The sequence below is a fragment of the Ancylobacter polymorphus genome (assembly GCF_030813495.1).
In the GTDB taxonomy this organism is placed as follows: domain Bacteria; phylum Pseudomonadota; class Alphaproteobacteria; order Rhizobiales; family Xanthobacteraceae; genus Ancylobacter; species Ancylobacter polymorphus.
This window is the reverse complement of sequence record NZ_JAUSUI010000002.1, coordinates 1-54737: the sequence shown is the minus strand read 5'-3', so window position 1 is coordinate 54737 and position 54737 is coordinate 1. Positions and strand designations below refer to the sequence as shown.

General features: G+C 68.4%; 57 protein-coding genes and 2 tRNA genes (1 of these 59 running past the window's edge). 24 read left to right on the top strand and 35 right to left on the bottom strand.

The window, feature by feature from the left end; genetic code table 11:
* The 9 genes from J2S75_RS04565 to hisB all read right to left on the bottom strand — a co-directional run.
* Positions 1 to 164: the 5' end (the start) of a hypothetical protein gene (locus tag J2S75_RS04565; protein WP_307018616.1), read on the bottom strand. The gene continues 790 nt to the left of window position 1, outside the view; only the first 164 of its 954 coding nucleotides appear in the window; the start codon lies at positions 162 to 164; the stop codon falls past the left edge of the window.
* Between the two features lie 54 nt (positions 165 to 218).
* On the bottom strand, positions 219 to 860 hold the full coding sequence (locus J2S75_RS04560) for an alpha-ketoglutarate-dependent dioxygenase AlkB family protein (protein ID WP_307018614.1): 642 nt from the start codon (positions 858 to 860) through the stop codon (positions 219 to 221).
* A 1-nt stretch (position 861) separates the two neighbouring features.
* Positions 862 to 1821: a type I pantothenate kinase gene (coaA, locus tag J2S75_RS04555; RefSeq protein ID WP_244380339.1), complete on the bottom strand. Its 960-nt coding sequence runs from the start codon at positions 1819 to 1821 to the stop codon at positions 862 to 864.
* Between the two features lie 129 nt (positions 1822 to 1950).
* A complete protein-coding gene (locus J2S75_RS04550) occupies positions 1951 to 2286 on the bottom strand; it encodes a phosphoribosyl-ATP diphosphatase (RefSeq protein ID WP_307018612.1) in 336 nt (111 codons plus the stop codon).
* Positions 2286 to 3083, bottom strand: a complete 798-nt coding sequence (gene hisF, locus J2S75_RS04545; protein WP_307019144.1) for an imidazole glycerol phosphate synthase subunit HisF — start codon at positions 3081 to 3083, stop codon at positions 2286 to 2288. The genes J2S75_RS04550 and hisF overlap by 1 nt, the downstream gene beginning before the upstream one ends.
* 26 nt (positions 3084 to 3109) lie before the next feature.
* Positions 3110 to 3844: a 1-(5-phosphoribosyl)-5-[(5-phosphoribosylamino)methylideneamino]imidazole-4-carboxamide isomerase gene (gene hisA, locus J2S75_RS04540; RefSeq protein ID WP_307018611.1), complete on the bottom strand. Its 735-nt coding sequence runs from the start codon at positions 3842 to 3844 to the stop codon at positions 3110 to 3112.
* The gene (hisH, locus tag J2S75_RS04535) at positions 3841 to 4503 is read right to left on the bottom strand and encodes an imidazole glycerol phosphate synthase subunit HisH (RefSeq protein WP_307018609.1); all 663 of its coding nucleotides are present in this window, start codon (positions 4501 to 4503) and stop codon (positions 3841 to 3843) included. Before hisH ends, hisA begins: the two co-directional genes overlap by 4 nt.
* On the bottom strand, positions 4500 to 4997 hold the full coding sequence (locus J2S75_RS04530; protein ID WP_307018606.1) for a DUF2628 domain-containing protein: 498 nt from the start codon (positions 4995 to 4997) through the stop codon (positions 4500 to 4502). Before J2S75_RS04530 ends, hisH begins: the two co-directional genes overlap by 4 nt.
* A gap of 21 nt (positions 4998 to 5018) precedes the next feature.
* Positions 5019 to 5612, bottom strand: coding sequence for an imidazoleglycerol-phosphate dehydratase HisB (gene hisB / locus J2S75_RS04525; RefSeq protein WP_307018604.1), 594 nt, complete (start codon positions 5610 to 5612; stop codon positions 5019 to 5021).
* Positions 5613 to 5757: 145 nt separating this feature from the next.
* Here hisB and hslV point away from each other — a divergent pair, with 145 nt between their 5' ends.
* The 3 genes from hslV to hslU are packed head-to-tail and all read left to right on the top strand — an operon-like array spanning position 5758 to position 8698.
* Entirely contained in the window at positions 5758 to 6303 is a 546-nt protein-coding gene (hslV, locus tag J2S75_RS04520) for an ATP-dependent protease subunit HslV (protein WP_307018602.1), read from the top strand.
* Entirely contained in the window at positions 6300 to 7394 is a 1095-nt protein-coding gene (locus J2S75_RS04515) for a hypothetical protein (protein ID WP_307018600.1), read from the top strand. Before hslV ends, J2S75_RS04515 begins: the two co-directional genes overlap by 4 nt.
* Positions 7391 to 8698 carry an ATP-dependent protease ATPase subunit HslU gene (gene hslU, locus J2S75_RS04510; RefSeq protein ID WP_307018597.1) on the top strand — a complete coding sequence of 436 codons (1308 nt, stop codon included), beginning with the start codon at positions 7391 to 7393 and terminating at the stop codon, positions 8696 to 8698. The genes J2S75_RS04515 and hslU overlap by 4 nt, the downstream gene beginning before the upstream one ends.
* 166 nt (positions 8699 to 8864) lie before the next feature.
* On the opposite strand, the gene J2S75_RS04505 is transcribed toward hslU, so the two are convergent.
* The 4 genes from J2S75_RS04505 to J2S75_RS04490 are packed head-to-tail and all read right to left on the bottom strand — an operon-like array spanning position 8865 to position 11832.
* Complete coding sequence (locus J2S75_RS04505) at positions 8865 to 9230, bottom strand: helix-turn-helix domain-containing protein (protein WP_244380373.1); 366 nt, start codon at positions 9228 to 9230, stop codon at positions 8865 to 8867.
* Positions 9227 to 9832, bottom strand: a complete 606-nt coding sequence (locus J2S75_RS04500; RefSeq protein WP_307018594.1) for a Smr/MutS family protein — start codon at positions 9830 to 9832, stop codon at positions 9227 to 9229. Before J2S75_RS04500 ends, J2S75_RS04505 begins: the two co-directional genes overlap by 4 nt.
* On the bottom strand, positions 9832 to 11091 hold the full coding sequence (gene mltA / locus J2S75_RS04495; protein WP_307018592.1) for a murein transglycosylase A: 1260 nt from the start codon (positions 11089 to 11091) through the stop codon (positions 9832 to 9834). Before mltA ends, J2S75_RS04500 begins: the two co-directional genes overlap by 1 nt.
* A gap of 12 nt (positions 11092 to 11103) precedes the next feature.
* Entirely contained in the window at positions 11104 to 11832 is a 729-nt protein-coding gene (locus J2S75_RS04490; RefSeq protein ID WP_307018590.1) for a Tim44/TimA family putative adaptor protein, read from the bottom strand.
* A 426-nt stretch (positions 11833 to 12258) separates the two neighbouring features.
* Between J2S75_RS04490 and secB the strand changes: the two genes are divergently transcribed.
* Positions 12259 to 12723 (top strand): protein-export chaperone SecB, encoded by a 465-nt coding sequence (gene secB / locus J2S75_RS04485; protein WP_307018588.1) that lies wholly within the window; start codon positions 12259 to 12261, stop codon positions 12721 to 12723.
* A gap of 42 nt (positions 12724 to 12765) precedes the next feature.
* Here the strand turns inward: secB and dnaQ are convergent, their stop codons facing one another.
* The 5 genes from dnaQ to J2S75_RS04460 are packed head-to-tail and all read right to left on the bottom strand — an operon-like array spanning position 12766 to position 16453.
* On the bottom strand, positions 12766 to 13467 hold the full coding sequence (gene dnaQ, locus J2S75_RS04480) for a DNA polymerase III subunit epsilon (protein WP_307018586.1): 702 nt from the start codon (positions 13465 to 13467) through the stop codon (positions 12766 to 12768).
* Positions 13460 to 14089: a dephospho-CoA kinase gene (coaE, locus tag J2S75_RS04475; protein ID WP_307018584.1), complete on the bottom strand. Its 630-nt coding sequence runs from the start codon at positions 14087 to 14089 to the stop codon at positions 13460 to 13462. The genes dnaQ and coaE overlap by 8 nt, the downstream gene beginning before the upstream one ends.
* Before the next feature lie 30 nt (positions 14090 to 14119).
* Entirely contained in the window at positions 14120 to 14965 is an 846-nt protein-coding gene (locus J2S75_RS04470) for a shikimate dehydrogenase (protein ID WP_307018582.1), read from the bottom strand.
* Positions 14962 to 15594, bottom strand: a complete 633-nt coding sequence (locus tag J2S75_RS04465; RefSeq protein ID WP_307018580.1) for a Maf family protein — start codon at positions 15592 to 15594, stop codon at positions 14962 to 14964. Before J2S75_RS04465 ends, J2S75_RS04470 begins: the two co-directional genes overlap by 4 nt.
* Positions 15587 to 16453, bottom strand: a complete 867-nt coding sequence (locus J2S75_RS04460; RefSeq protein WP_307018578.1) for a pyruvate, water dikinase regulatory protein — start codon at positions 16451 to 16453, stop codon at positions 15587 to 15589. Before J2S75_RS04460 ends, J2S75_RS04465 begins: the two co-directional genes overlap by 8 nt.
* 341 nt (positions 16454 to 16794) lie before the next feature.
* Here J2S75_RS04460 and hemE point away from each other — a divergent pair, with 341 nt between their 5' ends.
* The 4 genes from hemE (at position 16795) to J2S75_RS04440 (ending at position 20360) form a co-directional block, all read left to right on the top strand.
* Positions 16795 to 17856, top strand: coding sequence for a uroporphyrinogen decarboxylase (gene hemE, locus J2S75_RS04455; RefSeq protein WP_307018577.1), 1062 nt, complete (start codon positions 16795 to 16797; stop codon positions 17854 to 17856).
* A gap of 130 nt (positions 17857 to 17986) precedes the next feature.
* Entirely contained in the window at positions 17987 to 18412 is a 426-nt protein-coding gene (hemJ, locus tag J2S75_RS04450; protein WP_244449941.1) for a protoporphyrinogen oxidase HemJ, read from the top strand.
* Between the two features lie 242 nt (positions 18413 to 18654).
* The gene (gene rho / locus J2S75_RS04445; protein WP_213373436.1) at positions 18655 to 19920 is read left to right on the top strand and encodes a transcription termination factor Rho; all 1266 of its coding nucleotides are present in this window, start codon (positions 18655 to 18657) and stop codon (positions 19918 to 19920) included.
* Positions 19921 to 19955: 35 nt separating this feature from the next.
* Positions 19956 to 20360, top strand: coding sequence for a hypothetical protein (locus J2S75_RS04440; RefSeq protein WP_307018572.1), 405 nt, complete (start codon positions 19956 to 19958; stop codon positions 20358 to 20360).
* A 335-nt stretch (positions 20361 to 20695) separates the two neighbouring features.
* On the opposite strand, the gene J2S75_RS04435 is transcribed toward J2S75_RS04440, so the two are convergent.
* Complete coding sequence (locus J2S75_RS04435; RefSeq protein ID WP_307018570.1) at positions 20696 to 22726, bottom strand: thioredoxin domain-containing protein; 2031 nt, start codon at positions 22724 to 22726, stop codon at positions 20696 to 20698.
* 75 nt (positions 22727 to 22801) lie between these two features.
* Here J2S75_RS04435 and mnmE point away from each other — a divergent pair, with 75 nt between their 5' ends.
* From mnmE to J2S75_RS04410, 5 genes are all read left to right on the top strand, one after another.
* Positions 22802 to 24235 (top strand): tRNA uridine-5-carboxymethylaminomethyl(34) synthesis GTPase MnmE, encoded by a 1434-nt coding sequence (gene mnmE, locus J2S75_RS04430; protein ID WP_370874084.1) that lies wholly within the window; start codon positions 22802 to 22804, stop codon positions 24233 to 24235.
* 235 nt (positions 24236 to 24470) lie between these two features.
* On the top strand, positions 24471 to 26339 hold the full coding sequence (gene mnmG / locus J2S75_RS04425) for a tRNA uridine-5-carboxymethylaminomethyl(34) synthesis enzyme MnmG (protein ID WP_307018567.1): 1869 nt from the start codon (positions 24471 to 24473) through the stop codon (positions 26337 to 26339).
* A gap of 59 nt (positions 26340 to 26398) precedes the next feature.
* On the top strand, positions 26399 to 27091 hold the full coding sequence (rsmG, locus tag J2S75_RS04420) for a 16S rRNA (guanine(527)-N(7))-methyltransferase RsmG (RefSeq protein WP_307018565.1): 693 nt from the start codon (positions 26399 to 26401) through the stop codon (positions 27089 to 27091).
* Positions 27084 to 27941: a ParA family protein gene (locus J2S75_RS04415; protein WP_307018564.1), complete on the top strand. Its 858-nt coding sequence runs from the start codon at positions 27084 to 27086 to the stop codon at positions 27939 to 27941. The genes rsmG and J2S75_RS04415 overlap by 8 nt, the downstream gene beginning before the upstream one ends.
* Positions 27942 to 27952: 11 nt before the next feature.
* Positions 27953 to 28861 carry a ParB/RepB/Spo0J family partition protein gene (locus J2S75_RS04410; protein WP_307018562.1) on the top strand — a complete coding sequence of 303 codons (909 nt, stop codon included), beginning with the start codon at positions 27953 to 27955 and terminating at the stop codon, positions 28859 to 28861.
* 18 nt (positions 28862 to 28879) lie between these two features.
* Here the strand turns inward: J2S75_RS04410 and holA are convergent, their stop codons facing one another.
* From holA to leuS, 3 genes are read right to left on the bottom strand one after another with little or no spacing between them, the layout of a single operon-like run.
* Positions 28880 to 29905 carry a DNA polymerase III subunit delta gene (gene holA, locus J2S75_RS04405; RefSeq protein ID WP_307018560.1) on the bottom strand — a complete coding sequence of 342 codons (1026 nt, stop codon included), beginning with the start codon at positions 29903 to 29905 and terminating at the stop codon, positions 28880 to 28882.
* Between the two features lie 4 nt (positions 29906 to 29909).
* Positions 29910 to 30530, bottom strand: coding sequence for a hypothetical protein (locus J2S75_RS04400; RefSeq protein ID WP_307018557.1), 621 nt, complete (start codon positions 30528 to 30530; stop codon positions 29910 to 29912).
* Positions 30531 to 30543: 13 nt separating this feature from the next.
* Positions 30544 to 33165, bottom strand: a complete 2622-nt coding sequence (gene leuS, locus J2S75_RS04395; RefSeq protein ID WP_307018555.1) for a leucine--tRNA ligase — start codon at positions 33163 to 33165, stop codon at positions 30544 to 30546.
* 187 nt (positions 33166 to 33352) lie between these two features.
* On the opposite strand from leuS, the gene J2S75_RS04390 reads away from it, so the two are divergent.
* Positions 33353 to 34051: a YggS family pyridoxal phosphate-dependent enzyme gene (locus J2S75_RS04390; RefSeq protein ID WP_307018553.1), complete on the top strand. Its 699-nt coding sequence runs from the start codon at positions 33353 to 33355 to the stop codon at positions 34049 to 34051.
* Here the strand turns inward: J2S75_RS04390 and J2S75_RS04385 are convergent.
* From J2S75_RS04385 to htpX, 4 genes are all read right to left on the bottom strand, one after another.
* Positions 34048 to 34941: a LysR family transcriptional regulator gene (locus J2S75_RS04385; protein WP_307018551.1), complete on the bottom strand. Its 894-nt coding sequence runs from the start codon at positions 34939 to 34941 to the stop codon at positions 34048 to 34050. The genes J2S75_RS04390 and J2S75_RS04385 overlap by 4 nt on opposite strands.
* A gap of 18 nt (positions 34942 to 34959) precedes the next feature.
* Positions 34960 to 35934: a YeiH family protein gene (locus J2S75_RS04380; RefSeq protein ID WP_503128812.1), complete on the bottom strand. Its 975-nt coding sequence runs from the start codon at positions 35932 to 35934 to the stop codon at positions 34960 to 34962.
* Between the two features lie 459 nt (positions 35935 to 36393).
* Positions 36394 to 36469: transfer RNA gene (locus J2S75_RS04375), tRNA-Thr, on the bottom strand.
* Between the two features lie 153 nt (positions 36470 to 36622).
* Positions 36623 to 37618, bottom strand: a complete 996-nt coding sequence (htpX, locus tag J2S75_RS04370) for a zinc metalloprotease HtpX (protein ID WP_307018547.1) — start codon at positions 37616 to 37618, stop codon at positions 36623 to 36625.
* Positions 37619 to 37808: 190 nt separating this feature from the next.
* Between htpX and J2S75_RS04365 the strand changes: the two genes are divergently transcribed.
* Entirely contained in the window at positions 37809 to 38039 is a 231-nt protein-coding gene (locus tag J2S75_RS04365) for a DUF1674 domain-containing protein (RefSeq protein ID WP_307019142.1), read from the top strand.
* A gap of 14 nt (positions 38040 to 38053) precedes the next feature.
* On the opposite strand, the gene arfB is transcribed toward J2S75_RS04365, so the two are convergent.
* From arfB to J2S75_RS04350, 3 genes are read right to left on the bottom strand one after another with little or no spacing between them, the layout of a single operon-like run.
* Complete coding sequence (arfB, locus tag J2S75_RS04360; RefSeq protein ID WP_307018545.1) at positions 38054 to 38485, bottom strand: alternative ribosome rescue aminoacyl-tRNA hydrolase ArfB; 432 nt, start codon at positions 38483 to 38485, stop codon at positions 38054 to 38056.
* The gene (locus J2S75_RS04355) at positions 38482 to 38967 is read right to left on the bottom strand and encodes a Crp/Fnr family transcriptional regulator (protein ID WP_244449957.1); all 486 of its coding nucleotides are present in this window, start codon (positions 38965 to 38967) and stop codon (positions 38482 to 38484) included. The genes arfB and J2S75_RS04355 overlap by 4 nt, the downstream gene beginning before the upstream one ends.
* A 42-nt stretch (positions 38968 to 39009) precedes the next feature.
* Positions 39010 to 39696, bottom strand: a complete 687-nt coding sequence (locus J2S75_RS04350) for a response regulator transcription factor (RefSeq protein ID WP_018388480.1) — start codon at positions 39694 to 39696, stop codon at positions 39010 to 39012.
* A gap of 273 nt (positions 39697 to 39969) precedes the next feature.
* Between J2S75_RS04350 and J2S75_RS04345 the strand changes: the two genes are divergently transcribed.
* The gene (locus tag J2S75_RS04345) at positions 39970 to 40476 is read left to right on the top strand and encodes a L,D-transpeptidase family protein (protein ID WP_307018543.1); all 507 of its coding nucleotides are present in this window, start codon (positions 39970 to 39972) and stop codon (positions 40474 to 40476) included.
* A 59-nt stretch (positions 40477 to 40535) separates the two neighbouring features.
* On the opposite strand, the gene J2S75_RS04340 is transcribed toward J2S75_RS04345, so the two are convergent.
* Entirely contained in the window at positions 40536 to 40850 is a 315-nt protein-coding gene (locus tag J2S75_RS04340; protein ID WP_307018541.1) for a hypothetical protein, read from the bottom strand.
* A 182-nt stretch (positions 40851 to 41032) separates the two neighbouring features.
* On the opposite strand from J2S75_RS04340, the gene J2S75_RS04335 reads away from it, so the two are divergent.
* The 3 genes from J2S75_RS04335 to J2S75_RS04325 all read left to right on the top strand — a co-directional run bounded on the left by J2S75_RS04335 (position 41033) and on the right by J2S75_RS04325 (position 42073).
* Positions 41033 to 41365 carry a hypothetical protein gene (locus J2S75_RS04335; protein ID WP_307018540.1) on the top strand — a complete coding sequence of 111 codons (333 nt, stop codon included), beginning with the start codon at positions 41033 to 41035 and terminating at the stop codon, positions 41363 to 41365.
* Between the two features lie 44 nt (positions 41366 to 41409).
* On the top strand, positions 41410 to 41889 hold the full coding sequence (locus tag J2S75_RS04330; protein ID WP_307018538.1) for a hypothetical protein: 480 nt from the start codon (positions 41410 to 41412) through the stop codon (positions 41887 to 41889).
* A 97-nt stretch (positions 41890 to 41986) separates the two neighbouring features.
* Positions 41987 to 42073 (top strand) — tRNA-Leu (locus J2S75_RS04325).
* Positions 42074 to 42145: 72 nt separating this feature from the next.
* On the opposite strand, the gene cysN is transcribed toward J2S75_RS04325, so the two are convergent.
* The 5 genes from cysN to crcB form a co-directional block, all read right to left on the bottom strand.
* Positions 42146 to 44041 (bottom strand): sulfate adenylyltransferase subunit CysN, encoded by a 1896-nt coding sequence (gene cysN / locus J2S75_RS04320; protein WP_307018536.1) that lies wholly within the window; start codon positions 44039 to 44041, stop codon positions 42146 to 42148.
* On the bottom strand, positions 44041 to 44949 hold the full coding sequence (cysD, locus tag J2S75_RS04315) for a sulfate adenylyltransferase subunit CysD (RefSeq protein ID WP_307018534.1): 909 nt from the start codon (positions 44947 to 44949) through the stop codon (positions 44041 to 44043). The genes cysN and cysD overlap by 1 nt, the downstream gene beginning before the upstream one ends.
* A 372-nt stretch (positions 44950 to 45321) precedes the next feature.
* Positions 45322 to 46866: a methyltransferase regulatory domain-containing protein gene (locus tag J2S75_RS04310; RefSeq protein ID WP_307018532.1), complete on the bottom strand. Its 1545-nt coding sequence runs from the start codon at positions 46864 to 46866 to the stop codon at positions 45322 to 45324.
* Positions 46867 to 47244: 378 nt separating this feature from the next.
* On the bottom strand, positions 47245 to 48060 hold the full coding sequence (locus tag J2S75_RS04305) for a universal stress protein (protein WP_307018529.1): 816 nt from the start codon (positions 48058 to 48060) through the stop codon (positions 47245 to 47247).
* Positions 48057 to 48464 (bottom strand): fluoride efflux transporter CrcB, encoded by a 408-nt coding sequence (gene crcB, locus J2S75_RS04300; protein WP_307018527.1) that lies wholly within the window; start codon positions 48462 to 48464, stop codon positions 48057 to 48059. Before crcB ends, J2S75_RS04305 begins: the two co-directional genes overlap by 4 nt.
* 378 nt (positions 48465 to 48842) lie before the next feature.
* Here crcB and J2S75_RS04295 point away from each other — a divergent pair, with 378 nt between their 5' ends.
* From J2S75_RS04295 to J2S75_RS04275, 5 genes are all read left to right on the top strand, one after another.
* Positions 48843 to 49277: an EamA family transporter gene (locus J2S75_RS04295; RefSeq protein WP_307018525.1), complete on the top strand. Its 435-nt coding sequence runs from the start codon at positions 48843 to 48845 to the stop codon at positions 49275 to 49277.
* Between the two features lie 491 nt (positions 49278 to 49768).
* The gene (locus J2S75_RS04290; protein ID WP_307018523.1) at positions 49769 to 50365 is read left to right on the top strand and encodes a hypothetical protein; all 597 of its coding nucleotides are present in this window, start codon (positions 49769 to 49771) and stop codon (positions 50363 to 50365) included.
* Positions 50259 to 51206, top strand: a complete 948-nt coding sequence (locus J2S75_RS04285) for a helix-turn-helix transcriptional regulator (RefSeq protein ID WP_307018521.1) — start codon at positions 50259 to 50261, stop codon at positions 51204 to 51206. The genes J2S75_RS04290 and J2S75_RS04285 overlap by 107 nt, the downstream gene beginning before the upstream one ends.
* Before the next feature lie 404 nt (positions 51207 to 51610).
* Positions 51611 to 52606 carry a hypothetical protein gene (locus J2S75_RS04280; RefSeq protein ID WP_307018519.1) on the top strand — a complete coding sequence of 332 codons (996 nt, stop codon included), beginning with the start codon at positions 51611 to 51613 and terminating at the stop codon, positions 52604 to 52606.
* Positions 52554 to 54737: beta strand repeat-containing protein (locus J2S75_RS04275; RefSeq protein ID WP_307018516.1), on the top strand; the 2184-nt coding region annotated here is incomplete at its 3' end. The genes J2S75_RS04280 and J2S75_RS04275, both read left to right, overlap by 53 nt.

Here is a 54737-nt window from a genome sequence, read left to right as displayed (position 1 = left end):
GCGGCACGGTCCTGGAAGCCGGGCACGCCGGGCACGGGGATCATGCCCTCCGGCGGCACCAGGCCGATCGTGCCCTCATTGACGAACACCGTCTGGGCGGCAGCGGGAAGGGCGAGCGCCGCCAGCACAAAGGCAGCGGCGGCAAGGCGGGCAACACGGCGCATTCGCAATCCTTCAAAACTCAAGGCGGCTGTAACTTCGCCCTTTCTGCGCATTCATCAAGGCCGAATTTCGCTCGTGCCCGCCCTGTGTACCCGCCGTAACGTCAGATTGATGCGCCCCGGCTGCTTCAAAAGCGTCGAGGTGCCGGGATAGATGCGGTCAATGCCGTGAAAGGCCAGCCGCGCCGGCCCTGCCAGCAGCAGCGCGTCGCCCGAGGCGAGGCGGAGCGAACGGGTGGCATCGCTGCGCGCCGTGCCGCCGATGCGGAACAGCGCGGTGTCGCCGAGCGACAGCGAGAGAACCGGAGCGGAAAACTCCTCCTCGTCGCGGTCCTGATGCAGCCCCATTCGCGCCTCAGGCCCATACCAGTTGATGAGGCAGGCCTCGGGTGCCAGATCGACGCCCGCCAGCGCGTCCCAGGCGCGGATCAGCACAGGCGGGAAGGGCGGCCAGGGCTGGCCGGTCTCGGGATGGGTCGGCTGGTAGCGATAGCCCGACACGTCCGACACCCAGCCGAGCGGCCCGCAATTGGACATGCGGACGGAGAAAGCCTTGCCCGTGCGCGGCATGAGCGGGGTGAACAGCGGCGCCGCAGCGAGGACGGCGCGCAGCTCCTCCGCCAGCGCTTCCTGCCCCTGCCGGTCGAGCCAGCCCGGCCAGTAGCGGCAGCCGGGCACGATGTCGACCGCCGCCGTCACGTCAGAGCTTCCTCAGCGCCACCGCCTCGACCTCGTGGTCGCCGCCCTTGCGCAGGATGAGGTCGGCGCGCTGGCGGGTGGGCAGGATGTTCTCGCGCAGGTTCACGAGGTTGATCGAGCGCCAGATGGCGCGGGCGGTGGCGTCCGCCTCCGCGCCTGTGAGGCTGGAATAGCGGTGGAAATAGGCTTTGGGATCGCGGAAGGCGGTTTCGCGCAGCCGCATGAAGCGCTCGACATACCAGCGCTCCAGAATGGTCTCGTCGGCGTCGATATAGACCTTGAAGTCGAAGAAGTCGGAGACGAAGGGAATGCCCTTGCCATCCTTGGGCGGGCGGCTGGTCTGCAGCACATTCAGCCCCTCGACGATGAGAATATCGGGCTGATCGACCTCGATCGCCGCATTGGGCGTCACGTCATAGTCGAAATGGCTGTAGAGCGGCGCCCGCACCGGCCGGCGGCCGGCCTTGATGTCGGTGAGGAAGTGCAGCAGCGCCGGCAGGTCGTAGCTTTCCGGGAAGCCCTTGCGCCCCATCAGCCCTTCCTGTTCCAGAATGGCATTGGGCAGCAGGAAGCCGTCCGTGGTCACCAGCGCCACCTTCGGCGTGTTCGGCCAGCGCGCCAGCAGCGCCTGCAGCACGCGGGCGGTGGTGGACTTGCCGACCGCCACCGAGCCGGCGACGCCGATGATATAGGGCATCTTGCCGTTCTGCTCGGGGCCGAGGAATTTCTGCATCTGCCGGAACAGTTTCTGCGTCGCCCCGACATAGATCGAGAGCAGGCGCGACAGTGGCAGGTAGATTTCCTCGATCTCGGGAAGCGACAGCCGGTCATTGAGACCCTGCAGCCGCTGGATCTCGTCCGGCTTCAAGGGTTGGGGCGTGTCGGCGCGCAAAGCCGCCCATTCGGCGCGGCTGAATTGACGGAAAGGCGACAGCACCGCCCCGTCGAGCTTCAGGTCCATGGTAGCGTTTCCCGGCTCGCCCGGACATTCAAAGCGCCGGGCGTTGGTCGACCGTATACCACCTTAGTTGAAGGCAGGATACTGGCCGCCGGCCGGAGAACGGCCGTCGGGAACAAGGGGATGGCGCCCTCAGCCCTTGGGGCGGGACGCCTTTTCCTCCAGGCCGGACTGGTTCGTCCGGCGGCCGAGCTCCGCATACACGTCATCCAGCGACACGCCGCGCGCCTGAAGCAGCACGGCAAGATGGTAGAGAAGATCGGCGCTTTCGGAAATGACCGCTTTCGTATCGGTGCCGACGGCGGCGAGCGCCGTCTCCACCGCTTCCTCGCCCAGCTTCTGCGCGCATTTGGCGACGCCCTTGGCGAGCAGGGTGCGGGTGTAGGACGGCTCGCCCTCGGCCGCAGCACGCCGGGCGACGATGGCGGCCAGTTCTTCGAGGGTGACGCGGGTGGGTGTGTCGGTCATCAGGCCGTCTCCGCGCTGTCGCCACCGCCGCGCCGGACGGGGAGGCCGGCTTGCGCCAGGGCTTCCTTGGCGGCGCCGATGGTGAAGGTGCCGAAATGGAAGATCGAGGCCGCCAGCACCGCCGAGGCCCCGCCCTCGCGAATGCCGTCGACGAGGTGATCGAGCGTGCCGACGCCGCCGGACGCGATCACCGGCACCGTCACCGCATCGGAAATCGCGCGGGTCAGCTTCAGGTCGAAGCCTTCGCCGGTGCCGTCGCGGTCCATGGAGGTGAGCAGGATTTCGCCGGCCCCGAGCGCGACGACTTCCCTGGCATACTCCACGGCGTCGATGCCGGTGCGGTTGCGCCCGCCATGGGTGAAGATTTCCCAGCGATCAGGCTCGCCCTCGGCAGAGACCTTCTTGGCGTCGATGGCGACGACGATGCACTGCTCGCCGAACTTTTCCGCCGCCTCGCGCACGAAGTCCCGCCGGTTCACCGCCGCCGTGTTGATCGACACCTTGTCGGCGCCGGCGTTGAGCAGCGCGCGGATGTCCTCCACCGTGCGCACGCCGCCACCGACGGTGAGCGGCATGAAGCACTGTTCGGCGGTGCGGCTCACCACATCGATCAGCGTGCTGCGCGCCTCGACGCTGGCGGTGATGTCGAGAAAGCAGAGTTCGTCGGCGCCGGCGGCGTCATAGGCCTTGGCCGCCTCCACGGGATCGCCGGCGTCGCGCAGATCGACGAATTTCACGCCCTTGACGACCCGGCCGTCCTTGACGTCGAGGCAGGGGATGACGCGGACCTTCAGCATGGAATCCCCCCGGGCGGCTGCGTCGCTCATGCCGTCCGCCCCGCCACCAGCGCCAGCGCGGCGCGCGGATCGAGCCGGCCATCATAGAGCGCCCTTCCGGTGATGGCGCCTTCCAGCTTCGCGGCGCGCGGCTCCATCAGCGCCTTCACGTCGTCGAGCGAGGCGAGCCCGCCCGAGGCGATGACCGGAATGGAGATCGCCTCCGCCAGCGCGATGGTGGCCTCCATATTGAGGCCCTTCAGCAGCCCGTCGCGGGCAATGTCGGTGTAGATGATGGCGGCCACGCCGGCATCCTCGAAGCGCTGCGCCAGTTCCAGCGCGGTGAGGTCCGAGGTCTCGGCCCAGCCTTCCACCGCCACGCGCCCGTCCTTGGCGTCGAGCCCCACCGCCACGCGGCCGGGAAAACGGCGCGCCGCTTGCCTGACGAAGGCGGGGTCGCGCACCGCCGCCGTGCCGAGGATGACGCGGGTGATGCCCTTTTCCAGCCAGTCCTCGACCCGGCCAATGTCGCGAATGCCGCCGCCGAGCTGCACCGGCATGGTGACGGCTTCGAGAATGCGCTCCACCGGCGCCGCGTTCACCGGCGCGCCGGCAAAGGCACCGTCGAGATCGACAATGTGCAGATAGCGGAAACCCTGGGCCTCGAACTGCGCCGCCTGCTGGGCGGGGTCGTGGTTGAAGATGGTGGCGCGTGCCATGTCGCCCTGCTGCAGGCGCACGCACTTGCCTTCCTTGAGATCGATGGCGGGAAAGAGGATCACGGCGCCCACTTCAGGAAATTGGCGAGAAGGGCGAGGCCGAGGCGCTGGCTCTTCTCGGGATGGAACTGCGTTCCGGCGAGGTTGTCGCGGCCGACCATGGCGGTGACGGCACCGCCATAAGAAGTGGTCGCGATCACATCGCCCGCACGCGCGGCGTTGAGGTGATAGGAATGGACGAAATAGGCGTCGAGCCCGCCCTCGCCGGTGGGAATGCCGGCCAGCAGCGGGTGCGGGCGCGCCACGTCGAGCGAATTCCAGCCCATATGCGGGATCTTCAGCGTCGGATCGGCCGGCTCGATCTTCACCACCTCGCCGTCGATCCAGCCGAGCCCGGCAGTGTCGCCATGTTCCAGCCCGCGCGTCGCCATCAATTGCAGCCCGACGCAGATGCCGAGAAACGGCCGGCCCCGTTCCATCACCGCCTCGGTCAGCGCCTCCACCATGCCGGGCACGGCGTCGAGCCCGCGCCGGCAGTCGGCATAGGCGCCCACCCCGGGCAACACGATACGATCGGCGCGGCGCACCACGTCGGGGTCGGCCGTCACCAGCACGGCCTTGCCGCTGCCGCCCTCGCGCGCGGCGCGCTCCAGCGCCTTGCCGGCGGAATGCAGATTGCCGGAACCGTAGTCGATCAAAGCGACGGGGGCAGGCGGGGTCATCTTGTCGCCTCCGGAAACAGGCCGAGCACGCCGGCTTCGGCCGGCCGCGCCCCGGCAGGGACACGGGCGCCGCCCATCGGCGGCAGGAAAGGACGCGGCGTGGCCACGTCGCCGAGCCGGGCGTCGAAATAGCGCTGTTCGGCGGCTTCCAGCGTATGCGCCACCACGCAGCCCGCCTCCTCATAGCCCTGGGTGAGCAGCTTAGACCGCCGCAGACCCGGCAGGCCCACGGCGACGGCGATATTGCCGACGAGCAGCAGCACCAGCGCACGGTCGGGCAGGTCGAGCACGCTGACGGCGAGGATCACCGCCGCCTGCAGCAGCGCATAGCCGACGAAAGCCAGCCACAGGCGGTGGCGCAGCAGCACCAGCGGCGCGACGGGCAGCGCGCTCCAGGACAGGCGTTCGGGCACGAAGACGAAGCCGTCCGCCCATTGCTGGGTGCTGCGCCGCGTCTCCGCCTCCTCGGGTTCGAAAACCGTCCAGACCGCCATGCCGTGCCCGTTCCTGCCCCGTCAGCCGCCAAGGCTGCCCTTGGTGGAGGGAATTTCCCCCGCCGCCGCCGGATCGATCGCCACCGCCGCGCGCAGCGCGCGGGCCAGACCCTTGAAGCAGCTCTCGGCTATATGGTGCGCATTGGCGCCATAGAGAGTCTCCACATGCAGGGTCAGACCGGCATTGATGGCGAAGGCCTGGAAGAACTCGCGCACCAGCTCGGTGTCGAACGCGCCGATCTTCGCCACCGCGAACTCGGTGCGGAACACGAGAAAGGGCCGGCCGGAAATGTCGAGCGCGACGCGGGTCAGCGTCTCGTCCATCGGCAGGTGGAGGCTGGCATAGCGGGTGACGCCGCGCATGTCGCCCAGCGCCGCCTTCACCGCCTGGCCGAGCGCGATGCCGACATCCTCCACCGTGTGGTGGAAATCGATATGCAGGTCGCCCTTGGCCTCGATCTCCATGTCGATGCGCGAATGGCGGGCGAGAAGGTCCAGCATATGGTCGAAAAAGCCCACCCCGGTCGCGATGGTCGCCTTCCCCGTGCCGTCGAGATCGACGGAGAGGCGGATCTGCGTTTCCTTGGTGGCGCGGGTGATGCTGGCCGTGCGCATAGCAAAGGGCTCCCGGAAAGAGCGCGCCTCTTAGCAGCTATGCGGTTGCTATGCCATATGCACGCATGACAGCGGAGGCTGCGGGCGCGGCGAGTTGCGCCCGCGCATTGAGGCCTTAAGTAAGGGGCTTCGAGCGGAGCCCTTCATGACCCATTCCCCCGACACGATCTACGGCACCACCATCGTCTCCGTCCGCGCGGACGGGCGCGTCGCCATTGGCGGCGACGGGCAGGTGACGCTCGGCAACACGGTGATGAAGTCGAACGCCCGCAAGGTGCGCCGGCTCGGCAAGGGCGACGTGATCGGCGGCTTCGCCGGCGCCACGGCGGACGCCTTCACCCTGTTCGAGCGGCTGGAAGCCAAGCTGGAGCAGTATCCGGGCCAGCTGCAGCGCGCCTGCGTCGAGCTCGCCAAGGACTGGCGCACCGACCGCTATCTGCGCCGGCTGGAGGCGATGATGATCGTCGCCGATGCCCAGGTGACGCTGGTGCTCACCGGCACCGGCGACGTGCTGGAGCCGGAGAACGGCATCGCGGCCATCGGCTCGGGCGGCGGCTTCGCGCTGGCGGCGGCCCGCGCACTCGCCGACAGCGGCAAGGACGCCGAGGCCATCGTGCGCAAGAGTCTCGCCATCGCCGCCGATATCTGCATCTACACCAACCATAATGTGGTGGTGGAGACGATCGGGTGACCCTTTCGCAGCAGACCGTTCTCATCGCGACCGAGCGCGGCATCATCTCGCCCGAGCAGGCCGAGCGCCTGCGCGCCCTGGAGGCCGAGCTGGCATCGGGCGCCAGCACCGACGCCATCCTGCCGCCGCCGGAGGATGACGAGCGGCTGCGCCTCGTCACCGGCTTCGGCGACATCTTCGTCACCATCGGCCTCGCGCTGTTTCTCGGCGCGCTGGGCTATTTCAGCGCGGCGCTCGGCCCCGCCGGCATGTGGGCCGCGATCGCCGCGGCCAGCTGGCTGCTGGCGGAATTCTTCACCCGCGTGCAGCGCATGGCGCTGCCCAGCATCGTGCTGCTCGTGGTGTTCTGCGCCTCGGTGTTCGTGGCGGCGTCGGCCGCGCTGGGCAGCACCGTGCCTCTGTTCCCGAGCGTCCTGTCGCTGAGCGAGCAACCCGTGACCCTGGCGCTCGCCGGTCTGGCGACGCTGGCGGCCGCGACGCTGCATTACTGGCGCTTCCGGGTGCCGATCACCATCGCCGCCGGCGCCGCCGCGCTGGTCGCGATCGTGGTCGGCCTGGTCGCGGCCGTGGCGCCCGGCGGCATCGAGGCCGCGATCAATCCGGTGCTGATGGTCTGCGGCCTCGGCGTCTTCGCCCTCGCCATGCGTTTCGACATCAGCGATCCGCAGCGGCTGACGCGGCGCACCGACATCGCTTTCTGGCTGCATCTGCTGGCGGCGCCGCTGATCGTGCATCCGCTCATCCACGGCTTCATCTGGCCGGACGGCACGCCCGGCGAGACCAGCGCGCTGCCGGTGCTGGCAGTGTTCGCCGTGCTCGGCGTGGTCGCCATTCTGATCGACCGCCGCGCGCTTCTGGTCTCCGGCCTCGCCTATGCCGGCTTCGCCTTCGCCTCGCTCATCGAGGTGAGCGGCTTCGCCGATAGCTCGACGCCGCTGAGCCTGTTGGTGCTCGGCGCCCTGATCCTCTTGCTGAGCGCGCTCTGGCACCCGCTGCGTCGGGGCGTGCTCGCGCTCCTGCCGGCCGGGTTGGCGCAGCGCCTGCCCCGCCCCCCTGTTCATCTCTCGACGCGGATCGCCTCATCGTCATGACCAGCTTCTCGCCCCGCGAAATCGTCTCCGAGCTCGACCGCTACATTGTCGGCCAGCACAAGGCCAAGCGCGCGGTCGCCATCGCGCTGCGCAACCGCTGGCGCCGCCAGCAGCTGGAAGGGCAGCTGCGCGAGGAAGTGCTGCCGAAGAACATTTTGATGATCGGCCCCACCGGCGTCGGCAAGACGGAAATCTCCCGCCGCCTCGCCAAGCTCGCCGGCGCGCCCTTCCTCAAGGTCGAGGCGACCAAGTTCACCGAGGTCGGCTATGTCGGGCGCGATGTCGAACAGATCATCCGCGATCTCGTCGAAATCGGCATCGGCCTGGTGCGCGAGGTGCGCCGCAAGGGCGTCGAGGCCAAGGCGCATCTCGCCGCCGAGGAACGGGTGCTCGACGCGCTGGTCGGCGCCACCGCCTCGGCCGGCACCCGCGAGAGCTTCCGCAAGAAGCTGCGCGACGGGCTGATGGACGACAAGGAGATCGAGATCGAGATCGCCTCGGGCAATCAGGGCCTGCCGATGTTCGAAATTCCCGGCATGCCCGGCGCGCAGATGGGCGCGGTCTCCATCGGCGACATGCTGGGCAAGGCCTTTGGCGGCCGCTCCAAGCCGCGCCGGGTGACGGTGAAGGACGCCCATCCGCTGCTGCTCTCGGAAGAGGCCGACAAGCTGATCGACCAGGACGCCATCGTGCAGGAAGCCATCCGCTCGGTGGAGGAAAACGGCATCGTCTTTCTCGACGAGATCGACAAGATCGCCGGCTCGGAGCGGCGCGGCGGCGCCGATGTCTCGCGCGAGGGCGTGCAGCGCGACCTGCTGCCGCTGATCGAGGGCACGACCGTCTCCACCAAGCACGGCGCGGTGAAGACCGACCACATCCTGTTCATCGCCTCCGGCGCCTTCCACGTCTCCAAGCCCTCGGACCTGCTGCCCGAGCTTCAGGGCCGGCTGCCGATCCGGGTCGAGCTGGAAGCGCTGACGCGGGAAGACTTCACCCGCATCCTCACCGAGACCGAGGCGAGCCTCGTCAAGCAGTCGGTGGCGCTGATGGGCACGGAAGGGGTCGAGCTCGTCATCACCGAGGAAGCGGTGGCGGCCATCGCCGACATCGCCGTGCAGGTGAATGCCTCGGTGGAGAATATCGGCGCCCGGCGGCTGCAGACGGTGATCGAGCGGGTGCTGGACGATCTGTCCTTCACCGCGCCGGACCGCGCGGGCGACCGGGTGGTGGTGGATGGCGACTATGTCCGCTCCCGCGTCGCCGACCTCGCCGGCAATACCGACCTCAGCCGCTACATCCTCTGATTCGGCCCCGGAACGAGTGCTGAGCCGACTCAGCGTTTCACGTGAAACGGGCGCGCGCGTCATCCCGGACGGGCGCAGCCCGATCCGGGATCGCTCGATCGCGCAGACGATCCCGGCTCTGCGGCTTCGCCTTCGGCCGGGATGACCGACGGCGGCGGCTTTCGCGCTACCCCGGTCGCCCCAATATCTTGAGCCGGCCAAGCAGTTCCGCCACCGCCTCCGGCGGCAGGGTGGCGATCTCGCGGGCGAGAAGATTGGCCAGTTCGGTGGCCTCCGGCGAAAGGCCGGACGTGTCCACCACCACGCGCGGATCGGAAAGCTCCGCCAGCGCCTGCAGCGCCTCGGCCTCGTCCCAGATCACGTTGAAATAGGCGATGATGCGCTGGAGCATCAGCCAGGTCGGCTGGCCGCGCTTGCCATGTTCCAGCGCCGAGAGATAGGCGGCGGACACGCCGATCGCCTCCGCCATCTGGCTGAGCGTCACCCCGCGCTCGGCGCGCAGTTCACGCAAGCGGCGGCCGAAGGGCGTCACGGCCGGCCTCCGCGCAGGCGGCGCACCCGTACATAGAGCGCGCCCTCCCCGCCATGGCCGCGCCCGGCGGTCTCAAACCCGAGCACGATGGTGCGCAGCTCCGGCGCGCCGAGCCATTGCGGCACCAGCCGGCGCAGCACCCCGCGCCCGCCTTCGCCGGCCAGCATGCTCATCGCCTCGCCCTTGCCTGTTATGACAAGCACCAGCCCATGGCCCTCGCCCTGGGCGGCGCGCAGAAAGCCGATCAGCCTCCCATGCGCCGCGGCCTGGGTCATGCCGTGCAGGTCGAGCCGCGCATCCACCTCCGCCCCGCGCGACAGCCGGCGCCGCAGCTTCGGCTCCAGCGGGGCGAGCGGCGGCGGGGCGGGGGGCTTCGGCGGCGCCTTGGCGATGACGGGCACGGCCTTGGCCGGCTTGGCCGCCGCCACGGCGGCCTCGGGCGGCGCTTCGACCATGCCGCTCGTTTCCGCCTTGGCGAGGGCGGCGCGCTTCACCGGGCGGATCGGCTTGATCGAGCGGGTCACATGCTCCCACAGCGCCTTTTCCTCGGCGTCGAGCGGCCGACGGCGGCGGGTGCGCCCGGCTGAATCGCTGCCCGCCATCACCGGGTCTCCGACAGGGCAGCGGGGATCGCGGGACGGGGTCTCGGCAGCGGCACGCGGGCGCGGGCGGGATCGAGCGCGCGCGGCAGCAGCACAATGAAGCGGCCGGGATGCTGCACCCGGCCGGCGATGGTGCCCGCCTCACGCCCCGCGCCGAAGAAGATGTCGCCGCGCGCCGGGCCGATAATGGCCGATCCGGTGTCCTGCGCGATCATCAGCCGCTCGAAGGGCTGGCTCGCGCCGTCGGGCCCGGTCGGCAGCTCGGCGTCGAGGAAAATGGGCGTGCCGTAGACATGGATCGCCTTGTCGACGGCGAGCGAACGGCCGGCGGTGAGCGGCAGGCCCTGCGCGCCCACGGCGCCGTCCTCGGCGGTCAGTTCGCGGGCGATGCGGAAAAAGACATAGGAACGGTTCTGCCGCATCAAGTCACGCCCTTCGTCGGGATGGGCGGCGATATAGCCACGAATGGCGTCCATCGACATCTTTTCGCGCGGCACCAGCCCGCGTTCGATCAGCAGCCGGCCGATCGGCGTGTAGGGCTGGCCGTTATGGCCGTCATAATTGAGCCGCAGCACCTCGCCATCGGGCAGGCGCACCCGTACCGATCCCTGAATATGGGCGAAGAAGGCGTCGGCGGGATCGCGGATCCACGCCACCACCTCCGCCCGGCCGCCCAGCGCCCCGTCCTCAATGGCGGCGCGATCGAAATAGGGCAGGCGCTGGCCATCCACCTCGCGAAAGGCGCCGCTCTTGTTGGTCGGCGGCCCGCCACCGGGCGGGGTCTCGATGATGAGGTCGCGCGGCCGGGCATAGAGCGGTGTGGCGAACACATCGGAGCGGGTGCGGGAGCCCTCGACTTCCGGTTCGTAATAGCCGGTGAGGAAGCCGTCCGGCTTGTCCAGCGCGGTGATGGTGTAGGGGCGGAATTCGCGCTCGAAGAATTTTCGCGCCGCCGCCTCGCCCGGCCGCTTCGGCAGCCGCGCCGCACGGGCGCAGATCGGACGCAAGGCGGTGAAGACGCGGCGGGGCGGATTTACGAGGTCCGGCTTGCGCGCAAGCACCGCGCAGCTGCGGCGGAAGGTGGCGAGAGCCTTCAAATGGTCATCGCCCGCCCAGCCGGGGAGGGCGGAAAAGCGCGTCGGCTCCAGCACCGCCTGAGGAAACAGCGGGGCCGGGGCGGCATGCGCATCGCTGCCCCCGCCGGCGAGGGCGACGGTCAGAACGAGGAGAAGGGCCGATAGGATGAGAGGCGTGCGCACCCCGTCATCTTCTCACGAAGCCGCTTCGGTGGCGACCAGCTTCCAGTTGGGGTCGCGGGCGCCGAGTTCGCGCGCGAAGGTCCACACATCGGTCACGTCGGCGACCTGTTCGGGATCGCCGTCCACCACGCCGCCATTGCGGTCGCGGGTGACGGAGATCAGCTGCGAGAGGAAGCGCACGGTGATCTGCGCGCTGCGTCCGCGCGCCTCGGCTTCGATGATGTCCGCCTTCTCGATGCCGACGAACTGCGTTTCCATCTTTTCGCCGCGCTGCTCGCGCTCGGCGATGGCGGCGCTGAAACCGTCGAACACGTCGCGCGCCAGAAGATCCTTCAGGCTCGCGCGGTCGCCATTGGCGAAGGCGACGATGATCATCTCGTAAGCCGCGCGGGCGCCGGTGAGGAAGTGCTTGGCGTCGAACTCGCGCTCCTGCGCGGCGATGGCGTCGAGCCCATTGGCCACGGCCGAGCCGACCTCGGCGATGCCGGCCCAGCGCGCCGGGGCGGGCTCGGCCTCGTCCACCGGCTCCACCGGTGCGGGCACGGCCGGCTTGTCGGCGGCGGTACCGGGGAAGTTCACCACCTTGTCGGAGGCGCCGGCCGGGGCCTTGGCGGCATCGCGGCGCGAATAGGGGTCGTAAGGCGGCCGCTCCCGCCCCGTCCGCTGCCCCAGCACGCTCCGCAGCCGTATGAAGATGAACACGGCGAGGGCCAGGAAGATGATCGTATAAATATCGAACACGTCGCAGTTCGCCGCTGTTGGCCCCGCCGGAGCCGTTCCGGCGCGGGACTGTGCCTCATGTGGTGTCCGCGCGGCGCCTTCCAAGGACCGGCCGGCCGGTTGACATGACCTATTTACGACGTCTGGCCGATTTCGCCACCCCGTCCCTGCCGCTGGGTCATCACTTCGGCGCAACAGCTCGGCGGCAGAGGGCGATCGCCAGACATTCTCGCGCACAGTAGAGCACAGCCGCCGCGTCCGCCAAGCGCCGTGGTCGCCCGCCTCCGCGGGAGGCCGCGCAAAGCGTGCCGCGCGCTTGTGAGCCGCACCCAACCGTGTTAGCGACACCCGCCCTTTGCAAGACCGGCTGAGGCGGAACGACCGACCCAGCGGCACCATCGCCGGCGCCCCCGAGGGCGGATGCCGGCGAACCCCACGGAGAAACCTATGGCTGAGACCGACAACGCCCAGATGCCGACGCTTCAGGTGCTGACGCAGTACACGAAAGACCTGTCCTTCGAGAATCCGGGCGCGCCGGAATCGCTGGTCGTCAAGGGCCAGCCGCAGATCGGCATCCAGATCAATGTCGGCGCCAAGCCGATGCGCGACGGCTCGGAATATGAAGTCGAGCTGAAGGTGGAGGCGAAGGCCGAGCTGAACGGCAAGACGCTGTTCGCGCTGGAGCTGGTCTATGCCGGCATCTTCCGCGCCCAGAACGTGGCGCAGGAAACCATCCACCCCTTCATCCTCATCGAATGCCCGCGCATGCTGTTCCCCTTCGCGCGGCAGATCGTCGCCGACACGGTGCGCAATGGCGGCTTCCCGCCGCTGATGATCGATCCCGTCGATTTCGTCACGCTGTATCGCCAGCGCATGGCCCAGCAGGCCCCGAGCAACGTGCTCGCCTCCTGACGCGGCTTGCCGCATCCGACGTTTTCGACACGGCCGGCGGCGTCAGCTTCCGGCCGTGTACTCGTTCCAGATGGCGTTTTCGCCCAGCGTGGCGATGAAGGCGGCATGCGCCGCCGCCTCTTCCGCGCTCCGGCGCGGCGCCAGCGGGCGCGGGCGCTGCAACGGCGCCGCCACCTGCCCCTCGATCACCACCGTGGTCGTCGTCTCCACCATGGTCAGGCTCAGCGCCGTCTGCTTGCCGCCGCACAGCTCGGCATAGACTTCCGCCAGCAATTCGGAATCGAGCAGCGCCCCGTGCTTGGTGCGGCGCGAGCTATCGATGCCGTAGCGGTTCATCAGGTCATCGAGACGATTCGACGCACCTGGATGCCGCCGCCGCGCCAGCGACAGCGTGTCGACCACGCGGTCGAAGGTCAGCGCCGGCCGCCCGACCTTGGCCAGCTCCGCATTGAGGAAGCCGATATCGAAAGCGGCGTTGTGAATGACAAGCGGGTCGCCGGCGATGAAGGCGAGGAAATCGTCTACCACCTGCGCGAAAAGCGGCTTGTCGGCGAGGAATTCGGTCGAGAGGCCGTGGACGTTGAACGCCTCCACCGGCATGTCGCGCTGCGGGTTCAGATAGACATGGTAGACCTGCCCCGTCGGGATGCGGTTATAGATCTCCACGCAGCCGATCTCCACCAGCCGGTCGCCGGTGAGCGGGTTGAGCCCGGTGGTCTCGGTATCGAGCACGATCTCACGCATCGCTTTTCCCTTCGTCGTCGCTGCACGTCGCCCGCAGCTCGTCCAGCAGCGCCGCCACCGCCGCGCGGGCGCGGTCGAGCCCGTGGCCGGTGTCGATCACATGGTCGGCCCGCCGCCGCTTTTCGCCATCCGGCACCTGTCGGGCAAGGATCGCGGCAAATTTCTCTTCCGTCATGCCCGGCCGGGCCAGAACCCGGGCGCGCTGCACCGATTCCGGCGCGCTGACCACCAGCACGGCGTCCACGCGGTTCTCGCCGCCGGTCTCGAACAGCAGCGGGATGTCGAGCACGGCAATGGGCGCGCCGGCAGCCGACGCCGCCTCCAGAAACGCCTTTTCGCGCGCGTGCACCAGCGGATGGACGATGGCTTCCAGCCGTTTCATCGCCGCGTCATCGCCGAGCACGCGGGCGCCGAGCAGGGCGCGGTCGATCCGCCCGCCCTGCGTCACGCCGGGAAAGGCGGCCTCGACCGGGGCGACGCCCTCGGCGCCATAAAGCGCGTGAACGGCCGCGTCGGCATCGTGCACCGGCACGCCCAGCTCGCGGAAAATCTGCGCGGTGGTGGATTTGCCCATGCCGATCGAGCCGGTGAGGCCGAGGCGGAAAGGCCGGCGGGCGCTCACGCGAACGGCCCCCTCACGCGAATTGTCCCGTCACGCGAACTGTCCCTTGGCCTTGAGATCGGCGATAGCGAGCGCGCGCAGCTCCGCCGTCACCACAGGGCGCACGCCGAACCAGCGCTCGAAGCCCGGCACCGCCTGGTGCAGCAGCATGCCGAGCCCGTCCACCGTGGCGAGGCCGCGCGCCTTGGCGGCCCGCAAGAGCGGCGTTTCCAGCGGCACATAGACGATGTCCGTCACCAGCGCATCGGGCGACAGCGCCGAAAGGTCGATGTCGAGCGGCGGCTGGCCCTTCATGCCGAGCGAGGTGGTGTTGACCAGCAGACGGCACCCCATGAGCCGCCCGCCGAGGTCGCGCCACTCCACCGGCAGCACGCGCGGGCCGAACTGGTCGCGCAGCGCCTGCGCCCGTGCCAGGGTGCGGTTGGCCACCACCACGCGGTCGACCCCACGCTGCAGCAGCCCATAGACAATCGCCCGCGCCGCGCCGCCGGCGCCCAGCACCACCGCCTCGCCCAGCGCCCGCGTCCATTCCGGCTCGGCGGCGTCGAGATTGGCGAGGAAACCGTGCACATCGGTGTTGGCGCCATGGAGAGCGCCGTCCTCCAGCCAGATCGTGTTCACCGCGCCGAGCGCCTCAGCGACGGAATCGCGCGTCGCGCAGGTGCGGAAGGCGGCTTCCTTGTGCGGCACGGTGACATTGCCGCCGACGAGGCCGGAGGCAGCGAAATCGGCGAGAAAGCGGTCAATGTTCTCAGGCGCGACATCGCGCACGCCGTAGCTGCCGTCGATGCCGTGCCGGGCCAGCCAGTAGCCATGGATCAGCGGCGAGCGCGAATGGCTCACGGGATGGCCAATGATCGCGACATGACGGGTCACAGCAGAAGTCCTTCGGAGCGCAGAAAGCCGAGCAGCGGCAGCAGCGGTAGTCCCAGTATCACCGAATGATCGCCCTCGACACGGGTGAACAGATGGATGCCGAGCCCTTCCAGCTGGTAGCCACCGACGCTCGAGAGCACCGCCTCGCCGGCCGCATCGAGATAGGCCTCGATCGCCTCCGCATCGAGCGGGCGCAGGGTGAGATGGGCGCTCTCCACCGTCGCCCACAGCACCGCGCCGTCGCGCGCCACCGCCACGGCCGAATGCAGTTCATGGGTACGCCCGGCCAGACGGGCGATCTGCGCCTTCGCCGCCGCCCGGTCCACCGGCTTGTGGAAGGCCTCATCGCCCAGCGCCAGCGTCTGGTCGGCGCCGATGACGAGCCGGCCCGGATGTGCCAGTGCCCCCGCCAGCGCCTTGGCGCGGGCGAGGGTGAGCGCGACAGTGGCGGGATCGGAACCGTCCCGCACCGCCTGCGCCTCGATGGCACGCTCATCGACCTCGACGCTCACCGCCTCGAACGGCACGCGGGCGGCCTGCAGCAGCGCCCGGCGTGCCGCGCTTTTGGAGGCGAGCAGCAACGGCACCGCCCCGCGCCAGAGGGAATTTCTCGGCACGGCCTCAGCCATTCGGGTTCTCGGTCTGCTTGCGCCGGCGCTCCTGCAGCAGGGCGATGATCGCCGCCGCCGTCTCCTCGATGGAGCGGCGGGTGACATCGATCATCGGCCAGCCATGGCGGGCGCAGAGCCGGCGGGAAAAGGCGATCTCCTCCGCCACCGCCTCGCGGTCGGTATAGGTGTCGGCGGTCTGGGCGGCATTCAGGCCGAGCAGCCGGTTGCGGCGGATTTCCACCACCCGGTCGGCGCTGGCGAGCAGGCCGACGATCAGCGGGCGCTTGAGTTCGGCGAGGCCCGGCGGAACCGGCAGGCTCGGCACCAGCGGGATATTGGCGGTCTTGATGCCGCGATTGGCGAGATAGATGCTGGTCGGGGTCTTGGATGAGCGGGAAATGCCGAGCAGCACCACATCGGCGGCTTCCAGCCCGTCCACATGCTGGCCGTCATCATGCATGACGGTGAAGTTCATCGCGTCGATGCGGCGGAAATAATCGCCGTCAAGCTGGTGCTGGCCGCCGACGCGCGGCTCCGGTGCGCCGCCGAGATAGGCCTGGAACAGCTGCACGACAGGCGCCAGCACCGAGAGAACGGGCACGCCATGGTCGCGGCAATAGGTCTTCAGCCGGTTGCGCAGTTCCGGATCGGTCAGCGTGTAGAGCACGATGCCGGGAAACTCGTCGATCGCCTGCACCACCTTGTCGAGCTGCTTGTGCGAGCGCACCAGCGGATAAATGTGCTCGATCGGCTTCACGTCATATTGCGCCGCCGCCGCCCGGCCGACGCTGATCAGCGTCTCGCCGGTGGAATCCGAGACGAGATGGAGGTGGTAGTAGCTTTCCGACGGGCGGTTGGCGTCAGTCACGCCGTTCATCCACAGGCCTGTGCATAGAATGGGAACAAGCCATGCCCTTCGCCGGTTCGCAAGGGGAGGGCTGGGGACAGCGGCGGTTTTCCTCCACAGGCGAGACCCTGTGCGCTTTATCAAGGCGCCGGCGGCGAACTGCGTGGATAACCTCGCACGCGGCGCTTAAGCCCTTAAACCGGCTGAAACTTGGACTCGTCCGCGGCCGGCGCGTCCGCGCCAAGACTGGGGGTCGGTTGTGGGCGGGGAGGAACATCTCTAATCCCCTGCTCACTACACAGACAACCTTCTATTCAAAGTGCTTAAAGAAGTATGAAGAGGCAGGGGACAAGCGGATGGAGAGCGCCGGAATGGACAGCGCCACGGCAGGGGCCAGCGTGACGAACAAGCCGATCCTGCTGCAGGCGCTGGACGGACATGTGCCAGGCCGCACGCCGATCTGGATGATGCGCCAGGCCGGGCGCTATCTCCCGGAATATCGCGAGGTCCGGGCCAAGGCCGGCGATTTCCTCACCCTCTGCTACACGCCCGATTATGCCGTCGAGGTGACGCTCCAGCCGATCCGCCGTTTCGGCTTCGACGCGGCGATCCTGTTCTCCGACATTCTCGTCGTGCCGCATGCGCTCGGCTGTCCGCTGACCTTCGAAGCCGGCGAGGGCCCGCGCCTCGTGCCGGTCACCACTGGCGCGGAACTCGCCGCCCTGCGTGAGACGCTCGACCCGGACAAGATCGACCGGGTTCTGGAAGCGGTCAGCCGCATCCGCGCCGAGCTCCCCGCCGAGACGGCGCTGCTCGGTTTCTGCGGCGCGCCGTGGACGGTGGCGACCTATATGGTCGCCGGGCGCGGCACGCCGGACCAGGCGCCGGCGCGGCTGGCCTCGCTCACCGACCCCGCCTTTTTCACCGCGCTGATCGACCTCTTGGTGGAAACCTCGGCCCGCTATCTCGTCGGCCAGCTCAAGGCCGGCGCCGATGCGGTGCAGATTTTCGACAGCTGGGCCGGGGTGCTGGATCCGACAAGCTTCCGCCGCTGGTCCATCGACCCGATCCGCCGCATCGTCGCCCGGGTGCGCGCGGACGTGCCCGGCGCGCGCATCATCGCCTTCCCGAAGGGCGCGACGCTGTCCGGGCTCACCGAGATGGTGCAGGCGACCGGGGTGAACGCGGTGGGCCTCGACTGGACCGCCGACCGCAAGGCGACGCGCTATGCGCTGGGCGGCAAATGCGCGCTGCAGGGCAATCTCGACCCGCTCACCCTCATTGCCGGCGGTGCGGCGCTCGATTCCGCGATTGACGGCATTCTCGCGGATTTCCACGGCGCCTCGCATGTGTTCAATCTCGGCCATGGCATCCGCCCGGAAACGCCGATCGCCCATGTCGAGCGGATGATCGCGCGAATTCGCGGTGGCTAGAGCACGTTCCGATCTGATTGCATCGCAATCAGATCGGTAAAACGTTCTCTATCAATATTTTAGAGCCTGATCCGATCAGGTTGATTCAACCTGATCGGATCAGGCTCTAGGCGAGGATCGAAGGCGTTCCATGCTGTATGAGTGGATCAAGGTGCTGCATGTGATCGCCATCCTCTCCTGGATGGCCGGCTTGCTCTATCTGCCGCGGCTGATGGTCTATCATTGCGACGCGCCGAAGGGCTCGCCGCAGTCGGAAACCTTCAAGGTGATGGAACGGCGCCTGCTCAAGGCGATCATGAACCCGGCGATGATCGTCGCCTGGCTCGCCGGCCTCTGGCTCGCCTGGGACGGCGGCTGGTTCGCGTCGGGCTGGTTTCACGTGAAACTGGCGCTGGTGCTGGCAATGAGCGGCTTTCATGGCGCACTGTCGCGCTGGGTGAAGGATTTCGCCGCCGACCGCAATGTCCGCCGGCCCCGCTTCTACCGCATCATGAACGAGGTGCCGACGCTGCTGATGATCGGCATCGTCATCATGGTCATCGTAAAGCCGTTTTGACGCGTTCAAAGCGTCATGCGGCGCACTTGCGCCGAATCGTGCCTTTGCCTATGGTGCGCGAACTCCACGAAGCTGGCTGTCGCTCCGTTCAGGCGGGCATCTTCCCCGATGCCGCACGGTGTGCCGGATAGGAAGCCGATCCCCTCGGCCTGGGTCCGCAGACCAGCGCTTCCCACCTTTTGTCGTTTCGGCGGGTCTTCCCGGCCGGCTACGTCCACATTTAGATATCGAGGCCTTTTCCCATGGGGGAAATGAAGCTCCAGGACCTCAAGTCCAAGAACCCCGCCGAACTTCTGGTGTTCGCCGAGGAGCTTGAGGTCGAGAACGCCAGCACGCTGCGCAAGCAGGAGCTGATGTTCGCCATTCTCAAGCAGCTCGCCGCCCGCGACACCGACATTATCGGCGAGGGCGTGGTCGAGATTCTCTCCGACGGGTTCGGCTTCCTGCGCTCCCCGGACGCGAATTACCTCCCCGGTCCTGACGACATCTACGTCTCTCCCAGCCAGATCCGCCGCTTCGGCCTGCGCACCGGCGATACGGTCGAAGGCCAGATCCGCTCCCCGAAAGATGGGGAGCGCTATTTCGCCCTCCTCAAGGTCAACACGATCAATTTCGAGGACCCGGACAAGATCCGGCACAAGATCAACTTCGACAATCTGACCCCGCTCTATCCCGACGAGCGGCTGAAGCTGGAAATCGAAGACCCCACCCGCAAGGATTTCTCGGCCCGCGTCATCGATGTCGTGGCGCCCATCGGCAAGGGCCAGCGCGGCCTCATCGTCGCCCCGCCGCGCACCGGCAAGACGGTGCTGCTGCAGAACATCGCCCAGTCCATCACCACCAACCATCCCGAGTGCTACCTCATCGTGCTGCTCATCGACGAGCGGCCGGAGGAAGTCACCGACATGCAGCGTTCGGTGAAGGGCGAGGTTGTCTCCTCCACCTTCGACGAGCCGGCGCAGCGCCATGTGCAGGTCGCCGAAATGGTGATCGAGAAGGCCAAGCGCCTGGTCGAGCACAAGCGCGACGTGGTGATCCTTCTGGACTCCATCACCCGCCTCGGCCGCGCCTACAACACGGTGGTGCCCTCGTCCGGCAAGGTGCTGACCGGCGGTGTCGATGCCAATGCGCTGCAGCGGCCCAAGCGCTTCTTCGGCGCGGCGCGCAACATCGAAGAGGGTGGCTCGCTCACCATTATCGCCACGGCGCTGGTCGATACCGGCTCGCGCATGGACGAAGTGATCTTCGAAGAGTTCAAGGGCACCGGCAATTCCGAGGTCATCCTCGACCGCAAGGTCTCGGACAAGCGGGTCTTCCCCGCCATCGACATCACCCGTTCCGGCACCCGCAAGGAAGAGCTGCTTGTGCCGGCCGACGTTTTGAAGAAAATGTACGTCCTGCGCCGCATTCTCAACCCGATGGGCACGGTCGACGCGATCGAGTTCCTGGTCGACAAGCTGCGCCAGACCAAGACCAATGGCGACTTCTTCGATTCCATGAACACCTAAGGCGTAAAGCCGAAGCAGACCGCGGGGAGGCGGGCATGAGGGCAGGGCAGTTCTACCGGCTTTCCGTCATGGCGCTTCCCCTCACATTGCTTCTGGCGCTGCCGGTTCACGCCGGCGTCGCGGAACGCGAGCCGCCCATGGCGGAACTCTGGCTGTTCGTCATCGGCATCGCCGCGCTCAGCTGGGTCATGGCCTGCCGGCGCTGGTGGCTTCCCCTCGCCGTCTGGCTGCCTACGGCCCTGTTCGTCGCCAGCCTCATCGCCGATTTCGCCGATCCCGTCATCGGGCCGGCGGTTCGCGCCGAACTCGGGCTCGCCTATGTGCTGCAGGCGGACCTCGCCGGTGCGCTGATGCTGGTGGTGCCGCTGATGTTGGCCAATGTGAAGTTCAGCCGGCTGGACTCGGATAACCGTCCGCGTCTGCGAGGCCGGCGGCATTGATTGCAGAGTCGCAATAGAGGCTGCGTTCTTTTCGAAAAGTCTGGCGAATTTGCCTAAAATTCATCATTTCGCTGACGAAATGATGACCTTCAGAAATGACTCAGGACGGGCGAGGAGCCGGTCGTCCGATCCATCCATCGCAAAAGTGGAAACGCCCGCCAGCGGGCATTTCTGTTGATTTGTGCGGGGGTGGTGGGTTTTTTCCCCAGATTATCCACAGGCTTACCCACAATAGCCGCCGCGACGGCCGATTCGCCCAAAACACGTTGCCGGCGGCGCCGGAACCGTCCGCTCCTGCCGGCAAGGCAGGAGAGGGCCGGATCGACCCTCATCGCTCAGCCGCCGCGCAGCAATTCCTCCAGTCGATTCACTTCCGTAACGGGCAGGGAGCAGACGCCACCGGCGCAGACAAAGGCGGCGGGCGAGCCTTTGCTGACATCGTCTCCGCTCGTGAGGCTTGTCGCCTTCGCGCGCGCGGGGTGATCGCCGGGCAGGGCCGAGGGATCGCTCACGCGCTGCACGCTGACATCGACCAGCGGCATCCGGCGGGCGGCGTCTGTGAGCACATCAGCCTCCGCACCCGCGCCGATCACCACCACCTCGCGCGCCCGCAGCCTTGTGTCGAGCGCGTTGAGCAGGCCGGCATGGCTGTAGAGATGCGGCGCGGCGCGCGGCAGCAGCGCATCGAACAGACGGTCGGCACGGGCGCGGTAGGTATCATCGCCGGTCAATATCGCGAGCCGCACCAGGTTGCGGGCGATCAGCGCTTGCGGGTTGGTCACCGCATCGTCGGCGGTGGCCTCCGGGCGCAGGATCAGCCCTTCCGCGTCATCGGCGGTGAGATAATAGCCGCCCGCTTCCGTCGCGTGATGCGTTTCCAGCATCGTCTGCCAGGTTACCGCCTGATCGAGATAAGCCGGCTCGCCCGTGGCTTCGGCCAGCGCCAGAGCGGCGCCGACCATCGCGGCGTAGTCGGCGGAAAGGCCGGGGAACACCAGCCGCCCGGCACGCCAGCTATGGCCGAGCCGTCCGTCCTTCACCATCGATTCGGCGATGAAACGGAACGCGCCGGCGGCCAGCTCCACCCATTCCGGACGGCCGATGCGCGGGGCGGCGCCGACCAGCGCCGCGATCATGAGCCCGTTCCAGTCGGCCAGCACCTTGTCGTCGCGACCGGGCGGCACCCGCTTTTCGCGCACGGCCAGCAGCTTGTCGCGCAGCATGGCGAGCCGCACCTCGTCGGCGCCCGAGCGCTCCACTTCCTTCAGCCGGTTGGGGATCGACACGCCTTCCCAATTGCCGAACGGGGCGATGTCGTAATGGCGGGCGAAGAACTCCGCGTCCTGCGCCCCCAGCGCCTCCAGCACTTGTTTGAGCGTCCAGACATAATAGCGACCCTCATGGCCCTCGGAATCGGCATCGAGGCTGGCGGCGAAGGCGCCGCCTTGCGTCATCATCTCGCGCTGCAGCCAGCCGACCGTCTCGATGGCGCGGGCGCGGAACAGCTCGGCGCCGGTCTCGGCATAGGCGAGGCCGAGCAGGTCGAGGATCTGCGCATTGTCGTAGAGCATCTTCTCGAAATGCGGCACCAGCCAGCGGTCATCGACGCTGTAGCGGGAATAGCCGCCGCCAATATGGTCGTAGATGCCGCCCTCGCTCATGCCGTCCAGCGCATGCAGCGCCGCGTCGCGCAGCTTTTGCCGGCCGGTCCGCTCCCAGCCGCGCCACAGCAGCTCAAGGAACGGCGTGTTGGGGAATTTCGGCGAGCCCTGCAGCCCGCCATGCTCGGTGTCCATGATGCCGAGAATGCGGCCGGCGATGTCATCGAGCTCATGGGTGCCGATCACCACCTGGCCCGCCGGCCGCGCCTTCTGCCGCAGCCGCTCCAGCAGGGCGGCGCGGTTCTGGGTGATGCGGGGATCGCCCGCCGCATAGGCGCCGGCCATGGTTTTGAGCACCTCGGTAAAGGCGGGCTGGCCATAGCGCGCCTCTTTCGGGAAATAGGTCCCACCCCAGAACGGCGCGCCTTCGGCGTCGAGGAACATGGTCATCGGCCAGCCGCCCTGCACGCCGAGCTGCTGCAGCGCGGACATGTAGATCTGGTCCACCTCCGGCCGCTCCTCGCGATCGACCTTGATGTTGACGAACAGCTCGTTCATCACCGCCGCCGTCGCCGCGTCCTCGAAGCTCTCATGCGCCATCACATGGCACCAGTGGCAGGCGGCATAGCCGATGGAGAGCAGGATCGGCCGGTTGCTGCGCCGCGCCTCGGCGAAAGCCTCCGGCGTCCATTCCCACCAGTCGACGGGGTTGTCCTTGTGCTGGAGCAGATAGGGGCTGGCGGCGGCGGCGAGCTGGTTGGGCAAGATGACGCTCCGGCTTGGGACGGGGTATCGTGGCGGCCGGTCGAGGCGGCCGATTCAACAGATAGGGCGTAGCGGGTGGACGTGCAGAAAAATAGCGCAATCGCGACCGACGCAAAGGCCACCGGTCCGGGCGGTGGGGCAGGGGGCGGGGCACCGGGCGGGGCACCGGGCGGGGCGCGGGGCGACACCATCGCGGCGGTTTCTTCCGGCACGGGCGGGGCCGTGGCGGTCCTTCGGCTGTCCGGCCCGCAGGCCGGGGTCGCGCTCACCGCGCTCGCCGGGCGGCTGCCGGAGCCGCGCCGCGCCCAGCTCGCCCGTCTGCGCGACCCGGCGACGGGCGAGGTGCTCGACCAGGGGCTCGCCTTGTGGTTTCCGGGCCCGCGCAGCGCCACGGGCGAGGACATGGCGGAGCTGCAGATCCATGGCGGACGGGCCGTGGTCGCCGCCGTGCTGGGGGCGGTGCTCACCGTGCCCGGGCTGCGGCCGGCGGAGGCGGGCGAGTTCACCCGTCGCGCCTTTCTCAATGGGCGGATGGACCTGACCGAAGCCGAAGGTCTCGCCGACCTGATCGCCGCGGAGACGCAGGCGCAGCGCCGGCTCGCCTTCGCCCATGCCTTCGGCCATCTCGGTCAGCAGGTCGAGGCCTGGCGTGGCCGGCTCATCCGCGCCATGGCATTGGTGGAGGCGGGCATCGATTTCGCCGACGAGGACGACGTGCCGGCCGGGGCGCGGGCGCTGGCCAAGCCGGAAGTGGCGGCGCTTCTGGAAGAACTCACCGCCGCGCTCGCCGACCGGCGGGGCGCCCTGGTGCGGGAAGGGGCGCTCATCGCCATTGCCGGCCTGCCTAATGCCGGCAAATCGTCGCTGCTCAACGCCCTCGCCCGGCGCGAGGTCGCCATCGTCTCCGATGAGCCGGGCACCACGCGCGACCTGCTGGAAGTCGCGCTCGATCTCGATGGCCACAAGGCGACGCTGGTCGACACCGCCGGCCTGCGCGAGGCGGAAAGCCGGGTGGAGGCGGAAGGCATTCGCCGCGCCCGCGCCCGCATGGCGCAGGCCGATCTCGTTCTCTGGGTGCACGACCTCAGCGACGGACCCGCTCCGGCGGAGCCTCCGGTCGCGGCTGAGGCGCCGCTCTGGCTGCTTGGCAACAAGGTCGACCGGGCGGCCGGGCTCCCCGCGCCGGTTCGTTCCTGGGCGGGCCATCAGCTCACTCTTTCCGCCGCGCGCGGTGAGGGTCTCGAAGAACTCACCGGCGCGCTCTCCCGCTTCATCGCCGAGCGTGCAGCGGGAGAGCATCCGGCACTGCTGCGGGCGCGGCACCGCGCCAGCGCCGAAGAGGCACGGGCGCAGATCGCCCACGCCCTCGCGCAGTGGGATCGGCTCGACGACGAACTCCTTGCCGAGGAACTGCGCCTCGCCGCCCGGGCGCTGGGCCGGATGACCGGCGCCATCGGTGTCGAGGATCTTCTCGATGTCGTGTTCCGCGAATTCTGCATCGGCAAATAGGCTCACCCGCGGCCAGCGGATTCACGTGAAACACCGGCCGCACAGGGGTCGATTCGTAAACGAAATGTTTCACGTGAATCAGCCCGCCGGGTTCTCCACCACGAAGAGGACTGAGGCCGTGACTTGACGGCACGGCGAAACGCTGGCTCAAACAGCGCTTTCCCTTTGCCGGCCGATCCGCGCGCGCCCTTCGAGCGACGCGACAGCAACCCGCGAGCCCATGATCCGCGAGCCCATGACCAGCGTTTCCGCTTCCCCCGATCTTCGCTTCGATGTCGTCATCGTCGGTGGCGGGCATGCCGGCACCGAGGCCGCCGCCGCCGCCGCGCGGCTCGGAGCCTCCACTGCTCTGGTCACGCACAGCCACGCCACGCTCGGCACCATGTCGTGCAATCCGGCGATTGGCGGGCTGGGCAAGGGCCATCTCGTGCGCGAGATCGACGCGCTCGACGGGCTGATGGGCCGCGTCGCCGATCAGGGCGGCATCCAGTTCCGCCTGCTCAACCGGCGCAAGGGGCCGGCGGTGCGCGGGCCGCGCGCCCAGGCCGACCGCAAGCTCTACGCGCAGGCGATGCAGCGGGAAATCGATTCGCAGCCGAACCTATCGGTGGTCGAAGGCGAAGCGGACCGCCTTGTACTGACGGAGGGTCGCGTCGCCGGGTTGGTGCTGGCGGATGGCCGCCATGTCGCGGCCGGCGCTGTCGTCATCACCACAGGCACCTTTCTCAATGGGCTGATCCATATTGGCGACCGGCAGATCCCGGCGGGCCGCATGGGGGAGGCGCCGGCACGCGGCCTGTCCTCATCGCTCGCCGCGCTCGGCCTGCGGCTGGGCCGACTGAAGACCGGCACGCCGCCGCGCCTCGATGGCCGCACCATTGATTGGGCCGGGCTGGAGATGCAGGAGGGCGACACGCCGCCGGAGCCCTTCTCGGCGCTCACCACCGCCATCACCAACCCGCAGGTGATGTGCGGCATCACCCGTACCACGCCGGAAACCCATGCGGTGATCCGCGCCAATATTGCGCGCTCCGCCATGTATTCCGGCAACATCCAGAGCGTCGGTCCGCGCTACTGCCCCTCCATCGAGGACAAGATCGTCCGCTTCGGCGAGCGCGACGGGCACCAGATTTTCCTGGAGCCGGAGGGGTTGGACGACCCCACCGTCTATCCCAATGGCATTTCCACCTCGCTGCCGGAAGAGGTGCAGCGCGCGCTTCTAGCAACCATTCCGGGGCTGGAACGGGTGGAGGTGCTGCGCCCCGGCTATGCCATCGAATATGACCATGTCGATCCGCGCGAGCTGGAACCGACGCTGGAAGTGCGCAAGGCGCGCGGCCTGTTCCTCGCCGGCCAGATCAACGGCACCACGGGTTATGAGGAAGCCGCGGCGCAGGGGCTGGTCGCCGGGCTCAACGCCGCCCGCCGCGCCGGTGGCCAGGACGGCGCCACCTTCGATCGGGCCGAGGCCTATATCGGCGTGATGATCGACGATCTCGTCACCCGCGGCGTGTCCGAACCCTACCGCATGTTCACCTCGCGGGCGGAGTATCGGCTTTCGCTGCGGGCGGACAATGCCGACCAGCGGCTGACGGGAAAGGGCGAGGCGCTCGGCCTTGTCGGCGAAGCCCGGCGCCGGCATTTCTCCGGGCGGCGGGAGGCGCTGGCGCGGGTGACGGCCTGGGCGCATGCCGTTTCCATCACCCCGGGGGAGGGGGATCGGCACGGCCTCACGCTGAATCGCGACGGCCAGCGGCGCACGGCCTTCGACCTCCTCTCCTACCCGCAGGTGAGCTGGGCGGATATCTGCCGCATCTGGCCGGAGGCGGGGGCGGAAGACAGCCGCATTGGCGAGCAGGTCGAGGTGGACGCCAAATACGCGGTCTATCTGCATCGCCAGGAAGCCGACATCGCCGCCTTCCGCCGCGAGGAGGCGGCCGAGCTGGCGGAGATGGATTATCGCGGGCTGGCCGGACTCTCCAACGAGCTCAAGGCCAAGCTGGAATCGATTCGGCCCCGTACCATTGGCCAGGCCGGCCGTATCGACGGCATGACTCCGGCCGCGCTGGCGCTGCTGGCCGCCCATGCGCGGCGGGCCTCCTGAGCCGCGGCGACCCATCGGTCTTTGGCTGATCCCCGACCGCCGATGCGGTATGCTGCGCCATGTCCCACACCGATTCGTCCGACCGCGCAAATGCGCTGAGCCTCACGCCTGTTTCACGTGAAACAGAACAGCGGCTCGACATCCTCGTCGCCCTGCTGGAAAAGTGGCAGCGCACCATCAATCTGGTGGCGCCGGCCACGCTCCCGGTGGTGTGGACACGCCATGTCGCGGACTCGCTGCAGCTGGTGCCGCTGGCCGGTGACGCCACGCGCTGGGTCGATCTCGGCTCCGGCGGCGGCTTTCCCGGCCTTGTCGTCGCGGCGGCGCTGGCGGAGCGGCCGGACGCAGACGTGACGCTGGTGGAGAGCGACAGTCGCAAGGCGGCGTTTCTGCGCGAAGCGGCGCGGCTGGCGGACCTTCCCGTCACCGTGGTGCCGTCGCGAATCGAGCAGGTCGCGGGCGTGCTGGCGCCGGGCGTCGAGGTGGTTTCCGCCCGCGCGCTTGCGCCATTGCCGCGCCTGCTGCAGCTGGCGGCGCCCTTCCTTGCACAGGGGGCGACAGGCCTGTTCCTGAAGGGACAAGATGTTGATAACGAATTGACCGAGTCAGCTAAATCTTGGAGAATCGACCATGAAATCTCGCCCAGCCTTACGGGTGGCGGCGGGCATGTCCTGATCGTCCGCAGCGCGGTTCCCTTGAGTGCCGACGCGGCCGGAGACGACGGTTTTTCGCAGGGTGGACATCATGACTGAGGCTTCGCTCGCTCCCGCCGCGCCCCGGGCCGTTCCCCGCGTGCTCGCCCTCGCCAACCAGAAGGGCGGCGTCGGCAAGACCACGACGGCGATCAATCTCGGCACCGCCCTGGCCGCCATTGGCGAGACCGTGCTGATCATCGATCTCGACCCGCAGGGCAATGCCTCCACCGGGCTCGGCATCGAGCGCAGCCGCCGGCGCGTGTCGACCTATGATGTGCTGACCGGCGAGATCGAGCTGCGCGATGCGGTGCTGGAAACCGCGGTGCCGCGCCTGCACATCGCGCCTTCGACGCTGGACCTGTCCGGCATCGAGCTCGAACTGGCCAGCCAGCGCGACCGCGCCTTCCGTCTGCGCGACGCCATTCGCCGCCTGAACGGGGCAGCCGATTCGGATCCGGAACGAACCGATCCCGAATACACCTATGTGCTGATCGACTGCCCGCCGTCGCTGAACCTGATCACGGTCAACGCCATGGCGGCGTCCAACGCCATTCTGGTGCCGCTGCAATGTGAATTCTTCGCGCTGGAGGGCCTCTCGCAGCTGCTGAAGACGGTGGAGCAGGTGCGCACCACGCTCAATCCCGGCCTGTCCATCCATGGCATCGTGCTGACCATGTTCGATGCGCGCAACAATCTCTCCACCCAGGTGGTCGACGATGTGCGCCAGTTCATGGGCGAAAAGGTCTATGAGACCATCATTCCGCGCAATGTGCGGGTGTCGGAAGCGCCGTCCTATGGCAAGCCGGTCCTGCTCTACGATCTCAAATGCGTGGGGTCGCAGGCCTATCTTCGTCTCGCTTCCGAAATAATTCAGCGCGAGCGCAGCCTGCGCGTCGCGGCGGCCTGAGGGAGGGAGCGATGGCGATGGCGGAAGACGGCGGCCGCTCGCGGCTCGGGCGCGGCCTGGCGGCGCTGATCGGCGATATGGGCGAGGATGGCGGCGCGGCCAATGAGCGGGCGCGCGTCCCCGGCGGCGCGCGCAAGGTGCCGCTCGCCTTTCTGCGCGCCAATCCGCGCAACCCGCGCCGCAGCTTCGCCGAGGCGGATCTCGAAGATCTCGCCGCCTCCATCCGCGAGCGCGGCATCATCCAGCCCATCGTCGTGCGCCAGGTCGCCGGCGAGCGCGATGCCTATGAGATCGTCGCCGGCGAACGCCGCTGGCGGGCGTCCCAGCGGGCCGGCATCCACGAGGTGCCGATCGTCGTCGTCGAGGTCAATGACCGCGAGGCGCTGGAAATCGCCATCATCGAGAATGTCCAGCGCGCCGATCTCAACCCGCTGGAAGAGGCGGCGGGCTACCAGTCGCTCGCCGACCAGTTCGGTTATTCCCAGAACGATCTCGCCCGCGTCATCGGCAAGAGCCGCAGCCATGTCGCCAATACGATGCGCCTGCTGCGCCTGCCCGAGCCGGTGAAGGCCTATCTGGCCGATGGCCGTCTTTCCGCCGGCCATGCGCGGGCGCTGCTGACCCAGGACGATCCCGAGGCGCTGGCGCGGGCCATTGTCGAGCAGGGCATGAATGTGCGCGCCATCGAGGCGCTGGCGCAGGAGCTCAACGTCGCCAAGGCGGAAGCGGCCGGCAAGCCGCCGAAAAAGCCGAAGCACCCCGCGCTCGACGCCGACACCGCCGCGCTGCAGCGCCGGCTCTCCGACGAGCTGGGGCTGAGCGTGACGCTGAAGCATGATGGCGAGGCGGGCGAGATCCGCATCCGCTATTCTTCGCTCGATCAGCTCGACGAGGTCTGCCGGCGCCTCGCCGGCGTCTGAGCCGGCGCCCTCCGCGCCTCAGCCGCGCCGCGCCTGCGCCGCCACCTGCAGCAGCGCCCGCTCGGCGATGGCCGGGCCGAGCACGGCATTGCGGCGGGCAGCGAGCAGCGCATCGTCCAGCGCGAACAGCGCCGTCTCCAGCCGGGCGACGGTCCAGCTGCGCAGCGCCTTCTCGATGAAGGGCTTGCGGCGGAAATGGATCGCCGGCCGCGCGCCTTCCACCGCCCGATCGACACTGCCGCCGGCTTCAACGGCAAGGCGCATCTGGTGCAGCGCCTGCGCCGTGCGGCACACCGCCCCCAGCACGATATCCGCCCGCATGCCTTCGCCGGTCGCCTTGGCGAAGGCGCTGGCCATCTCGGCGGGCTGGCCGGCAAAGGTGGCGTCGGCGATCTCGTCCAGCGCCAGGCTGGAGGCGTCGCCGACAATGGCGCGCACATGGGCGCTGGTGATGCGCGGCTCGCCGGCCGCGTAAAGCAGCAGCTTGGCGATCTCGCCGCGCGAGGCCATGCGGTCGCCGCCGAGCAGCGCCATCAGTTCGCCGCGGGCGTCGCGGTCGAGCTGGGTGCCGGCTTCGGCCATCATGGTGTCGATAAGCCGGCTAAGGTCGCGTTCACTGTCGGCATAGCAGGCGATGGCCAGCGCGTGCGGCGAGGCTTCGCACAGCGCGCGCAGCCCCTGGCCGCGCTTGAGGTCGCCGGCCTCGATAACGACGATCGCCTGTTCCGGCGGCCGGGCCAGCAGCGCTTCCACCGCCGGCACCACATTGCGCGCGCCGACCCGCAGCGAGACGACGCGGCGCCCGCCAAACAGCGCCACTGTCCCGGCTTCGTCGACCAGCCGTCCGGGATCGCCGGAAATTTCGTCGCCGTCGAGCCGGATCAGGCCGAAAGGATCGTCGGAACCGGCGCTGGCGCGGGCGAGATAGGCCTTGGCGCGCTCGCGCACCAGGCCGCTATCCGGGCCGAACAGCAGCAGCACCGGGCGCAGCGGATCGAGACGGCTCAGCGTCGCCTCGACATCGCCCGGCCGTATGGCGACCATGGCCTCAGCTCTTCGGCGCGGCGCTCGCGGGCGCTGGGGCGGGCGCAGCGGTGAGCGGCGCGCTCGTCACCGGGGCCGTGGCGCCCGGCGTTGCCCCGCCGCCGGTGACGAAAAACGAGGCGAGCTGGCTCTTGATCGTTTCGGCGGCGACATTGGCCGAGCGGTTCTCGGCGTCGCGAATCGCGCGGGCACGGGCGAAACGCTGATAGCCGCTGTCGAGCGAGGCCTTGCCGATGGCCTTGCCGGTGCGCAGCGGCTTCTTGAGATCGCCGGCATCGAACAGCTTCCACGAAACGTCGACCGAGACGATCTCCACTTCCGGCAGGCCGGTGAGCGGGCTGACGACGGAGGCCTGGTTGGTCTTGCTCGCCACGTCGAGGAACAGCTTGTAGGGCGCGCCTGCCGGATTGCCGGCGCCGCCGGTCAGGGCGAAGATGAGATCGTTGCGCACCTCGTCGGCGACGCGGCCTTGCGCGAACACCACTTCCACCTGGCTGAAGCTTTCCTGCAGGGACGAGCCCTGGCCCGGCGTCGTCTCGGCATACATGGGCTGGAAACAGCCCGCCGTGGAGAGGGCGAGCAGTCCCGCCCCGGCGAGACCGAGCAGGCGGCGGCGTGAGGGCATCGTGTTCCTCCGGTCAGGCGACGACATTCACAATCCTCTGCGGCACGACGATGATACGCTTCGGGGCGCGTCCGTCGAGGGCCTGCGCGATCAGGTCGAGGGCGAGCACCGCCTTCTCCACCTCGGCGGGGCTGGCCTCCTTCGGCACCACGATCTCGCCGCGCCGCTTGCCATTGATCTGAATCGGCAGCGTAACGGTGTCGTCCACCAGCAATGCGGCCTCCACCTCGGGCCAGTGCGCCTGCGCCATCAGCCCGGCGCCGCTCAGCACCTGCCCGCATTCCTCGGCGAGATGCGGCACCATCGGCGCCACAACGGAAACAAGAAAGCCCGCCGCCTCGCGCAGGGCGAAGGCGAGGTCGGGCGCCAGCGCGCCGGCTTCCGCCGTCTTGCGCGCACCCGCCAGCGCGTCGCCGAACACATTGGCGAAGGCGTGCACGCGCGCGACCGCCACATTGAAGCGCAGCCGCTCGATATCCTCGGCCACCTGCGCCGCCAGCTTGTGCGACGCGCGGCGCAGCGTCATCGATTCGACCCCGAAATCATCCGGCCGCGCCACTTCGCCCGGCACCAGCGCGACGGTGTCGCCAACGAGGCGCCACACGCGCTGCACGAAGCGCCAGGCGCCCTCGATGCCCTTGTCCGTCCATTCGCTGTCCCGCTCCGGAGGAGTGTCGGAGAGCATGAACCAGCGGGCGCTGTCGACGCCATAGGTGTCGGCCACCACTTCCGGCGGCACGACATTCTTCTTCGACTTCGACATCTTCTCCGGCGCGCCGATCGTCACCTTCTCGCCGGTGCCCACCTTCACCGGCTGGCCGGCGGCGTCGCGTTCCACCTCTTCGGGGAACAGCCAGCGGCCTTCCGCGTCCTTATAGGTCTCGTGGACGATCATGCCCTGCGTGAACAGGCCGGCGAAGGGCTCGGCCACCGAGACGCGGCCGAGCTTCTTCAGCGTGCGGATGAAGAAGCGGGAATAGAGCAGGTGCAGGATCGCGTGCTCGATGCCGCCAATATACTGGTCCACCGGCAGCCACTGGTCGGCGGCGCCCTTCTGCAGCGGCGCGGTGCCGGGCTCGGCGGCGAAGCGGGCGAAATACCAGGAGGAATCGACGAACGTGTCCATCGTGTCGGTTTCGCGCCGGGCCGGCGCGCCGCAGGTCGGGCAGTTCACATGCTTCCAGCTGGGGTGGCGGTCCAGCGGGTTGCCGGGCTGGTCGAAGGACACGTCCTCCGGCAGCTTCACGGGGAGCTGGTCGTCCGGCACCGGCACCGGGCCGCAGGCCTCGCAATGGATGATCGGGATCGGGCAGCCCCAATAGCGCTGGCGCGAAATGCCCCAGTCGCGCAGGCGGTAATTCACCGCCCGCTCGCCGACGGGGGCGTTGCCGAGAATCTCGTTCTCCAGCCGCAGCGCCACCTTTTCCTTCGCCGCCGGCACGGTGAGGCCGTCGAGGAAGCCGGAATTGAACAGCACGCCCTCGCCCTCATAGGGCGCGTCCGCCACCGAGAAGCCGGCGGGGTCGACATCGGGCGGCAGCACCACCGGGGTGATCGGCAGGGCGTATTTGCGGGCGAAGTCATGGTCGCGCTGGTCATGCGCCGGGCAGCCGAAAATGGCGCCGGTGCCGTATTCCATCAGCACGAAATTGGCGACATAGACCGGCAGTTCCGGCCCGCCCAGCGGGTGGCGTACCTTCAGCCCGGTGTCGAAGCCCATCTTCTCCTGGGTCTCGATCTCGGCGGTGGAGGTGCCGCCGCGCCGGCATTCCTCGACGAAGCTCGCCAGCGCGGGATTGCCCGCCGCCAGGGTCTCGGTCACGGGGTGGCCGGGGGAGAGGGCGAGGAAGGCGGCGCCGAACAGCGTGTCCGGCCGGGTGGTGTAGACCTTGATCTCGGCGGGCAGATCAGCCGGCGCATCGGCCAGCGCGAAGCGCACATGCAGGCCCTCGGAGCGGCCGATCCAGTTGCGCTGCATCAGCCGCACCTTGTCGGGCCAGCGCTCCAGCGTGTCGAGCCCGGCGAGAAGTTCCTCGGAGGCATCGGAAATGCGGAAGAACCACTGCGCCAGCTTGCGCCGTTCCACCAGCGCACCGGAACGCCAGCCGCGCCCGTCGATCACCTGCTCATTGGCGAGCACGGTGTTGTCGACCGGGTCCCAGTTCACCTCGCTCTCGCGGCGGTAGACGAAGCCGCCTTTGAGGAAATCGAGGAAGATGCGCTGCTGCTCGCCATAATAGGAGGGATCGCAGGTGGCGATCTCGCGCGACCAGTCGAGCGACAGGCCGAGCAGCTTCAGCTGCTCGCGCATGGTGGCGATGTTCTCGTAGGTCCACTTGCCCGGATGCGTCTTGCGCTCGATCGCGGCGTTCTCCGCCGGCAGACCGAACGCGTCCCAGCCCATGGGGTGGAGCACGTTGAAGCCCTTCATCCGCTTGAAGCGCGCCACCACGTCGCCCATCACATAGTTGCGGCCATGGCCGATATGGATGCGCCCCGAGGGGTAGGGGAACATTTCGAGCACATAGTATTTGGGACGCGGATCGTCGTTGCGGGTGCGGTAGATGCCGCGTTCGTCCCAGATCTTCTGCCAGCGGGGCTCGGCCTCGCGGGCGTTGTAGCGCTCGGTGCTCATGGACAGGCTTCTTGGATAGGCGGACGTCGGAGAAAGTGCCGCAAGGGTTCAGGTAATGGCGCCGGACTAGGCACCAAGTCGCGTTCCCGGTCAACCTTTCGCTGCGCTGCGGCGTTTCCCGCGACGCGCGCGTTTGCGCGCGGGCGCGATTGGCGTATCTGGTCGGTGCCCGAAGCAGGAGAACGCCATGGACCCCATCCGCGACGAGACCGCTGCCGCAGACGCGATCACCGCCCGGCTGGACGAGGTGCGCGCGCGCATCGCCCAGGCCTGTCACGATGCCGGGCGCGATCCCGCCTCGGTTGAGCTGATCGCGGTGTCGAAGACCTTCGGGCCGGAGGAGATCGCCCCCGTCATCGCCGCCGGCCAGCGCCGCTTCGGCGAAAACCGTGTGCAGGAGACGGCCGGCAAATGGCCGGCGCTGCGGGCCGCCCATCCCGATCTCGAACTTCATCTCATCGGCCCGCTGCAGACCAACAAGGTGCGCGAGGCGCTTTCCCTCTTCGACGTGATCCAGACGCTGGACCGCCCCTCGCTCGCCGCCGCCCTGGCGAAGGAATTGGCGCGCGCGGGCGCCCCGCCGGCGCCGCGCCTGCTGGTGCAGGTCAATACCGGCGAGGAGCCGCAAAAGGCCGGCGTCGCCCCGCAGGAGGTCGATGCCTTTCTCGCCGCCTGTCGCGACGCGCATGGGCTGGCGATCGAGGGGCTGATGTGCATTCCCCCGGCCGACGAGCCGGCGGCGCCGCATTTCGCCCTACTGGCGAAGATCGCCGCGCGCCATGGGCTGAAGACGCTGTCCATGGGCATGAGCGGCGATTACGAGACCGCCATCACGCTCGGCGCCACCCATGTGCGGGTCGGCAGCGCCATCTTCGGCCACCGCTAGGCGCTGGCCCGGTCTTCGCGGGCTAGCGCGAGAAAGGCCTGCGCCGCCTTGGTGGTGTAGCGCTCGCGGTGGCGCAGCGAGAGGAAGGGGCGGGGAGGCAGGGGATAGTCGATCAGCGCCATGGTGCCGGCGCGGATGGCGCCGTCCACCACCCGGCGCGAGATCACCGTCACCCCGCTGCCGGCTTCCACCGCCGCCCGCACCGCCTCGTTGGAGGGATAGTCGAGCACGACCCGCAGGCTGGCGGGCGCGATCCCCACCGCCTCGAGATAGGCTTCCAGCATGGCGCGGGTGCCGGAGCCCGGCTCGCGCAGCACCCAGGGGCCGTCGATCAGCTCTTCCGGGGAGAGGGGTGGGCGCCAGTGCCAGGGATGCGTCACCGGCGCCACCAGCACCATTTCATCCTGCGCCACCGCGGCGGTGGCCAGCACCGGGCTCTCGATGCCGCCCTCGATGAAGCCGAGATCGGCCGCTCCTTCCTGCACAAGGGCGGCGACGAAATCGGTGTTGCCGATGGAAAGGCTCACGGAAACGCCGGGATAGCGGCGGCGATAGGCCTCGATCAGCGGCGGCAGCCAGTAATTGGCCACCGTCTGGCTACCCGCCAGCGCCAGCGTGCCATGCACCAGCCCGGCAAGGTCGGCCAGCACCTTCTCGGCGGCGCTGGCGCGGGCCAGCACGGCGCGTGCCTCGGGCAGGAACAGCCGCCCGGCTTCGGTCAGCACGATGCCGCGCCCCACCCGGTCGAACAGCTTGGTGGCGTGGCGCGCCTCCAGCGCGGCGATGGCCGCACTGGTGGCGGAAGGGGTGAGGTGGATGTCCCGCGCGGCCTGCGTGATGTGCTCACGCTCCGCCACGGCGACGAAGATGCGCAGCTGTTCCAGGGTCATCCACCGTCCTCGCCTCGCTCAGGCGGTCATCTTTACCAGAGCGAGGCTGAACAGGGCGATGAAGACGAAGGCGGCGAAGCCGAGCAGGAAGGGGCGCACGCCCTTGGCGCGCAGCTTGGCGATGTCGGTTTCCAGCCCCATTGCCGCCAGCGCCATGGAGAGCATGAAAGTGGTGGCCAGCACCAGCGCCGCCTTCATCTCCGCCGGCATCGTCACCACGCTGTTGAGCGCCACCATGGCCAGAAACCCGAGCACGAACCACGGCATGGGCGGGCGGGCGCGGCCGGCATCCTCGCCGCGGCTGCGGGCCTGGCGCGCCGCCATCAGCCCGAGGGCGATCACCATCGGCGCCAGCAGCATCACCCGCGAGAGCTTGGCGATGGTGCCGAATTCGCCCGCCGCCGGCCCGCCCTGATAGGCGGCGGCCACCACCTGGGCGATTTCGTGGATCGAAGCGCCGGCCCAGAGCCCATAGGCATGCGGGGAGAGACCGAGCACCACGGGGAGAAGCGGATAGAGGAACATCGCCACCGAGCCGAACACGGTGACGCAGGCCACCGCATAGGCGACATCCTCATCATGGGCGCGCGTCACCGTGTTGGTGGCGATCACCGCCGAGGCGCCGCAGATCGAGGTGCCGGCGGCGATCAGCTGGGCGAGACCGCGCTCCACCCCCATCAGCCGGCCGAGCCAGGTGGTGAACAGGAAGGTGGCGATGAGGGTGAGGGCGATCACCGCGAGGCCGGTGGCGCCCACTTCCGCCACCTGCGCGGCGGTGAGCTGCAGCCCGAGCAGCACGATGGCCGCGCGCAGGATGCGCCGCATGGCGAAAGTGACGCCGGGCTTGGCCCGCGCCGGCGTGCCGATGAGATTGTGAAAGCCGATGCCGATCATGATGGCGAGGATCATCGGGCTCAGCACCCCGACCATGGGGAGCTGACGCAGCGCGAAGCCGAGGCCGGCAATCCCCGCCGTCAGCGCGAGGCCGGGCAGCAGCGCGGCGGGCGCGATCTTCGCGGCCGGGGTCTTGCCGGCTGGAGTCTTGCCGGCGTGGACCTTGCCGGCGTGGACCTTGCCGGCGTGGACCTTGGCGGTGCGGATGTCCTCGGCCCTTTCGACATGTGCGGCCATGATGCGTCTCCCCTTGCGGCACCATCTTCGTCGCAGGAGATGATCGTTCGATCCAGCGCATTATATCGCACAAATCATCCGACATAATTGGATGAACGAGGTACGAAAGGTGCCGCCTCCGGCCTCCGGCGGCCCGGCTACCTCTCAACCTACCGCCCCCTCATGGCCGGGCTTGACCCGGCCACCCAGACTTTTCCCGCGCACCGGCGGAAACACGGCATCGCGGCTCACGTCCGGCAATGAGGGCGCGCGGGATCGCGAATCGAACGACGCAAAGGGGGAGGGGGCGCGGCCGGGCGTTGGGATGCCGGGCTTGAGGAATGGTGCCGCTTGTCAGACTCGAACTGACGACCTCCGCATTACGAATGCGATGCTCTACCAACTGAGCTAAAGCGGCACGCGCGGCTCTGATAGCGGCGAAGCGCGGCTTTTTCAAGCGTCACGGCGGCAATGCGGACGTGATGCGCGCGCGATCGACGCGCAGGGCCGGAAATCAGGGGCCGCCGGCGCCCGGCCTGCGCTACGGGGCGCCCAAAAGCGCCCCCCGCGCTCAGCCCCAGGGTCCGCGTCGCTCGTCGCCGCCTCGCCGGCCCCAGGGATTGCCCGCCGGCCGGCTGGCCGGTCGCGGGGTGCCGCCGCGCGCCCACGGCCCGCCCTGCGGGGCCGAAGCGGCGGCGTTGGCATAGCCATGGCCGCCGCCACCCATCTGCTGCGCCAGCGCCTGCAGCGCGGCGATGCGGTTTTCCGTGGCGGGGTGGGTGGAGAACAGATTGTCCATCCGCTCGCCCGACAGCGGGTTGATGATGAACATATGCGCGGTGGCCGGGTTGTGTTCGGCGGGCATGTTCGGCACCGCATGCGCGGCGTTGGAAATCTTCGCCAGCGCCGAGGCGAGCCACAGGGGCTGGCCGCAGATCTCAGCCCCGAGCTTGTCCGCCTCATATTCGCGCGAGCGCGACACCGCCATCTGCACCACCATGGCGGCGAGCGGGGCGAGGATGACCATGGCAATGGTGCCGATGATACCGAAGCCGTTATTGTTGTTGCGGTTGCCGCCGAAGAACATGGCGAAATTCGCCAGCATGGAAATGGCGCCCGCCAGCGTGGCGGTGATGGTCATGGTCAGCGTGTCGTAATTCTTCACATGCGCCAGCTCATGCGCCATCACGCCCGCCACCTCCTCGCGCGAGAGCGAATGGAGCAGGCCTGTCGTGGCGGCCACCGCCGCGTTTTGCGGGTTGCGGCCGGTGGCGAAGGCGTTGGGCTGGGGATTGTCCATGAGGTAGACGCGCGGCATCGGCAGCTGCGCCCGCGCCGCCAGCTCCTCCACCATGCCGTAGAATTCCGGCGCGCTGGCCCGGTCGACCTCGCGCGCGCCATACATGGACAGCACCATGCGGTCGGAATTCCAGTAGCTGAACACATTCATGCCGGCGGCGACCAGCAGCGCGATCATCATGCCGCCCTGGCCGCCGATCATGAAGCCGACGCCCATGAACAGCGCGGTCATGCCCGCGAGCAGGATGGCCGTACGGAAATAATTCATCGTTCCCTCATGCGCCGCAGGTTGCGGCATGTCGGTGAGGAAATGGGAGCCGCCCGCCGCGCGCGCAAGATTGGCGGGGGGCGCCGGCCGTCGCGCGCTCGTGAGCGACACCGCGAGCGACACCGTCTTGACGCCGGCGCGCGTCGGGTGGTTCCAATGGCGGATGAGCCAGAGCGATCCCACCGCACCAATCGGTCCCACACTCCACCTCACCGCACTCACCGGTCAGCCAGAGGAGAGCGCGGCGCCGGCCCCGCGCCGCCCGCTCTCCCCCGCCGCCGAGCGGGCGCTGGCCGAGGCCGAAGCCCGCCGCGCCGCCGCTGCGCCGGTGGCCGGACCAAGGGAAATCGACGGCCGCGACGGCCCGGAGCCGGTGCGCTACGGCGATTGGGAAGTGAAGGGAATCGCCACGGATTTCTAGGGGCTTAGCTGGGTTCAGTCCTCGCTGCCGCCCGAAGGCCGCTCGCGGCGCAGGGACTTGATGCCGGAGCGCTTCGCCTTGCCCTCCAGCCGGCGGATCTTCGAACCGAGCGTGGGGCGTGTCGGCCGGCGGGTGATCGGCACCACCGCCGCCTCGCGCACCAGTTCCACCAGCCGGGCCAGCGCATCCGCCCGATTCTGCTCCTGCGTGCGGTAGCGCTGCGCCACCAGAACCAGCACGCCCTCCTTGGTGAGGCGCCGCCCGGCGAGCCGCTCCAGCCGCTCTTTCACGTGATCTGGCAAGGTCTTGGAGCCGCGCACGTCGAAGCGCAGCTGCACCGCGCTGGAGACCTTGTTGACGTTCTGCCCGCCCGGCCCGGAGGCGCGGATGAAGGTTTCCTCGATCTCGTCCTCGTCGAGCCAGACCCGGGGGGCGACCGGAATCATGGCCGCCGCACGTCCTCGATCGCCTCCAGCCGCTCCCGCACCCGCTCCAAATCGGCAAGGGTGGCGGAAACGCGCTCGCTCAGCCGGCGGGTGAGTTCGCGCGCGGCGTCGGGATAGCTTTCCAGCGTGCGCAGGAACATGTTGCGGGGAATGCGCAGCACCTCCGCCGGTTCCAGCGCGGTGGCTGTGGCGGGGCGGCGCGTCTCGGTAAGCAGCGCCATCTCGCCGATCAGCGCGCCTTCGCCGGCGCGGATGCTCTGGCCCGGACGCATCGCCAGCTGCGGGTCCTCCGGCGCCACCCGCAGGCTGCCCTGCTGCACCACATAGGCGCAATCGGCCGGCTCACCCTCGTGAAACAGCGCCTGCCCGCGCGCCAGCGTGAAATGGTCCACGCTGATCGCGATGACGCGCAGCGCCTCCCGCCCCATCAATGCGAGCGTCGGCACACGTTCCAGAAAGGCGATGTCGTCCTCGATGGACATTCGGCGGGCGAAACTCCAAGGCCGGACGAATCAATCGGCCAGTCAGGGCAGCAATTTGTACCCGCCGGCCTCGGTGGCAAGCAGGCTGGGGTGGGAGGGGTCTTTCTCGATCTTCTGGCGCAGGCGATATATATGCGTCTCAAGCGTATGGGTCGTCACGCCTGAATTATAGCCCCACACTTCCTGCAGAAGTATTTCGCGTGCCACCGGCTTTTTTCCAGCCCGGTAGAGATAGCGCAGAATGGCCGTCTCCTTCTCGGTGAGACGGATCTTGGAATTGCGCTCGGTCACCAGCATCTTGGCGCCGGGGCGGAACGTGTAGGGCCCGATGGTGAAGACCGCGTCCTCGCTCGCCTCATGCGAGCGCATCTGCGCGCGGATGCGGGCGAGCAGAACGGCGAATCGGAACGGCTTGGCGACATAGTCATTGGCGCCGGCCTCAAGCCCCATGATGGTGTCGCTGTCGGTGTCGTGGCCGGTGAGCATGATGACGGGCGCCTTGAAGCCGTTCTGGCGCATCACCCGCACCGCCTCGCGCCCGTCCTTGTCCGGCAGGCCGACATCCATCAGCACCAGATCCACCCGCGTCGATTCGACTTCGCTGATCGCGGCCGTGGCGCTGTCGACGGAGACCACCTCGAATTCGTCATAGAGCGAGAGTTGTTCGACCAGCGCCTCGCGCAGATCCTTGTCGTCGTCGACCACCAAAACTCGCAGAGCGTTCGCCATATCGCTTTCCCGAATATCCGCGTTCCCGAGAGAGGCCGCTGGTCGAAGCCCTTGTCCCAGGTGCCTCGTGCGTCCACTCTCACGCGAGGTTGGAGTGAAATGCCGTATGCCCCGAGTAGGCAGGCGAAGCGCATTCGGCAAGCGTCGAGGACTCGTGGGACGAAGGTGCTGCCGGTTCGTGACGTGATCGTGAACGGAAATGGCGTGAAGAAGAAGACCCTTCGCACAGAATCACACCGAAAATCCCACAGCCTTTCCCGCCTGCGCGTCGCCATGCGACCCGGCGGTCCGCTCCAGGGGCGCCAGAGGGGCTGGCTCATTGTCGAGGGCCGGCCCATTCCCGTCGCGCTCGGCCGGTCGGGAATCCGCGCCGACAAGCGCGAGGGTGACGGCGCGACGCCAAAGGGCGTCTGGCACGCGCGCGAAGTGCGCTACCGCGCCGATCATGGTCCCCGCCCGGTGACCCGTCTGCCGGTGTTTCGCATCAAGCCCGACGATGGCTGGTGCGACGCGCCGCGCCATGGCCGCTACAACCGGCCGGTCACGCGGCCTTTTCCCGCCTCGCATGAGGAGATGTGGCGGGCGGACGGGCTGTATGATCTCGTGGTCGTGCTCGACCATAACAGCCGCCCCCGCCGCGCCCATCGCGGCTCGGCGGTGTTTCTCCACATTGCGCGCGGCGCCTTCCAGCCCACGGCGGGCTGCGTCGCCTTTCGCCCGAGCGATCTGCGCCGCCTGCTCGCCCGGCTCGGGCCGCGTACGGCGATCGAGATCGTCTGACGACAAAGGCCGCGACGGACAATCCCCTCGCGGCCTCGATCGTCAGATGCGGCTAGACGCTAGCGATAGACATACCAGCAGCGGCGAACCGGGCGGCCCCAGCGGTCGCGACGCACCGCGCACACCCGCCGGCGGCGGCGACGGCGGCGGCGCCAGCCGGGAGGCGGTGGGCCGGGCGGGCCCCATTGCGTCGCCTCGATCGGCGTGCCGTCAGGGGCGTGCGCGACCGCCTCCAGCCCCTCTTCCGCTTCGGGGGCAATGTCCCGCAACTGGTTCAGCACCGCCGCCTCGGCCGACGATGTCAACAGCGCGCCGGCGGCGCTGCCCGCACCGAGCACGCCGGCCAGGCCGAGCAAAAAACCTCGTCTGTCCATGTCTTTCTCCACTCTTCCTGCCCTAGGGCTGCCGACGCCCGACAACGCGGGACGCGGAGAATGGTTCGCCGGTCGCGGCCGGCATGGCGGGGCAGGATGGGCCTCATCGTCGCGCAACGGTGCGCCCTTGCCGCCGGCCGGGCCGCGGGCGATAGTCGGGCCAGCGAATCGCGAGGTCGGACATGAACGTCTTCGGCACCAAATTCCTGGGGTGCAAATTCCTGGGGTGGATGATGCGGGCGGCACTGGCGCTTGCCGTTGCCCTGCCGCTGCTGGCGGTGAGCCCGCCCGCCCATGCCGGCAATTCGACCGGTGCGCTGATCGGCGGTCTTGTCGCCGGCGCGCTGGTCGGCTCGGCTGTCACCGCCGCGGTGAACCAGCCCAAGACCTATTATTACGCGCCGCCGCCGCCGCCCCCGCCGGCCTATTATCCGCCCCCGCCCCCGCGTCCGGTCTATGGCCCGGGCTATTGCGGCGCGCCGCCCTACCCGCCGTGCCGCACGCCGGTCTACTGAGACGCTTCGCTCCGCTCCTTCCGGTCACGCATCAGGGCACTCCCATGCTGAAGACGGCCGCTACCGCGCTCTGCCTGCTCCTTGGTCTCGCCGCCGCGCAGGCGCAGGAGACGCAGGCGCTGGATTCCTCCGGCGCCTCCACCGGGCCCTCCGCCGCCGTGCCGCCGCCGGCCCCGGCAGGGGATGCGCTCCCGGCGCCGGTCGCCTGCACGTTCGAGAAGGTGTTCGTCTGCACCGCGACCGGCTGCACTCCCTCGCCGGAGCTGGGCACGATCGATCTGCCGGCGCATTTCCTCATCCATTTCGGCGAGCAGATCATCGCCAGCGTGTCGGACGACAAGGTGCCGCATATCAGCTCGATCCAGAGCGTCATCGGCGATGGCGACACGCTGATTCTCGACGGCAATGACAATATGGCGGCCTGGGCGATCCAGCTGTCGCTCGACACGCCCGAGGCGACCCTGACCACGCTCGCCGGCGGCAAGGTGCTCACCTCCTTCGGCACCTGCGCCCCCGCCAAGTAATACGCGCCGATCCTGCGAGGCCATGAGAGCCGGCTGTTGACCGCAGCCGGCTTTTCTCTTGGCGGCGTGCGTCGTTTCGTTATAGACAGCGCTCCGCGCGGGCGTGGCGGAATCGGTAGACGCGGCGGACTCAAAATCCGTTTCTGGTGACAGAGTGTCGGTTCGAGTCCGACCGCCCGCACCAGTTCTCTCAGCAACATCACTCCCGGCCCCCGCCGTCCCGCCCCCGTGGGGCGATGACGGCGCCGCGCCGGGATCAGCTGAGATAACCCCGCTCCAGCAGATAGGCGAAGATGCGCTCGGCGGCGGCCTCGGCGGCCAGTGCCCCGCTCTCGATGGTGAGCTCGGCGGCGAGCGGTGGCTCATAGGGGCTGTCGATGCCGGTGAAGTTCCGGATCTGTCCGGCCCGCGCCCGCTTGTACAGCCCCTTCACATCGCGCGCCTCGGCCACGTCCAGCGGCGTGTCGACGAAGATCTCGACGAATTCGCCGGCGTCCAGCAGTTCGCGCGCCATCTGCCGCTCGGCGCGGAAGGGCGAGATGAAGGAGACGAGCACGATCAGACCGGCGTCCACCATCAGCCGCGCCACTTCCGCCACCCGGCGGATGTTCTCCACCCGGTCGGCATCGGTGAAGCCGAGGTCCTTGTTCAGCCCATGGCGGACATTGTCGCCGTCGAGCAGATAGGTGTGCTTGCCGAGCGCATTGAGGCGCTTCTCGACCAGATTGGCGATGGTCGACTTGCCGGCGCCGGACAGGCCGGTGAACCACAGCACCGCCGGCTTCTGCAGCTTCAGCTGCGAACGGCTGGCCTTGGACACGTCGAGCGCCTGCCAGTGCACATTGGTCGCCCGCCGCAGGCCGAAATCGACCATGCCGGCACCGACCGTCTGGTTGGTCATGCGGTCGATGACGATGAAGGCGCCGGTCTGCGGAATCTCGGCGAAGGGGTCGAGCGCGATGGGCTCATGGGTGGCGATGTTGACCACCGCGACATCGTTCAGCGCCAGCGTCTTGGCGGCCAGCTTCTGGAAGCTGTTGACGTCGATGCGGTGCTTGATCTCGGTCACCGACATGACGACGGTCCGCGTGCCGATCTTCATGACATAGGGGCGGCCGGGCAGCAGCGGGTCCTCATGCATCCAGATCAGATGGGCGGCGAACTGGTCGGAAACCTCCGGCCGGGCCGTCGCCGCCGCGATCACGTCGCCGCGCGAGGCGTCGATCTCGTCTTCCAGCGTCAGCGTCACCGCCTGGCCGGCGCCGGCTTCGGGCAGTTCCCCGTCGGCGGTGACGATGGCGGCGACGCGCGAGGTCGCGCCCGAGCCGGCGACCACCACCGCCTCGCCCACCCGCACCGTGCCGGAGGCGATGGTGCCGGAAAAGCCGCGGAAATTCAGGTTCGGCCGGTTCACCCACTGCACCGGCAGGCGGAACGGCCGCGTATGGGCGCCGTCCTCCACCTCCAGCGTGTCGAGATGGTCGAGCAGCGAGGGGCCCTCATACCAGGGCGTGTTGGCGCTGCGGGCGATGACATTGTCGCCATGGCGGGCCGAGATCGGGATCGGCACCAGCGTGCGGAAGCCGAACTGCGCCGCGAAGGCGCGGTACTCCGCGACGATCTGGTCGAAGACCGCCTGCGAATAGTCCATCAGGTCGATCTTGTTGACCGCCAGAACCACATCCTTCAGCCCCAGCAGCGCGACGATGAAGGAATGCCGCCGCGTCTGGGTGAGGATGCCCTTGCGCGCATCGACGAGGATGACCGCCACGTCGGAATTGGAGGCGCCGGTCGCCATGTTGCGGGTGTACTGCTCATGGCCCGGCGTGTCGGCGACGATGAATTTGCGCTTCTCGGTGACGAAGAAGCGATAGGCGACATCGATGGTGATGCCCTGTTCGCGCTCGGCCGCCAGCCCGTCGACCAGCAGCGCGAAATCGAGGTCCTCGCCGGCGGTGCCGTGCTTGCGCGAATCCGAGGCGAGCGTCGCCAGCTGGTCTTCGAACAGCAGCTTGGTGTCGTAGAGCAGCCGGCCGATGAGGGTGGACTTGCCGTCATCCACGCTGCCGCAGGTGAGGAAGCGCAGCAGGCCCTTGTCCTCATGGCGGGCGAGATAATCGGCGGCGCCGAGGGAGGTGATCGCCTCATTCATCAGAAATAGCCCTCGCGCTTCTTCTTCTCCATCGAGGCGGCCTCGTCATGGTCGATCAGCCGGCCGGCGCGCTCGGAGGTGCGGGCGAGCAGCATCTCGCCGACAATGGCTTCCAGCGTGTCGGCATCGCTCTCGATGGCGGCGGTGAGCGGGTAGCAGCCGAGCGTGCGGAAGCGCACGCGCTTCATCTGCGGCACCTCGCCCGGCGCCAGCGGCAGGCGCGCGTCATCGACCATGATGAGCTGGCCGCCGCGTTCCACCACCGGCCGTTCGGCGGCGAAATAGAGCGGAACGATGGGGATATTCTCGGCGAGGATGTACTGCCAGATGTCGAGCTCGGTCCAGTTGGACAGCGGGAAGACGCGGATCGATTCCCCCGGCCGCACGCGGGCATTGTAGAGGTTCCACAATTCCGGCCGCTGGCTCTTGGGATCCCAGCCATGGCTGGCGGTGCGGAAGGAGAACACCCGCTCTTTGGCCCGGCTCTTCTCCTCGTCGCGGCGCGCGCCGCCAAAGGCGGCATCGAAGCCGTGCAGCGTCAGCGCCTCCTTCAGCGCCTCGGTCTTCATCACATGGGTGTAGAGCGAGGAACCGTGGTCGAAGGGGTTGATGCCGCGCGCCACCCCGTCCTGGTTGGTATGGACCAGCAGCTTGAAGCCGAGGCGCTTGGCCATGGCGTCGCGGAAGGCGATCATCTCGCGGAACTTCCACGTCGTGTCGATATGCATCAGCGGAAAAGGCGGGGGCGAGGGATAGAACGCCTTGGCCGCGAGATGCAGCATCACGGCCGAATCCTTGCCGATGGAATAGAGCATCACGGGGTTGGCGAACTCGGCCGCCACCTCCCGCATGATGAAGATCGATTCCGCTTCCAGACGCCTGAGGTGCGTCATCCGTTCCGACGACATCGAACCCGCCTCTCTCTCCTGATCGCCGCCGCCTGTCGGCGCGCGAGTGCGGATGTCCGCGCCACGGCCACGGGCGAACGTGCTCGACCGCGACCGGGGAGCGTGGCCGGATCGCCTTCGCCCGCGGACAGAACCGCTGTCGGACCGGCGCCGGGACCAACCTCACGTCTGGCGTTCTTAGAGACGGCCGAGAGGTCGGTCAATATCTCACAGCGTGTATTTGGTGTTTCTGATTAATATACGGAAATGAGTCGTGATTAAGGGGCGCGCAGCGTTCCGGCCGTGACGCCGCTCAAAGCCCCGCTCCCGACGTGACTCCGGACGCGTCGACGCATGCCGCCTCTTCGGCGGCCCGCCGCGCCGGTGGGGTGCTCAGACCGCGATGCCGAGATGGCGCCAGAGCGGCAACAGGCCCTTGCGCAGCTTTTCGACCGGCTCGGCCAGCTCAGCGGCGTCCGCCGCGCCGAGCGTGCGGTCGCCCCGCCGCATCTTCTGTCCCGACGCTTCGATGTCGCGTATCACGCGCGCCGCGACCTCCGTTGCTTGTGCATCCGGCTCAGCGAGAAGCGCTGGGAGCGCAAGACGGTCGAACTGCCCAGCGGCGATCGCCGAGCCCGCGACCGGCGCCGCGAGGAAGCGGTGGGTGTCGGCGGTGGACGCCATCGCGCAGATCGCCGCATTGAACCGGCGCGCCGCGCTCTGGTCTCCTTTCCCGCCATCGGGACGGCAGGGAAGCACGGCGGCGTTGTGCACGAGGAGTTCGAGCACGACCTCGACATCCTTGTCGCTGAAGCCCTCGGCACGTGCCCGTTCGAGAAGCTCCGCTCCCGTCGCGGAACCCTCGCCAAGGCGCGCCGCCAGGGTGGCCACCAGCCCCGCCTTGGGCCGTGCGTCGCCGGAGGGAACCTTCCAGCTCTCCTTCCCCCCGGCCCCCATCGAGATGAGGGCGAAGCGCGCGCGCTCGAAGGCCTGCCGCTGCTCGGCCGTGGTCAGCGCGATCGGCCCCTTCACATAGACGTCGCGACGGAACTGCTTGTTGACCGCGAAGTCCTTCACCTGCTCGCGCATGGCAAGGTCGGTCGCGGAGGTCACCAGCGCGTGCATGTCCTTCGGCACGGCGAAGGAGAGCCGGTTCTCCGCGATCGAGGCCGAGCCGATAAAGGTGAGCTTTGCCTCGCGGAACTGCTCGAAGGCCTGCGTCACATAGATCGGCGACCAGTGCTCGTTGAGGAATTCATGGGCGAGATAGTGCACGTCCTGCTTGGAGATATGTTCGACCCGGCTCCGCACCGACGGATTCTGCGCGATATAGGCGCAGCCGGCCCGCGCCAGCTGGGCGATCATGTCGCGTGCGCGCCCGAGGCGGGCAAGGCTGTCACCGGTGGAGCGGGCGGCCACCTCGCGGATCATATGCTGCAGCGGCGTGATGGCGGCCCAGCCGGGAAAGGTGTTATAGCTGACATAGGCGATGCCGCCGGGCCGCAGCCGCGTGCGCAGGAAGTCAACGATCTCGCGCCGCGCTTCCGCGCTGACCCAGGTGAAGACGCCGTGCAGGGTGACGAAGTCGAAATCGTCCAGCACCGGGTCGCTGGACGCCACGGCATCGCCGAAGCTCGTTTCCAGGAAGGTGAGATTGGCGAGGCCAACCTTGTCGGCGAAGGTCTGCGCCTCGGCGATATGGGTCGGGTTGAAATCGATGCCGACGAAATCCATGTCGGGATTGGCGGCGGCGAGCAGAGCGGTGCCATAGCCGCGCCCGCAGCCCAGTTCGCAATAGCGCAGCCGCCGCCCCGCCGGCGGGCCCTTCACGCCGTTGGATTCGCAGACATAGGTGAGAAAGGCCGGAGAAAGTTCGCGATAAAACCCCAATGTGTAGGTTACATCGCTGACATAGCCGTCCATCCAACTCGCCGACATGATAACCCCCAAAGCCCGCATGTGCTTGCCGGCTACATAGGCGGGCAAATCGGGAGGGATCAAGCGGCGGCGAAGCGGTATTTCGCTGATGCCGGCGGCAACCGCCGTGACGCTGCGGCGGCCCTGTCGCCCGACCACCGGCCAAAGCAGAAGGCCGTGTCGGCGACAAGCGGTGACGCGGCGCGCCCCGCGCGTCGACTTCCGCGCCGCGTTCGAGGCCGGTGACGTCTTCGCCGCGGGATGTCCGATCTGAACCGGCGCGAAGCGCACGGTGGACCATGTGCGTTCGAACCCAGTGTCCGAATGGCAGTCGAAGGTCAGGTAGGTGACAACGAGCCGACAGGGAAGGTCATGGATCGTCGCCGCGACCTTCCGTGTTCAATGCGCGAACAGAACGGGCAGATCCGCGACCTGCAACAGTTCCCGCGTCACTCCGCCGAACAGCCATTCCATCAGTTCCATGTGCCCATAGGCGCCGGCCACCAGAAGGTCGGCGTTGAGGCGGTCGGCCTCCTGCACAAGCCGCGTCGCTGTCGGCGCGTCCGTTGGCGGCACCAGAAGGAAGTGAGGGGTGATCGTCGAAACGGGCCACATCGCGGCGGGATCGGCACTCACATGGCGCGAACCCTCGATGCTGATGGCGGATATCCGCGTCGCCGCGCCCAGCCAGGGTTCCGCCGCGAGGATGGCGTGGCGCATCGTGTCGTCATCGATAAGCCCGACGGCGATATGTGCGAAGCGCGCGCGCCCCTTGGCGCGCCAGGTTGGCGGTACGAGCATGACCGGCTTGCCGGTCGAGAATATCGCCGCATGAAGCGCGTCCGAGGCATCCATATTGGCATCGTGCGACACCACCAGCAGCGCCACGTCCGGCCCGGCTTCGCGGACCACGCCGTCGGTTTCCGCGCCGGTGACCGAGCGCCAGAAGACCGAAGTGGCCTGCGGATCACGTCCGGCCGTCCAGGCGTCAAAGGCGGTGCGCACCGCACGGGCACGCGCCTGTGGCGTCCCCTCCTTCAACTCCCGCAATTGCTGGATGCTGACCTCTTCGCTGGAGGCCATCATATGTCCGGGCTCGACCACGACCTCCAGCGCCTCGATCGAGGCGTCGGCAAGGGCCGCTGCCGCCAGTGCGGCGGCGTCGAGGGTCGCGGGCACGCTCGCCGCGCTCGTCAGGACCGCCAGTATTTTCATGCCCCGACGCTCCTCGACAGGGTGGTGATGGTGCCGGGCAGCATATAGCCCAGAGCGACAGCGGTCAGGCAGAGCGCCAATGACAGCGCAATGTTGATCAGCGCCCGGCCGGGTTCCCCCGCATTCAGCAGCGTCAGCGTCTGCAGGCTGAAGGATGAGAAGGTGGTGAAACCGCCGCACAGGCCGACCAGCACGAACTGACGGAGCTCAAGCGGCGTCGAGGTTCCGGCGGCGCCCTCGAAGAGCGCCGCGAACAGGCCGATGATGAACGACCCGCCAATATTGATGAGGATGGTGCCCCAGGGCAGCGCGTCGCCCAGAAACAGCGTGAGCCAGCGGTTGATCCCGAAGCGCAGCATGGAGCCGATGGCACCTCCCAGCGCGACATACCCGTATGACAGCATGGCCCCACCTCTCGGTTGTCGCCACGCACAAGCCCGGCGTGGTCGATGCGGTGAGGCTCCCACGCGGCCATCGGTACGCACATTCTCCATTGGGCTCGGCGCGCTGAACCATCATATGCCGTGCCTATCCCTAGGGACGAAGGACAGCCGGAAACGCTCTTCCGGCAACGTGTTGACAGCGCGGAACTGCAGCCGGTACGTGCGCAGCCCGAGCCTTCTGCCGCACCCATGGCACGCGGCCGGAGCGCAAGATCATCGTCTCAAGCATCTCGCGCATTGGGACGCGGCCCTTGCCGGCGCGGATGCCAAGCCTGCCGAAGAGGTGGGGTGGCGGATCGTCTCCCTGCGCGAGCACCGACGGATGGCGGAGTGTCGTTGATGAAGAACCTCTTCCTCGCCTGGCCGGCATGGGCCGTGCTGTCAGCGGCCTTTGCCGCCCTTACGGCGATCTTCGCCAAGGTCGGCGTGGAGAATGTCGGCTCCGATTTCGCGACCTTCGTGCGCACCCTCGTCATCCTGTGCATGGTCGCGGCCCTGCTCCTCGCCACCGGGCAATGGCAATCCCCCAGCGCGGTGTCGGGGCGCAGCTATGTCTTTCTGGTGCTTTCGGGAATCGCCACCGGCGCCTCGTGGCTGTGCTATTTCCGGGCGCTTAAGCTGGGAGACGCGGCCCGCGTCGCGCCGGTCGACAAGCTGAGCGTTGTCATGGTCGCGCTCTTTGCGACCGTGTTCCTGGGAGAGCGCCTCTCCCTCGCCAATTGGTGCGGCGTCGCCCTCATCGCCGTCGGCGCGGTTCTCGTGGCCTCGCGGTAGGCCAGCCCATCCGGGTGGCGACAGCTCGCACGCCTTGGAGGCTTCATCCGGGAACGTGAGTCCGCCAAGCGGCCACGATCCCTGTCTCATATGAATCACATGGCAGGTGAGTAGGCGGATGATGTCAAAAATTCCGTCGAACCGTCTCCGCCACAGCCTCGTCTCTCGATGTCCGAGCTGCATGGACAGGCAACTGCTGGGCGCCCCGCTCATTCCTTCGGGAGCGGCAATGAGCCGGCATTGGCCGCCTTGCCCCGCCTCGGGTGATGGACCCCCGCTGCGCCGCGCTGATAGCGCCGATCGCCTTCTGCCCTTGATGCCCGCGTGCTCGTGGCGGTCAATGGCTGCGCCGTTCTTCGCTGCGCTTCGGCCCTGCCGGGTGACAACCCGGCCTCGTTGTCCATCTCGACGAATCCGCCATTCATGCCCACTACCAGCTCGCCGCGATCACTCGGGCCGGCGGCCCGGTTTCCAAGGTCGCGACCAAGGCCGTGCTGAACCAGCTTCAGGACATCGCGGCCGCCGTCGCGCAGCGTCACGAGCCCCGGATCGAGCGCGGGCATCGGAAAACCGATCGCCTGGCCGCCGGGGCGAAGCCGTCGGAGGTGGTGAACCGCTCCGTGCGCCAGCTTCACCAGGACCTGCCAGTGGAGCTGGAAGCTCTGAACCAGCGGATCGAGGACTCCCGCGACAGGCTGGCCAAGAATGAGCGCCTGGCGAGGGAAGCCACACTGAAGGCTGAAAGGCTGGCCGACAATGCCGCCAAGTCGGACGCCGCGCGGAAGACTGCCGAGATCTATCGCCGCCGCGCCGAGGCGGCGCGCGCCGATCTGGAGGCCGCTGAAGTGGCTTTGGCCGATACCCAGGCGAAGGTAGCGGCCGCGCGGGCGGCGCTGGCCGAGACCGAAGCAGGCCGCGCTCGCTCATGTACCGCTGTCGGATCCGCCCGTGGTGGAGGCTCCTCCGCGTGTGTTCCTTCCCATGACCTCGACCACGCCGGAGGCATGGGCTGCCGAGCAGAACGTCGTGATCGCGGGCCAATGGGAAGCGATGCAGGCCGGCACAGCAGCCCGGCAGCGCGATCTTGAACGGCGGGAGCGGGAGGTGGAGGAGCGGATCAGGGTGGCGACTGAAGCGGAACGGAGCCACGGGATCCGGATCCGCCGGCGCGACGAGGAAGAGGCGGCCGAGAAGGCCCGCGCCGCCGAGCTTGCCGCCGGCCGCCGCGCGATCGAGCGGTTGAAGCAGATCGATGCGAGCCGAAGGCCGCTTGATCTGCGGGAGGTTCTCCAATCGCTGAATTTCACCGAGCACAGCGGAGGCGTCTGGCGCGGCGCGGCGGGCATGGCTGTCAAACTCGGCGACGCCGGCAAATGGCAGTTCAGGACCGGCAAGCATGCTGCCATCAAGGCCGGGCGCGGCGCGCTCGACCTTGTCGCCCTGATCCTCGGCTTCTTCGAGCGTGCTATTCTCCACCTGTGCCAGGTCTTCGGCTTCGAGCGTCTTCGGCTGGAAGTGGAGGCCGCCGCAGCAAGGGCTGGCATCGACCGGGACCAACGGCCCCCTTCAATGCCTGATGGCCCATCGATGTCGTCCCGATGTCAACATTCCCTGACATTTCCTGCGCGGGGGTCAATTTCTGGCCGTATGTCAAAGAACCTTGACGCGCTCGCCTACACACCGCGATCCCCCGCCGAGCTCGGCGCCGCCCTGCGCGCCTTGCGGCAGGCGAGGGGCATGACCCAGGCCCAGCTGGCCATGGCCTCCGGCATCAGTCGGCCGACCCTGATCAGCGTGGAGGCGGGCAAAGGCCGGGCGGATACGCTGCTCAGGCTGGTGAGGATGCTCGGCGGCACGCTCACGCTCTCACTGCCGGCTCGGGTGCCGGACCTGGCGGAGGGCGAGATGGAAATGGGCATCGACCTGTAAGCAGCGTCATGTCGGCCGAGCCCGCAATGAGGGCGGGTCGTTGCGTGGGGGACAGGGTGCGTGCGTCGGACATCGCAGGCTTTACGCCGGGCGGTGGGGTCTGGATCAGCCAGAGGCCTCCGAGGCGGGGCGCGCTGGAGCCGAATCGGCGTCTGGCGGGAAAGGCTGGCACCTGCCGCGCGGCAGGACGGGGTGAAGCGCCGCTCTGCTGGTGGAAAAGCCCGCAGACGGTCTGCTCTCTGCCGGCTGCAAGCTGCAGATACGTGGCGGAAATGCCACGCCATGTCTGTTTACAATCGGCGATGACGCCGAACCGGCGGTCGTGGTGTTGTCGGCAGGTGTCCCGGTGTGGGATCGTGCGAAAATACCGGCGCTACGTCGGTAAGTTTGAGGCTGGGGTGCCCATGCGTCCGTCGATTCTCGTTACCACGCCCGTCCGTTCGTCCGGTCGGGCGGCATCCGGCCTGCGTGCTTCGCTGCTTGCCTCTGCCGCGCTGCTGATGCTCACCGCGTCGGCCGGCGCGCTGGACCTCAACATCGGCGGCGATGGCGGCAAGGGGGGCGAAGGCACCGCGGGTGGTAAGGCTGGGTATACGACGGCGGGCGGCGCCGGTTCGGATGGAACGCTCACGGGGACGGAGGGCGGCGGTGGCGGCGGCGCAGGTTCCGCTGGCGGGACGGGCGGCACCGGCGGCGGCGATGAAGGCGGCGGGTTTGGCGGTGTCGGTGGAACCGGACCCGGCGCCAATGGCGGCGCCGGAGGGGATGGCGCTGCAGCCGGTGGCGGTGGCGGCGGCGCGGCGCATGGCTATGTCGGCGATGCCAGCGGCCTCGATAACGCTTCCGCCAGCTTTACGGGCGGCGCGGGCGGGACGGGCGGCGGCGGCGGCGGCGGCGGTGGTGGCGGTGGCGGTGGCGGCTTCGGCGCGATGGTCTCGTTTGGCGATGGGCAAACAACGATCGCAGCGGACTTTGCGGGCGGTGCAGGCGGTGCCGGCGGGGCGGGCACCAATGGTGGCTTTGGCGGCGGGGGCGGCGCCGGCCTCGTCCTTCAGGTCCTCGACGGGGAAGCCAATGTGACCTTCGCGGGTTCGGCCTCTGCCACCGGTGGTGCCGGTGGTGGTGCTGGCGCTGGTACGGACGCGTATGACACCGCAGCAGCGGGGATGGGCGGCGCGGGCCTAGTCTTCGCCAACACTTCTTTCGCTCCCGTAACCCTGACGGTTGACGGCAACGTGACGGCAGGAAATGGCGGCCAGAGCGATTCGTCGGGAATCCTGGGGGGGGGTCGGCGGTACGGCGCTCGTCATCGCCACATCTGCCAGCTCCGGTGTGACGACAGCCAATGTGAATTCCGCCCTTACCGGCGGCACGGGCGGCTCAGCCAATGCGAACGGTAACTTCGTAAGGGGCGCCGACGGCGGCATGGGCATCTTTGCCGGCAATTCCTCCGGCACGGCGGGCGTCAGCGTGCTCAACATCAACGCCAATGTCACCGGCGGCGCGGGAGGTGGGGTATCCAATGCCAGCGGGGGCCAGGGCGGCAGCGGCGGTATCGGTATCCGCGCCTATGCGTCCACAGTAACTGTGGCGAAGGGCGTCACCGTTTCCGGCGGTGCGGGGGCGTCTGCCAGTTCCCCGTTCACCAATGGTGAAGGTGGCTTCGGCATTGTGGGCTACGACTCCCATGTCGTCCTGCAGGGTGATGCCATCGTGCAGGGCGGCCTCGGCGGCGACGGCACCACCCGAGCGAGTGCCATCGTCTTCGGGGGCGACGCGAACACGCTTGAGCTCCAGGCGGATTCCAGCGGTAACGTGCCGACCCTCCTTGGCGGCGTTGACTTCGTAAATACCGCCTTGAGCACCGACAAACTGGTGCTGGGCGGCACCTATGACACGACGATCGGCGCGACGACGTTGGCCGGTTATGCGAAGGGCTTCGATGCGCTGGCGAAGACAGGCACCTCGACCTGGACGCTGACCGGGGACTTTTCCGCCAGCACGCTGAACTGGACGATTGAGGAGGGCACGCTTTCCATCAGCACAGACTCCAGTCTCGGCAAGGATTCGGCGTCGGTCACACTGAACGGCGGCACGCTGGCGGTGACGGAATACGCCACGAGCTGGCGCGACTTTTCGTTCGGCGCCAAGGGGGGCACCCTCTCCGTCGCCGACGGCAAGACGATGGCCATGGAAGGCGAAATCATCGGCGACGGAGCTCTGACCAAGGCCGGCACCGGCACGCTGACGCTGACGGAAGCCAATAGCAGCTACACCGGCGCCGTCACCATCAGCGCCGGCACGCTGGCGCTGAGCGGCACGGGAAGCCTCGCGACCGCCAGCAGCGTGACGATCGGCAAGGGAACGCTGGACATTTCCGGCACCACGAGCGGCGCGACGATCAAGGATCTGTCGAGTTCCGACAGCGGGGCCCGCGTGGTGCTGGGAAGCCAGACGCTGTCCTTAACTGCGGCCAAGGTGAACACCTTTGCCGGCGTCATCAGTGGAAACGGCGGGCTCACGGTTTCCGGCTCATTGCCCAACGGGCTGATCCTGACGGGTGACAACACCTATCTCGGCACCACGACCGTGAATGGCGCGCTGGTGATTGGCCTCAACGCGGCGTCGGGCTCGGTTGCCGGCGACATTGTCGTGAATGCGGGCGGGAGTTTTGGCTTTGGGCGCAACGACACCTACACGATCCAGAACAGCATCACCGCCGCCGCCGGCTCGCTCATCGCCTTTGCCTATGGCACCTATTCTTATGCGGGGAGCGGCGTCATCAGCGGCGACGTGCAAGTGCAGAGCGCCGAACTGCATCTGATCGCGAACGAGTTCGCCAATGCCAGCTCCCTGGACATTAATTCGGGGAGCACACTTTCCGGCAATGGCACGGTCGCGAATCTCGCCGTGAACAATGGCGGCATCCTCGCGCCGGGCAAATCGCCCGGAACCATCGCGGTGAATGGCACCGTGGCGTTCAAGGCCGGCTCCACCTACCGCGTGGACGTGACGCCGACGGGCGAGCACGATCTCCTCACGGCGACCGGCGCGGTAACCATCTCCGGCGGTACGGTGCAGGTTGTCACGGCGCCCGGCGACTATGCTTCCGGCATCCGCTACACCATCGTCACGGCGGCCAGCGTCACCGGCACCTTCGGCAGCGTGACCGACGACTACGCCTTCCTCGACGCGTCGCTCGAATACGACCCGACCAATGTCTATCTGACGCTGACGTCAAACGACGCCAGCTTCGCCTCCTATGCCCGCACGCCGAACCAGCTCAGCACCGCCACGGCGGCGCAGGCGCTCGGCGATGGCAATGCGATCTATGATGCGCTGCTGATGCTGCCTGAGAACGCCGTGCCGGCGGCCTTCGACGCGCTTTCCGGCGAGGCCTATGCCTCGGTGAGCAGCGTGCTGCAGCAGCAGTCGATCTATGTCCGCGACGCGGTGAGCGGGCGGCTGCGCCAGGCGCTGACCGCGCCGGGCGTCTCCCCGCTCGCCTATGGCCCCGGCCCGGTGAAGGCG

Excerpts from the sequence above, each read along its gene's own strand:
- J2S75_RS04550 (WP_307018612.1), bottom strand. The coding sequence starts at position 2,286 with ATGACCGACACACCCACCCGCGTCACCCTCGAAGAACTGGCCGCCATC.
- J2S75_RS04310 (WP_307018532.1), bottom strand. The coding sequence starts at position 46,866 with ATGTCGGCGAGTTGGATGGACGGCTATGTCAGCGATGTAACCTACACA.
- cysD (WP_307018534.1), bottom strand. The coding sequence starts at position 44,949 with ATGTCGTCGGAACGGATGACGCACCTCAGGCGTCTGGAAGCGGAATCG.
- cysN (WP_307018536.1), bottom strand. The coding sequence starts at position 44,041 with ATGAATGAGGCGATCACCTCCCTCGGCGCCGCCGATTATCTCGCCCGC.
- hemE (WP_307018577.1), top strand. The coding sequence starts at position 16,795 with ATGGACAGCGCCACGGCAGGGGCCAGCGTGACGAACAAGCCGATCCTG.
- hisF (WP_307019144.1), bottom strand. The coding sequence starts at position 3,083 with ATGCTGAAGGTCCGCGTCATCCCCTGCCTCGACGTCAAGGACGGCCGG.
- hslU (WP_307018597.1), top strand. The coding sequence starts at position 7,391 with ATGACCAGCTTCTCGCCCCGCGAAATCGTCTCCGAGCTCGACCGCTAC.
- hisB (WP_307018604.1), bottom strand. The coding sequence starts at position 5,612 with ATGCGCACGGCCAGCATCACCCGCGCCACCAAGGAAACGCAGATCCGC.
- secB (WP_307018588.1), top strand. The coding sequence starts at position 12,259 with ATGGCTGAGACCGACAACGCCCAGATGCCGACGCTTCAGGTGCTGACG.
- dnaQ (WP_307018586.1), bottom strand. The coding sequence starts at position 13,467 with ATGCGTGAGATCGTGCTCGATACCGAGACCACCGGGCTCAACCCGCTC.
- J2S75_RS04385 (WP_307018551.1), bottom strand. The coding sequence starts at position 34,941 with ATGACCCTGGAACAGCTGCGCATCTTCGTCGCCGTGGCGGAGCGTGAG.
- hslV (WP_307018602.1), top strand. The coding sequence starts at position 5,758 with ATGACCCATTCCCCCGACACGATCTACGGCACCACCATCGTCTCCGTC.
- htpX (WP_307018547.1), bottom strand. The coding sequence starts at position 37,618 with ATGAATTATTTCCGTACGGCCATCCTGCTCGCGGGCATGACCGCGCTG.
- J2S75_RS04500 (WP_307018594.1), bottom strand. The coding sequence starts at position 9,832 with ATGGCGGGCAGCGATTCAGCCGGGCGCACCCGCCGCCGTCGGCCGCTC.
- arfB (WP_307018545.1), bottom strand. The coding sequence starts at position 38,485 with ATGATTCCGGTCGCCCCCCGGGTCTGGCTCGACGAGGACGAGATCGAG.
- J2S75_RS04400 (WP_307018557.1), bottom strand. The coding sequence starts at position 30,530 with ATGCCCTCACGCCGCCGCCTGCTCGGTCTCGCCGGGGCGGGACTGCTC.
- rsmG (WP_307018565.1), top strand. The coding sequence starts at position 26,399 with ATGTCCCACACCGATTCGTCCGACCGCGCAAATGCGCTGAGCCTCACG.
- hemJ (WP_244449941.1), top strand. The coding sequence starts at position 17,987 with ATGCTGTATGAGTGGATCAAGGTGCTGCATGTGATCGCCATCCTCTCC.
- mnmG (WP_307018567.1), top strand. The coding sequence starts at position 24,471 with ATGACCAGCGTTTCCGCTTCCCCCGATCTTCGCTTCGATGTCGTCATC.
- J2S75_RS04330 (WP_307018538.1), top strand. The coding sequence starts at position 41,410 with ATGCTGAAGACGGCCGCTACCGCGCTCTGCCTGCTCCTTGGTCTCGCC.
- J2S75_RS04340 (WP_307018541.1), bottom strand. The coding sequence starts at position 40,850 with ATGGACAGACGAGGTTTTTTGCTCGGCCTGGCCGGCGTGCTCGGTGCG.
- J2S75_RS04465 (WP_307018580.1), bottom strand. The coding sequence starts at position 15,594 with ATGGCTGAGGCCGTGCCGAGAAATTCCCTCTGGCGCGGGGCGGTGCCG.
- crcB (WP_307018527.1), bottom strand. The coding sequence starts at position 48,464 with ATGCTGTCATACGGGTATGTCGCGCTGGGAGGTGCCATCGGCTCCATG.
- J2S75_RS04350 (WP_018388480.1), bottom strand. The coding sequence starts at position 39,696 with ATGGCGAACGCTCTGCGAGTTTTGGTGGTCGACGACGACAAGGATCTG.
- J2S75_RS04440 (WP_307018572.1), top strand. The coding sequence starts at position 19,956 with ATGAGGGCAGGGCAGTTCTACCGGCTTTCCGTCATGGCGCTTCCCCTC.
- J2S75_RS04355 (WP_244449957.1), bottom strand. The coding sequence starts at position 38,967 with ATGTCCATCGAGGACGACATCGCCTTTCTGGAACGTGTGCCGACGCTC.
- J2S75_RS04460 (WP_307018578.1), bottom strand. The coding sequence starts at position 16,453 with ATGAACGGCGTGACTGACGCCAACCGCCCGTCGGAAAGCTACTACCAC.
- J2S75_RS04335 (WP_307018540.1), top strand. The coding sequence starts at position 41,033 with ATGAACGTCTTCGGCACCAAATTCCTGGGGTGCAAATTCCTGGGGTGG.
- J2S75_RS04280 (WP_307018519.1), top strand. The coding sequence starts at position 51,611 with ATGCGTCCGTCGATTCTCGTTACCACGCCCGTCCGTTCGTCCGGTCGG.
- J2S75_RS04530 (WP_307018606.1), bottom strand. The coding sequence starts at position 4,997 with ATGGCGGTCTGGACGGTTTTCGAACCCGAGGAGGCGGAGACGCGGCGC.
- coaA (WP_244380339.1), bottom strand. The coding sequence starts at position 1,821 with ATGGACCTGAAGCTCGACGGGGCGGTGCTGTCGCCTTTCCGTCAATTC.
- holA (WP_307018560.1), bottom strand. The coding sequence starts at position 29,905 with ATGGTCGCCATACGGCCGGGCGATGTCGAGGCGACGCTGAGCCGTCTC.
- J2S75_RS04305 (WP_307018529.1), bottom strand. The coding sequence starts at position 48,060 with ATGAAAATACTGGCGGTCCTGACGAGCGCGGCGAGCGTGCCCGCGACC.
- J2S75_RS04285 (WP_307018521.1), top strand. The coding sequence starts at position 50,259 with ATGACCTCGACCACGCCGGAGGCATGGGCTGCCGAGCAGAACGTCGTG.
- J2S75_RS04410 (WP_307018562.1), top strand. The coding sequence starts at position 27,953 with ATGGCGATGGCGGAAGACGGCGGCCGCTCGCGGCTCGGGCGCGGCCTG.
- hisH (WP_307018609.1), bottom strand. The coding sequence starts at position 4,503 with ATGACCCCGCCTGCCCCCGTCGCTTTGATCGACTACGGTTCCGGCAAT.
- J2S75_RS04345 (WP_307018543.1), top strand. The coding sequence starts at position 39,970 with ATGCGACCCGGCGGTCCGCTCCAGGGGCGCCAGAGGGGCTGGCTCATT.
- J2S75_RS04390 (WP_307018553.1), top strand. The coding sequence starts at position 33,353 with ATGGACCCCATCCGCGACGAGACCGCTGCCGCAGACGCGATCACCGCC.
- rho (WP_213373436.1), top strand. The coding sequence starts at position 18,655 with ATGGGGGAAATGAAGCTCCAGGACCTCAAGTCCAAGAACCCCGCCGAA.
- J2S75_RS04415 (WP_307018564.1), top strand. The coding sequence starts at position 27,084 with ATGACTGAGGCTTCGCTCGCTCCCGCCGCGCCCCGGGCCGTTCCCCGC.
- leuS (WP_307018555.1), bottom strand. The coding sequence starts at position 33,165 with ATGAGCACCGAGCGCTACAACGCCCGCGAGGCCGAGCCCCGCTGGCAG.
- J2S75_RS04295 (WP_307018525.1), top strand. The coding sequence starts at position 48,843 with ATGAAGAACCTCTTCCTCGCCTGGCCGGCATGGGCCGTGCTGTCAGCG.